At 62.2% G+C, this 55,265-nt stretch carries 55 protein-coding genes, 3 pseudogenes and 1 other annotated feature (1 of these 59 running past the window's edge); of the genes and pseudogenes, 29 read left to right on the top strand and 29 right to left on the bottom strand.

Features of this window, described 5'->3' with window-relative positions; translation table 11 throughout:
• The 12 genes in view from HJB84_RS29095 to HJB84_RS29040 are tightly spaced (at most 53 nt apart) and all read left to right on the top strand, a layout consistent with a single transcriptional unit that may run on beyond the window.
• Positions 1-746 carry the 3' portion of a carbohydrate ABC transporter permease gene (locus tag HJB84_RS29095; protein WP_007629705.1) on the top strand. It extends 223 nt beyond the left edge of the window, so 746 of the gene's 969 nt are visible here — the last part of the coding sequence; the start codon falls outside the window, past its left edge; the stop codon is at positions 744-746.
• Positions 743-1,696 carry a carbohydrate ABC transporter permease gene (locus HJB84_RS29090; protein ID WP_221117613.1) on the top strand — a complete coding sequence of 318 codons (954 nt, stop codon included), beginning with the start codon at positions 743-745 and terminating at the stop codon, positions 1,694-1,696. The genes HJB84_RS29095 and HJB84_RS29090 overlap by 4 nt, the downstream gene beginning before the upstream one ends.
• Positions 1,693-1,905, top strand: coding sequence for a hypothetical protein (locus tag HJB84_RS29085; RefSeq protein WP_221117612.1), 213 nt, complete (start codon positions 1,693-1,695; stop codon positions 1,903-1,905). The genes HJB84_RS29090 and HJB84_RS29085 overlap by 4 nt, the downstream gene beginning before the upstream one ends.
• A gap of 3 nt (positions 1,906-1,908) precedes the next feature.
• Positions 1,909-3,006, top strand: coding sequence for an ABC transporter ATP-binding protein (locus HJB84_RS29080; RefSeq protein WP_221117611.1), 1,098 nt, complete (start codon positions 1,909-1,911; stop codon positions 3,004-3,006).
• Complete coding sequence (locus HJB84_RS29075) at positions 2,999-4,027, top strand: ABC transporter ATP-binding protein (protein ID WP_207580838.1); 1,029 nt, start codon at positions 2,999-3,001, stop codon at positions 4,025-4,027. The genes HJB84_RS29080 and HJB84_RS29075 overlap by 8 nt, the downstream gene beginning before the upstream one ends.
• A 53-nt stretch (positions 4,028-4,080) precedes the next feature.
• Positions 4,081-5,721 carry a dihydroxyacetone kinase subunit DhaK gene (locus tag HJB84_RS29070; RefSeq protein WP_207580839.1) on the top strand — a complete coding sequence of 547 codons (1,641 nt, stop codon included), beginning with the start codon at positions 4,081-4,083 and terminating at the stop codon, positions 5,719-5,721.
• A 47-nt stretch (positions 5,722-5,768) separates the two neighbouring features.
• Positions 5,769-6,389 carry a dihydroxyacetone kinase subunit DhaL gene (gene dhaL / locus HJB84_RS29065; RefSeq protein WP_221117610.1) on the top strand — a complete coding sequence of 207 codons (621 nt, stop codon included), beginning with the start codon at positions 5,769-5,771 and terminating at the stop codon, positions 6,387-6,389.
• Positions 6,386-6,784 (top strand): dihydroxyacetone kinase phosphoryl donor subunit DhaM, encoded by a 399-nt coding sequence (dhaM, locus tag HJB84_RS29060; protein WP_207580841.1) that lies wholly within the window; start codon positions 6,386-6,388, stop codon positions 6,782-6,784. The genes dhaL and dhaM overlap by 4 nt, the downstream gene beginning before the upstream one ends.
• Complete coding sequence (locus HJB84_RS29055; protein ID WP_221117609.1) at positions 6,784-7,140, top strand: HPr family phosphocarrier protein; 357 nt, start codon at positions 6,784-6,786, stop codon at positions 7,138-7,140. Before dhaM ends, HJB84_RS29055 begins: the two co-directional genes overlap by 1 nt.
• Positions 7,124-8,701: a putative PEP-binding protein gene (locus tag HJB84_RS29050; RefSeq protein WP_221117608.1), complete on the top strand. Its 1,578-nt coding sequence runs from the start codon at positions 7,124-7,126 to the stop codon at positions 8,699-8,701. The genes HJB84_RS29055 and HJB84_RS29050 overlap by 17 nt, the downstream gene beginning before the upstream one ends.
• A 1-nt stretch (position 8,702) precedes the next feature.
• Positions 8,703-9,110: a hypothetical protein gene (locus tag HJB84_RS29045; protein WP_207580844.1), complete on the top strand. Its 408-nt coding sequence runs from the start codon at positions 8,703-8,705 to the stop codon at positions 9,108-9,110.
• A gap of 48 nt (positions 9,111-9,158) precedes the next feature.
• Entirely contained in the window at positions 9,159-10,151 is a 993-nt protein-coding gene (locus HJB84_RS29040) for a dihydroxyacetone kinase subunit DhaK (protein WP_221117607.1), read from the top strand.
• Between the two features lie 16 nt (positions 10,152-10,167).
• On the opposite strand, the gene HJB84_RS29035 is transcribed toward HJB84_RS29040, so the two are convergent.
• The 4 genes and pseudogenes from HJB84_RS29035 to HJB84_RS29020 form a co-directional block, all read right to left on the bottom strand.
• Positions 10,168-10,896 (bottom strand): esterase family protein, encoded by a 729-nt coding sequence (locus HJB84_RS29035; RefSeq protein WP_207580846.1) that lies wholly within the window; start codon positions 10,894-10,896, stop codon positions 10,168-10,170.
• A gap of 4 nt (positions 10,897-10,900) precedes the next feature.
• Positions 10,901-11,851: pseudogene (locus tag HJB84_RS29030) on the bottom strand (acetylxylan esterase); the annotation flags it as partial.
• A gap of 198 nt (positions 11,852-12,049) precedes the next feature.
• On the bottom strand, positions 12,050-12,823 hold the full coding sequence (locus HJB84_RS29025; protein ID WP_221117606.1) for an alpha/beta fold hydrolase: 774 nt from the start codon (positions 12,821-12,823) through the stop codon (positions 12,050-12,052).
• A 190-nt stretch (positions 12,824-13,013) separates the two neighbouring features.
• The gene (locus HJB84_RS29020) at positions 13,014-13,625 is read right to left on the bottom strand and encodes an O-methyltransferase (protein ID WP_207580848.1); all 612 of its coding nucleotides are present in this window, start codon (positions 13,623-13,625) and stop codon (positions 13,014-13,016) included.
• 267 nt (positions 13,626-13,892) lie between these two features.
• Here HJB84_RS29020 and HJB84_RS29015 point away from each other — a divergent pair, with 267 nt between their 5' ends.
• From HJB84_RS29015 to HJB84_RS29005, 3 genes are all read left to right on the top strand, one after another.
• A complete protein-coding gene (locus HJB84_RS29015; RefSeq protein WP_221117605.1) occupies positions 13,893-14,666 on the top strand; it encodes a siderophore-interacting protein in 774 nt (257 codons plus the stop codon).
• Positions 14,667-14,795: 129 nt separating this feature from the next.
• Positions 14,796-15,287 (top strand): MarR family winged helix-turn-helix transcriptional regulator, encoded by a 492-nt coding sequence (locus HJB84_RS29010; RefSeq protein WP_207580850.1) that lies wholly within the window; start codon positions 14,796-14,798, stop codon positions 15,285-15,287.
• A 27-nt stretch (positions 15,288-15,314) separates the two neighbouring features.
• A complete protein-coding gene (locus HJB84_RS29005; RefSeq protein ID WP_221117623.1) occupies positions 15,315-15,686 on the top strand; it encodes an NUDIX hydrolase in 372 nt (123 codons plus the stop codon).
• A 45-nt stretch (positions 15,687-15,731) separates the two neighbouring features.
• Here HJB84_RS29005 and HJB84_RS29000 read toward each other — a convergent pair whose 3' ends face one another.
• The 3 genes from HJB84_RS29000 to HJB84_RS28990 all read right to left on the bottom strand — a co-directional run bounded on the left by HJB84_RS29000 (position 15,732) and on the right by HJB84_RS28990 (position 18,730).
• Positions 15,732-17,030 carry an epoxide hydrolase family protein gene (locus tag HJB84_RS29000; RefSeq protein ID WP_207580852.1) on the bottom strand — a complete coding sequence of 433 codons (1,299 nt, stop codon included), beginning with the start codon at positions 17,028-17,030 and terminating at the stop codon, positions 15,732-15,734.
• Between the two features lie 126 nt (positions 17,031-17,156).
• Positions 17,157-18,230 carry a DUF3095 family protein gene (locus tag HJB84_RS28995; protein WP_207580853.1) on the bottom strand — a complete coding sequence of 358 codons (1,074 nt, stop codon included), beginning with the start codon at positions 18,228-18,230 and terminating at the stop codon, positions 17,157-17,159.
• A 104-nt stretch (positions 18,231-18,334) separates the two neighbouring features.
• Positions 18,335-18,730: an Ohr family peroxiredoxin gene (locus HJB84_RS28990; protein ID WP_221117604.1), complete on the bottom strand. Its 396-nt coding sequence runs from the start codon at positions 18,728-18,730 to the stop codon at positions 18,335-18,337.
• Positions 18,731-18,874: 144 nt separating this feature from the next.
• On the opposite strand from HJB84_RS28990, the pseudogene HJB84_RS28985 reads away from it, so the two are divergent.
• A pseudogene (locus HJB84_RS28985) lies at positions 18,875-19,213 on the top strand (SAM-dependent methyltransferase); the annotation flags it as partial.
• Positions 19,214-19,258: 45 nt separating this feature from the next.
• On the opposite strand, the gene HJB84_RS28980 reads toward HJB84_RS28985, so the two are convergent.
• The 4 genes from HJB84_RS28980 to HJB84_RS28965 all read right to left on the bottom strand — a co-directional run bounded on the left by HJB84_RS28980 (position 19,259) and on the right by HJB84_RS28965 (position 25,131).
• Positions 19,259-19,606, bottom strand: coding sequence for a CAP-Gly domain protein (locus HJB84_RS28980; protein ID WP_207580854.1), 348 nt, complete (start codon positions 19,604-19,606; stop codon positions 19,259-19,261).
• Positions 19,607-19,742: 136 nt separating this feature from the next.
• Positions 19,743-21,056, bottom strand: a complete 1,314-nt coding sequence (locus tag HJB84_RS28975; RefSeq protein WP_221117603.1) for an extensin family protein — start codon at positions 21,054-21,056, stop codon at positions 19,743-19,745.
• 206 nt (positions 21,057-21,262) lie between these two features.
• Entirely contained in the window at positions 21,263-22,831 is a 1,569-nt protein-coding gene (locus tag HJB84_RS28970) for a heme peroxidase family protein (protein WP_246762670.1), read from the bottom strand.
• Between the two features lie 482 nt (positions 22,832-23,313).
• Positions 23,314-25,131 carry a methyl-accepting chemotaxis protein gene (locus tag HJB84_RS28965; RefSeq protein WP_207580856.1) on the bottom strand — a complete coding sequence of 606 codons (1,818 nt, stop codon included), beginning with the start codon at positions 25,129-25,131 and terminating at the stop codon, positions 23,314-23,316.
• Positions 25,132-25,419: 288 nt separating this feature from the next.
• Between HJB84_RS28965 and HJB84_RS28960 the strand changes: the two genes are divergently transcribed.
• Together HJB84_RS28960 and HJB84_RS33810 are read left to right on the top strand one after the other, a co-directional pair.
• Positions 25,420-25,806 (top strand): acyl-CoA thioesterase, encoded by a 387-nt coding sequence (locus tag HJB84_RS28960; RefSeq protein WP_207580857.1) that lies wholly within the window; start codon positions 25,420-25,422, stop codon positions 25,804-25,806.
• A gap of 19 nt (positions 25,807-25,825) precedes the next feature.
• Positions 25,826-25,960, top strand: coding sequence for a hypothetical protein (locus HJB84_RS33810; protein ID WP_259671206.1), 135 nt, complete (start codon positions 25,826-25,828; stop codon positions 25,958-25,960).
• Positions 25,961-26,145: 185 nt separating this feature from the next.
• Here the strand turns inward: HJB84_RS33810 and HJB84_RS28955 are convergent, their stop codons facing one another.
• The 5 genes from HJB84_RS28955 to HJB84_RS28935 form a co-directional block, all read right to left on the bottom strand.
• Positions 26,146-27,330, bottom strand: coding sequence for a DUF1501 domain-containing protein (locus HJB84_RS28955; RefSeq protein WP_207580858.1), 1,185 nt, complete (start codon positions 27,328-27,330; stop codon positions 26,146-26,148).
• A gap of 10 nt (positions 27,331-27,340) precedes the next feature.
• A complete protein-coding gene (locus HJB84_RS28950) occupies positions 27,341-28,852 on the bottom strand; it encodes a DUF1800 family protein (protein ID WP_207580859.1) in 1,512 nt (503 codons plus the stop codon).
• A 121-nt stretch (positions 28,853-28,973) separates the two neighbouring features.
• Positions 28,974-29,321: a DMT family protein gene (locus HJB84_RS28945; protein WP_164012071.1), complete on the bottom strand. Its 348-nt coding sequence runs from the start codon at positions 29,319-29,321 to the stop codon at positions 28,974-28,976.
• A gap of 371 nt (positions 29,322-29,692) precedes the next feature.
• On the bottom strand, positions 29,693-30,502 hold the full coding sequence (locus tag HJB84_RS28940; RefSeq protein WP_207580860.1) for a class I SAM-dependent methyltransferase: 810 nt from the start codon (positions 30,500-30,502) through the stop codon (positions 29,693-29,695).
• Positions 30,503-30,624: 122 nt separating this feature from the next.
• The gene (locus HJB84_RS28935) at positions 30,625-31,506 is read right to left on the bottom strand and encodes an NmrA/HSCARG family protein (RefSeq protein WP_207580861.1); all 882 of its coding nucleotides are present in this window, start codon (positions 31,504-31,506) and stop codon (positions 30,625-30,627) included.
• A gap of 101 nt (positions 31,507-31,607) precedes the next feature.
• Here HJB84_RS28935 and HJB84_RS28930 point away from each other — a divergent pair, with 101 nt between their 5' ends.
• Positions 31,608-32,522, top strand: coding sequence for a LysR family transcriptional regulator (locus HJB84_RS28930; protein ID WP_207580862.1), 915 nt, complete (start codon positions 31,608-31,610; stop codon positions 32,520-32,522).
• Positions 32,523-32,533: 11 nt separating this feature from the next.
• Here the strand turns inward: HJB84_RS28930 and HJB84_RS28925 are convergent, their stop codons facing one another.
• The 5 genes and pseudogenes from HJB84_RS28925 to HJB84_RS28905 all read right to left on the bottom strand — a co-directional run.
• Positions 32,534-34,000: a SulP family inorganic anion transporter gene (locus HJB84_RS28925; RefSeq protein WP_221117602.1), complete on the bottom strand. Its 1,467-nt coding sequence runs from the start codon at positions 33,998-34,000 to the stop codon at positions 32,534-32,536.
• A 69-nt stretch (positions 34,001-34,069) separates the two neighbouring features.
• Positions 34,070-34,125, bottom strand: a sequence feature (sul1 is cis-regulatory element that is thought to sense ions involved in sulfur or methionine metabolism; They are found in Alphaproteobacteria).
• Between the two features lie 178 nt (positions 34,126-34,303).
• Complete coding sequence (locus HJB84_RS28920) at positions 34,304-34,555, bottom strand: hypothetical protein (RefSeq protein ID WP_207580864.1); 252 nt, start codon at positions 34,553-34,555, stop codon at positions 34,304-34,306.
• Between the two features lie 55 nt (positions 34,556-34,610).
• Positions 34,611-34,991, bottom strand: coding sequence for a response regulator (locus HJB84_RS28915; protein ID WP_207580865.1), 381 nt, complete (start codon positions 34,989-34,991; stop codon positions 34,611-34,613).
• A gap of 444 nt (positions 34,992-35,435) precedes the next feature.
• On the bottom strand, positions 35,436-36,224 hold the full coding sequence (locus HJB84_RS28910) for a thioredoxin family protein (protein ID WP_221117601.1): 789 nt from the start codon (positions 36,222-36,224) through the stop codon (positions 35,436-35,438).
• 191 nt (positions 36,225-36,415) lie between these two features.
• Positions 36,416-36,760: pseudogene (locus HJB84_RS28905) on the bottom strand (adenylate/guanylate cyclase domain-containing protein); the annotation flags it as partial.
• 233 nt (positions 36,761-36,993) lie between these two features.
• Between HJB84_RS28905 and HJB84_RS28900 the strand changes: the two are divergent.
• Complete coding sequence (locus tag HJB84_RS28900) at positions 36,994-37,761, top strand: adenylate/guanylate cyclase domain-containing protein (RefSeq protein WP_207580867.1); 768 nt, start codon at positions 36,994-36,996, stop codon at positions 37,759-37,761.
• Positions 37,762-37,903: 142 nt separating this feature from the next.
• Here HJB84_RS28900 and HJB84_RS28895 read toward each other — a convergent pair whose 3' ends face one another.
• From HJB84_RS28895 to HJB84_RS28880, 4 genes are all read right to left on the bottom strand, one after another.
• The gene (locus HJB84_RS28895) at positions 37,904-38,281 is read right to left on the bottom strand and encodes a hypothetical protein (protein ID WP_221117600.1); all 378 of its coding nucleotides are present in this window, start codon (positions 38,279-38,281) and stop codon (positions 37,904-37,906) included.
• A 137-nt stretch (positions 38,282-38,418) separates the two neighbouring features.
• Entirely contained in the window at positions 38,419-38,808 is a 390-nt protein-coding gene (locus HJB84_RS28890) for a hypothetical protein (protein ID WP_207580869.1), read from the bottom strand.
• A 101-nt stretch (positions 38,809-38,909) separates the two neighbouring features.
• Positions 38,910-39,134, bottom strand: coding sequence for a DUF982 domain-containing protein (locus tag HJB84_RS28885; RefSeq protein WP_246762760.1), 225 nt, complete (start codon positions 39,132-39,134; stop codon positions 38,910-38,912).
• Positions 39,135-39,556: 422 nt separating this feature from the next.
• On the bottom strand, positions 39,557-39,898 hold the full coding sequence (locus HJB84_RS28880; protein ID WP_207580870.1) for a hypothetical protein: 342 nt from the start codon (positions 39,896-39,898) through the stop codon (positions 39,557-39,559).
• Positions 39,899-40,126: 228 nt separating this feature from the next.
• Here HJB84_RS28880 and uvrB point away from each other — a divergent pair, with 228 nt between their 5' ends.
• Positions 40,127-43,159, top strand: a complete 3,033-nt coding sequence (gene uvrB, locus HJB84_RS28875) for an excinuclease ABC subunit UvrB (RefSeq protein WP_221117599.1) — start codon at positions 40,127-40,129, stop codon at positions 43,157-43,159.
• 68 nt (positions 43,160-43,227) lie between these two features.
• On the opposite strand, the gene HJB84_RS28870 is transcribed toward uvrB, so the two are convergent.
• Together HJB84_RS28870 and HJB84_RS28865 are read right to left on the bottom strand one after the other, a co-directional pair.
• Entirely contained in the window at positions 43,228-43,926 is a 699-nt protein-coding gene (locus HJB84_RS28870) for a hypothetical protein (RefSeq protein ID WP_221117598.1), read from the bottom strand.
• Positions 43,927-43,996: 70 nt separating this feature from the next.
• Positions 43,997-44,719, bottom strand: coding sequence for an SOS response-associated peptidase (locus HJB84_RS28865; RefSeq protein WP_221117597.1), 723 nt, complete (start codon positions 44,717-44,719; stop codon positions 43,997-43,999).
• A 258-nt stretch (positions 44,720-44,977) separates the two neighbouring features.
• Here HJB84_RS28865 and HJB84_RS28860 point away from each other — a divergent pair, with 258 nt between their 5' ends.
• The 5 genes from HJB84_RS28860 to dusA all read left to right on the top strand — a co-directional run bounded on the left by HJB84_RS28860 (position 44,978) and on the right by dusA (position 50,274).
• A complete protein-coding gene (locus HJB84_RS28860) occupies positions 44,978-45,364 on the top strand; it encodes a GNAT family N-acetyltransferase (RefSeq protein ID WP_405049249.1) in 387 nt (128 codons plus the stop codon).
• 382 nt (positions 45,365-45,746) lie between these two features.
• Positions 45,747-47,519, top strand: a complete 1,773-nt coding sequence (locus HJB84_RS28855) for a cadherin domain-containing protein (protein ID WP_221117595.1) — start codon at positions 45,747-45,749, stop codon at positions 47,517-47,519.
• A 233-nt stretch (positions 47,520-47,752) separates the two neighbouring features.
• Complete coding sequence (locus HJB84_RS28850; RefSeq protein ID WP_221117594.1) at positions 47,753-48,220, top strand: hypothetical protein; 468 nt, start codon at positions 47,753-47,755, stop codon at positions 48,218-48,220.
• Positions 48,221-48,876: 656 nt separating this feature from the next.
• Entirely contained in the window at positions 48,877-49,089 is a 213-nt protein-coding gene (locus HJB84_RS28845; protein WP_003540801.1) for a cold-shock protein, read from the top strand.
• Between the two features lie 183 nt (positions 49,090-49,272).
• The gene (dusA, locus tag HJB84_RS28840; protein WP_221117593.1) at positions 49,273-50,274 is read left to right on the top strand and encodes a tRNA dihydrouridine(20/20a) synthase DusA; all 1,002 of its coding nucleotides are present in this window, start codon (positions 49,273-49,275) and stop codon (positions 50,272-50,274) included.
• An 18-nt stretch (positions 50,275-50,292) separates the two neighbouring features.
• Here dusA and HJB84_RS28835 read toward each other — a convergent pair whose 3' ends face one another.
• Positions 50,293-51,252, bottom strand: a complete 960-nt coding sequence (locus HJB84_RS28835; protein ID WP_221117592.1) for a S1C family serine protease — start codon at positions 51,250-51,252, stop codon at positions 50,293-50,295.
• A 498-nt stretch (positions 51,253-51,750) separates the two neighbouring features.
• Between HJB84_RS28835 and HJB84_RS28830 the strand changes: the two genes are divergently transcribed.
• From HJB84_RS28830 to HJB84_RS28820, 3 genes are all read left to right on the top strand, one after another.
• Entirely contained in the window at positions 51,751-52,587 is an 837-nt protein-coding gene (locus HJB84_RS28830; RefSeq protein ID WP_207580879.1) for an alpha/beta fold hydrolase, read from the top strand.
• 553 nt (positions 52,588-53,140) lie between these two features.
• On the top strand, positions 53,141-53,356 hold the full coding sequence (locus HJB84_RS28825) for a hypothetical protein (protein ID WP_207584331.1): 216 nt from the start codon (positions 53,141-53,143) through the stop codon (positions 53,354-53,356).
• Positions 53,357-53,566: 210 nt separating this feature from the next.
• Positions 53,567-54,049 (top strand): BA14K family protein, encoded by a 483-nt coding sequence (locus tag HJB84_RS28820; protein WP_207580880.1) that lies wholly within the window; start codon positions 53,567-53,569, stop codon positions 54,047-54,049.
• Between the two features lie 95 nt (positions 54,050-54,144).
• Here the strand turns inward: HJB84_RS28820 and HJB84_RS28815 are convergent, their stop codons facing one another.
• Positions 54,145-55,044 (bottom strand): DUF3313 domain-containing protein, encoded by a 900-nt coding sequence (locus HJB84_RS28815; RefSeq protein WP_221117591.1) that lies wholly within the window; start codon positions 55,042-55,044, stop codon positions 54,145-54,147.
• Between the last annotated feature and the right edge of the window lie 221 nt (positions 55,045-55,265).

Below are 55,265 nucleotides of genomic sequence, written 5' to 3'. Positions count from 1 at the left end.
CGGTTCAGGGCGTCGGCCTTGGAAATTACCAGCGCGTTCTGAACGACCCCGATATCTGGCAGGCGATGCAGACCACCGCGCATTTCGTCTTCTGGACCATCCTCCTGCAGACGGTGATCGGCTTCAGCCTTGCCTATCTGATCGACCGCAAGTTTCGCGGCCATGCCTTCTGGACAACGATCATCCTGATCCCAATGATGCTGTCGCCCGCCGTCGTCGGCAATTTCTGGCGCTTCCTCTACGAGCCGCAAATCGGCCTCTTCGCCTATGCGGTGTCGCTGGTATCAGGCATTCCAACCTCCGATATCCAGATGCTCGGCAATGTCACTCTGGCGCCCTGGGCGATTATCATCGTCGATACCTGGATGTGGACGCCTTATGTGATGCTGATCTGCCTCGCCGGCCTGCGCTCGATCCCCGACTATATCTACGAAGCGGCCGAGGTCGACCGCGCCTCGCCGTGGCGCCAGTTCTGGTCGATCACCGTGCCGATGGCCCTGCCCTTCATCATGCTCGCCGTGCTCTTCCGTGGCATCGAGAATTTCAAGATGTTCGACATGGTGACGCTGCTCACCGGCGGCGGGCCGGGCTCCGTCACCGAGGTTGCCTCGATCACGCTGAAGCGCGTCGCCTTCGAAAGCTGGGCGACCGGCCGGGCCTCGGCTTTCGCCATCGTCCTCTTCGTCGCGGTGTTCGGCCTCGCCAACATCTATGTCAAGGCATTGAACAGGGTGAAGCAACGATGACCGCCGCCAACTCAGCCCATTCGGTCGTCGAACCGAACCGTTCCAGCAAGCGCATCGCCGGCACGATCGTCATCCTCTATGCGCTGATCACCCTCATCCCGCTCGTCTGGATCTTCCTGACCAGCATCAAATCGCCGCCGGATTCGATCAGTTATCCGCCGAAGATCGTCTTCACGCCGTCGCTCGAAGGTTATTGCAACCTGTTCACCACGCGTACGCGGCAGACTCCCGACTATATCGCCTCGCTGCCGGCGCCGGTCGGCACCTGCGAGGAGGTGACGCGCAAGCGCAACATGGTGATCGCCGGCCCGTCGAATTTCCTGCCGCGTTTCATCAATTCGCTGGTAATCGCCTTCGGCTCCACCTTCCTCGCGGTCTTCCTCGGCACGCTCGCCGCCTATGGCTTCTCGCGCTTCAAGGTGCCGCTTGCCGATGACCTGCTGTTCTTCATCCTGTCGACGCGCATGATGCCGCCGATTGCCGTCGCCATCCCGATCTACCTGATGTATCGCGAGCTCGGTCTGTCGGACACGGCCGTGGGCATGATCCTGCTCTACACCGCCGTCAACGTCTCGCTCGCCGTCTGGCTGCTCAAGGGTTTCATCGACGAAATCCCGCGCGAATACGAGGAAGCGGCGATGATCGACGGCTATACGAGGCTGCAGGCCTTCCGCAAGGTGGTGCTGCCGCAGGCCACAACCGGTATCGCTGCCACCGCGATCTTCTGCCTGATCTTCGCCTGGAACGAATATGCCTTCGCCGCCCTTCTGACCTCGGGCGAGGCGCAGACCGCGCCGCCCTTCATCCCGACGATCATCGGCGAAGGCGGGCAGGACTGGCCGGCTGTTGCCGCCGGCACGACGATCTTCCTGATCCCGATCCTCGTCTTCACGATTCTCCTGCGCAAGCAGCTGCTGCGCGGCATCACCTTCGGAGCCGTCCGCAAATGACCCACCTGATCGAAACACGCACCCCTGCCCGCCCAAAACGGCCGTTCTTCCTGCGCCGCGGCCCGATGGAGACCATCGCAACCGTTCTGATCGGGCTCGGCTTCCTAATGCTGTTCCAACCCTTCCTAGTGGTGCTCTACACCTATTCGCTGGTCACCCTGCTTGCAGGCACGGTGATGTTCATCATCGTCTCAAAATTCCCGGAGTGAACCATGGCGGACATCCGGATCGAAAATCTCCGCAAGGAGTTCGGCAGCTTCGTCGCCGTGCAGGATTCGAGCTTCACTGTTCATGACGGCGAGTTCCTGGCGCTGCTCGGGCCTTCCGGCTGCGGCAAGACGACGACGCTTCGCATGATCGCCGGTCTCGAGCTGCCGAGCAGCGGCAAGATCTATCTCGACGGCGAGGATGTTACGTTCAACCGCGCCAGCGCCCGCGACATCGCCTTCGTCTTCCAACTCTTCGCACTCTACCCGCATATGAACGTGCGCAGGAATATCGGCTTCCCTTTGCTGTCGCAGGGCATGGCCAAGGCCGAAATCCGTCAGCGTGTCGAAGAGACCGCTCGGCTGCTGCAGATCGATCATATTCTCAACCGCTCGGTATCGGGCCTGGCCGGCGGCGACCGGCAGCGCGTGGCGCTCGGCCGTGCCATCGTCCGGCGCCCGAAATGCTTCCTGATGGACGAGCCGCTCGGCACGCTCGACGCCGAGTTCCGCGAGATCATGGTCCACGAGCTGCGTGAACTGCACAACCGAATCCACGCGACCACCGTCTACGTCACCCACGACCAGCACGAGGCGATGGCGATGGCCGACAAGATCGCCGTCATGAACCATGGCGTCATCGAGCAGTTCGGCACGCCGCAGGAGATCTATGCCAAGCCCGCAACCATGTATGTCGCCGATTTCATCGGTTCGCCGCCGATGAACTTCATGCGCTTCACCTCGGGCCTGAAAAGCGGCGACCGCTCCATCCTGCTCGACGGCGCCGATGTCGCCGTTCCCGAGATCCGAGAGGACATGGCCGAAAGCGAGCTGGCGCTCGGCGTGCGGCCGGAACATATCCGCTTCAGCGACGCCTCGGCGCTCCGCGGCGCCATCTACGGCAGCGAATATCTCGGCACCAATCAGGTCGTGGCTGTGGAAACCCCGGGCGGCCTGATCAAGGCCCGTGTTCCCGCCAATCGCAGCTTCCGGATCGGCGAAACCGTCGGCCTCGAATTCAACCCGGGAAAACTCACGCTCTTCGACTGCACGTCGGGCCGTGCGGTGGCATCCTCGCTCTATCAGGAGACCCGGCATGGCTGATGTCATCCTCAGGAACCTCGCCAAACGCTTCGGCGATACCCAGGCCTTGGCCGACCTCGATCTTTCGATCCGCGACGGCGAGTTCGTCGTGCTGCTCGGTCCCACAGGCGCCGGCAAGACCACGACGCTGCGGCTGATCGCCGGCCTTGAAAGGCCGGATGGCGGTCGCATCGAGATCGGAGGCCGCGATGTCGCCGCCGAAGCACCCGCCGAGCGCGACGTCGCCTTCGTCTTCCAGCAATATTCGCTCTATCCGCACATGACGGTTTACGAGAACCTTGCCTTCCCGCTGAAGGCGCCGGTCCGTAAGCTGAGTGCGGTGGAGATCGACCGTCGCGTCCGCGAGGTCGCGCGTATGGTCCGCATCGACCACAAGCTGGAGAACCGCTCGACCAGGCTTTCCGGCGGCGAGATGCAGCGTGTCGCGATCGGCCGCGCGTTGGTCCGCCGGCCGGCGATCTATCTGATGGACGAGCCGCTCTCCTCTCTCGACGCCAAACTGCGCGCCGAACTGCGCCTGGAGCTGAAGCGCATCCAGAAGGAACTGGGCTCGACGCTGCTCTATGTCACCCACGACCAGGTGGAAGCGATGACCATGGCCGACCGCATCGGCATCGTCGCCGAGGGGCGGCTGATGCAGGTCGGAACGCCGCGCGAGATCTACGGCAATCCCGCCAACCTGCATGTCGCAGCCCGTCTCGGCCAGCCGCACATCAACCTTCTGCCGGCGGACCTGCTTCCGGGCGGCCAGCCGCCGGCCGGCACGAAGACGGTCGGCGCCCGCACCGAACATCTCGACATCATCGTCGGCAAGGAAGCCAATGCCGCCATCGACTGGATCGAGCATCTCGGCGACCAGAACCATCTGCACATCAGGGTTGCCGATCCCAAGCAGCCCGCGCGGGATCACAAGCTCGTGACACTTGCTGATCCATATCTGGCGATTGCGCCGGGTGACCGGATCAGCCTGACGCTGCGCGATCCGCTTTATTTCGATGCGGCTGGACAGCGCCTGTCCTGACCGGCAAACAGACGTGACGATGGCATGAAAAACAAACAGACGGGTCTCGATCGATGAAACACTTCTTCAACCGCAGAGAAAGCATCGTTACCGAAGCTCTGGACGGTCTGCTCCTGACGAGCGGCAGCGGTCGTCTCGCCCGCCTCGACAGCTTTCCCGACATCAAGGTGATCCTGCGCGCGGATTGGGACAAGTCGAAGGTGGCGATCATCTCGGGCGGCGGCGCAGGCCATGAGCCCTCCCATGCCGGCTTCGTCGGCAAGGGCATGCTGACGGCGGCCGTATCCGGCGAAATCTTCGCCTCGCCGAGCGTCGATGCCGTGCTGACGGCGATCCGCGCCGTGACCGGCCCGAAGGGCGCGCTGCTGATCGTCAAAAACTACACCGGCGACCGCCTGAATTTCGGCCTCGCCGCCGAAAAAGCGCGCGCCGAAGGCTTCGACGTCGAGATGGTCATCGTCGCCGACGATATCGCCATCCCCGACATCAACCAGCCGCGCGGCGTCGCCGGCACGCTGTTCGTCCACAAGATCGCAAGCTATCACGCCGAAAGGGGCGACGACCTGAAGACCGTCGCGGCCCATGCCGCCTCAGCAGCGGGCGACATCGTCTCGCTTGGCATGTCACTCTCCACTTGCAGCGTGCCCGGCCAGGCGCATGAGGATCGTCTCGGTGCCGACGAGGGCGAACTCGGCCTCGGCATCCATGGCGAGCCGGGCGTCGAGCGCATCACGCTGCAGCCGGTTGCCGATATTGTCGCGACCATGGTGGCGCGCCTGTCACCGACATTGCGCGAAGGAGCAAGCCACGCCCTCCTCATCAACAATCTCGGCGCCGTGCCGCCGCTCGAAATGGCGGTCATTGCCAATGCCGTGCTCTCCTCGCCGCTTGGCCGCCGCGTCCGGCTGATCATCGGGCCGGCGCCGATGATGACCGCGCTCAATATGAACGGTTTCTCGCTGTCGCTGATCCGGCTGGATGCCGCTCGCGAGGCGGCGCTGACGGTGGCGGTCGAACCGCATGCCTGGATGCCTGCCGTCGAACGCCACGAGATCAACGTCATCGCCGCACCGAGGGCGGCGGCCGGCATGAATGGCGCGGCCGCAGCCGGGGAAAACACGCGCAACCGTCGCCTGATCACGGCGCTCTGCGAGCATCTGATCTCGCAGGAAAGCGAACTCAACAGGCTGGACGGCCGCGTCGGCGACGGCGATACCGGCTCGACAGTGGCGACAGGCGCCCGCAGCGTGCTTGCCCGCCTCGACACGCTGCCGCTCGACCGGCCGGCGGCAACGCTCGCCTCGCTCGGCGATATCCTCGGCACCAGCATGGGCGGGTCGAGCGGCGTGCTGCTGTCGATCTTCTTCACCGCGGCGGCAAAAGCGATGGCTGACAAAGCCGACATCGCCGCAGCCCTTCTTGCCGGGCTCGATAGGATGACGTTCTATGGCGGCGCCGGAGTCGGCGACCGGACGATGGTCGATGCCTTGGCACCCGCCTTGAAGGCCTTTGCATCCGGCGATATCGCCGCCGCAGCGAGGGCTGCGGCAGCCGGTGCCGAGTCGACGAAGACGATGATGAAGGCAAGAGCCGGACGCGCCACCTATGTCGGCGAAAGGGATCTGGCGGGCGTCGCCGATCCCGGCGCCGTCGCGGTTGCCGGCGCGTTCGGGGTGGTGGCAAGCCTCGTCTGACCGGAGTAAAGTTTGAGAGCCGCGTGGCAGGCGCGGCGACAGGGAGGATGGCAGTGCAGGCGGAACCGGTGCTAGTTGCGGGATTGATCGAGGTGTGCCGCGCGGCAATCGCGGAAAACAGCGATCACCTCTGCGCGCTTGATCGGGCCATCGGCGATGGCGACCACGGAACCAATATGCAGCGCGGCTGCGAAGCGGTGAGCGCCGAAGGCGAAAGCCTGTCCAGCCTGCCCTTCCCCGACGCCGTGGAAAAGATCGGCCTGACGCTGGTGATGAATGTCGGCGGTGCCGCCGGGCCGCTCTACGGCACGCTGCTGATGGAGATCGGCCGTGAGCTTCGCAAAAGCGAGGCGAAGGCCGATTTTTCGCTGGTGCTGAAGCAGGCGATCGACGCGGTGGCAAGGCGCGGACGGGCGCATGCCGGCGACAAGACATTGCTCGACGTGCTCTATCCCGTGCATGCGGCACTCGCCCGCCGCTCACCGCTCGGCACGATCGCCCGCAAGGCCGAACGTTCCGCCAGCCGCACGGCTGATATGAAGGCGATGCGCGGGCGCGCGGCCTATCTCGGCGACCGTTCGATCGGCCACGTCGATCCCGGCGCCTCGAGCTGCGCACTATTGACCACGGCGATCTGCCGTTATCTCGGGGAGCACCGTCCGGAATGAATGGAAAGACCGCAAATGTGGGCATCGTGATCGTCTCCCATTCGCCGCTTGTGGCACGGGGCATCGCCGACATGGTGCGGCAGATGGTCGGCGACTGCGTGCCGCTCTCCTGGTCGGGCGGCAACGTCCATGGCGAGCTCGGCACCGATGCCGGCGGCATCCTCAGAGCGATCGAGGCCGCCTGGTCCGATGCCGGGGTTGCCGTCTTCGTCGATCTCGGCGGTGCCGAAACCAACAGCGAGATGGCGATCGAAATGCTGGGCCTTCCCCGCTCGGCCCTCGTCTCCATCTGCAACGCCCCGCTGGTCGAGGGCGCCGTCATCGCCGCCGCCGAGGCGTCGGGGGGCGCGTCACTGGCCAAGGTGGTCGCCACAGCCGAGGAACTATCGCCCTGATGACGAGCGGATTGCGCATAGAGAAACAGGAGCCCGAGCAATTGCCCGAGCCATCTAAGGTGAATTGCCAGACGGAGGTCGAAGTCAAGCACGGTGTCGGGCTGCATGCCCGCCCCTCCGTCACCTTCACGCGGCTTGCCAAGTCCTTCCCTTGCTCGATCGAGGTCGCGGTCAACGGCAGCGATGTCTGGCTGAACGGCAAGAGCATCATCAAGATTATGGGCGCGAGAATCCGCAAGGGGTCGATCCTCAGGATCCGCGCCGACGGCATTCTTGCAGAAGAGGCGATCCGCGCCCTGAAGGGACTCATCGAGCGCAATTTCGATGAGGAAAAGAAACATGGCCGGACCGCTTAGACTGAAAGCGAAGAGCGCATCCCCGGGCATCGCATCCGGCCCGGCCTTTCTGGCCGAGCGGCCAGGCGCTCCCGCCGCGCCTCGGACCGCCGGCGGATACGCCGCGCTGGAAAAGGCGATCGACATCTCGATCGGCGAACTCGAGCGCCTTGCCGAGGGAGCCGACGCCGAAAGCCACGATATCATCGATTTCCAGATCGAGGTGCTGCGCGATCCGACGATCGCGGAAGCGACCGGCGCCCGCATGGAAACCGACGCGAACGTCGTCTTTGCCTGGGTCGCCACCCTCGACGCCTATATCGGTGAACTCGAAGCGGCCGACGAGGAGCAGATGCGGGCGCGTGCCGTCGATATTCTCGACATCAAGAACCGCGTGCTCGGCGCGCTCGCCGGCACCCCGATCGCCGATTTCCCGTCCGGCTCCGTCTTTGTCGGCAAGGACATGGAGCCCAGCCGCTTTCTCGCCCATGACTGGTCGAACGGCGGCGGCATCGCGCTGTTTGCAGGCAGCACCGCCGGCCATGTCGCCCTGCTCGCCCGGGCGAAATCGGTGCCGATGGTGGTTGGCACGGGCCGCTTTTCGGCCGTGGACGGAGATCCTGTCAGCGTCGACGGAAACGCCGGTGCGGTCGTCCTGCAGGCGGGCAGCATGCTGATCCCGCCGCTCGCACCCGCACAAGCGCCTGCCGGCGACACACAAACCGCTGGCGGTGAGCTGCGCACGGCGGACGGCGTGCCGATCCTGCTCTCGATCAACATCAACGAGCCCGCCGAGATCGATGCGCTCGATCCGGCAACGGCGGGCGTCGGCCTGATGCGCTCGGAATTTTCAACTGCCTCGGTCGCCGATGCAGCCAACGAGGAGCGGCAGCTGGCAATCTATCGCCGCGTGCTGGAGCAGGCGGGCGAAAGGCCGGTGACGATCCGCATGCTCGATATCGGCGGCGACAAGCCGCTCGCTGGCCTCGAAGACCTGCCGGCTCTCGCCTCGGGCTTGCGCGGCATCCGACTGCTGCTTGCCCAGCCGGAAATCGCCCGCGTCCAGGCACGCGCCCTGCTGCGCGCCGCCGTCTTCGGTAGGCTTTCGGTGATGCTGCCGATGGTGACCTTTCCCGACGAAATCGACAGGATGCGCGAGATATTCCGCGAGGAGGCCGAAAAGCTCGGCCGCCGTTCCCTGCTCCACCGCATGCCGCCGATCGGCATGATGGTGGAGGTGCCGGCGGCGGCATTGATGCTCGACACCTTCGGATCTGCGGCATTCTTCTCGTTCGGAACCAACGATCTCACCCAATATCTTGCCGCCTCCGCCCGAGAGGACGTCGACGCCGATGCCGGCAAGGCAGCACCCGCCGTGCTCCGGCTGATTGCCGAGGCGGTGAAGCTTGCCGCTGGCAAGCCGGTCAGCATCTGCGGCGACATGGCCGGCGATCCCAGCTATCTGCCTGCACTGCTCGCTGCCGGCCTCCGGCATTTTTCCGTGGCGCCCGCCCGGCGTCCCGCGATAAGATCGGCGATCATCGGCCTCAATGCCGATGGCACAAGGGCAGCCGGAGAATAGAATGGCGCGCGAAGACACCGAAGACGCCATTATCGCCTACAAGTCCATTCTGGCGCAGATCATCGACAACAGGCCATCGGGCACGCGCCAGCGCCTGGCGACGGCGCTTGGAAAGCATCGCAGCTTCGTCACCCAGATCACCAGCCCGACCTATGCGACGCCGCTGCCGGCGCGCCATCTCGCGACGATCGTCCGCGTCTGCCACTTCAGCGCCACCGAACAGGAGCGCTTTCTCGAAGCCTATCAGGCCGCCCATCCCGGAAAGCTGCCGGATGTCGGCCACTCAGAGAAATTGCGGCACCTGTCGCTGATGGTGCCTGATTTCGGTGACGACAGGAAAAACCGCCTTCTTGAAGAGGCGATCTCCGATCTGGTGCAGAAGATCGTCGCAATATCGGACGCGGAATGACGAGTGAGCCGCTTGACGTAACGTAATGCTTTTGGCCTTGGGGGATTGATGAAGAAGTTCATGAACACTGCGGAAACCATGGTCGCCGAAAGCGTCGAAGGCTTCGTGCGCGCCCATGAGGCCTTCGTGGTGTTCGGGCCCGAGCGCAGATGCATCCGCCGCCGCCATCTCACCCCTGGCAAGGTGGCGCTGATCTCCGGCGGCGGCGCCGGGCATGAACCGATGCATATCGGCTTCGTCGGCCACGGCATGCTGGATGCCGCCTGTGTCGGCCATATCTTCACCTCGCCGACGCCGAGCCAGATCATTGCCGCCATCGAAGAGGTCGATACCGGCGCCGGCTGTCTGCTCGTGGTCAAGAATTACGACGGCGACCTGATGAATTTCGAAATGGCCATCGAGATGGCAGGCGACCGCCATAACCTCGACATGGTCGTCGTCAGCGACGACATCGAGACGTCGAGAACCGGTGATGGCCGCGGCCGGCGCGGTGTTGCCGGCACGCTCATCGTCGAAAAGATCCTTGGTGCTGCGGCCGAACGCGGCATGTCGCTCGCCGAGTTGAAACAGCTTGGCGAGGGGATGAACACACGCATCCGCTCGATGGGTGTGGCGCTGAACGGCGTGACGGTGCCGCAGACCGAGCGCACGACGTTTACGCTCGGACCCGGCGAGATGGAAATGGGCGTCGGCATCCATGGCGAACCCGGCCATGCCCGGCAGCCCTTCGCTGCCTCCGACGCCATCATCGGCCATCTCTGCGAGACCATCTTTGGCGACATCTCAGTGACGCCGGACAGCAAAGCACTGCTGTTCGTCAATGGCCTCGGCGGCACGCCGCCTGCCGAACTCTACCTCGCCTATAATGGCGCCCGCCGTTTCATCGAGGAGAAAGCCATCCCGATCGAGCGCTCACTGGTCGGAACCTACGTCACCTCGCTCGACATGCAGGGACTATCGATCACCCTCGCCTTGCTGACCGACGAGGAGATCGCGCTCTGGGACGCGCCGGTGGCGACTGCAGCGCTGCATTGGCCATAAGGGTGTACCACAGACGTCAGATGTAAAGCGCCGCCATCTTCCGCCAGGCCCCGGCGCGGTGGGCGCGGCCGTCCCAGACATGCAACTGATGGCGAATATTCTTTTCGCCGAGCAGCCGGCTGAGATAGCGGTTGTTATCGAGGAAGGGATCGGCATCGCCGATGGTGAGAACGATGTCGCGCTCACGTAGCCTGTCGAGCCGCCAGTCGGAGCCGAGGCCGGGCAGGAAATGCGTCGGCGTGTGGAAATAGACGCTGTCATCGTAATAGCCGTCGAACAGGTCGCTAAAGGATTCTACCTTCATCGTGAGGTCGTAGCGTCCGGAAAAGGCGACGAGCTTGCAGAAGAGATGCGGATGGCGAAAGAAGAGGCTCGCCGCCTGGAAGGCGCCGAGGCTGCATCCATGCACGATGGTGCAGTCATGCGGGTTCTTCGCCGCCATCAGCGGCAGCACCTCGTTGAGGATATAATCCTCCAGTGCGACATGTCGGCGGATACGCTCGGCCGGATGGCGGTCAGAGCCATAAAGGCTCTCGGCGGCCAGTCCCTCGATGCAATAGAGTTGGAGTTGGCCGGCCTGCAGTTTGTCGGCTAGGCTTCCGACCAGGCCAAGCTGCTCATATTCCAGGAAGGTCCCTTCCCGCGTCGGAAACACCAGCACCTTGGCGCCGGCATGGCCGAAAACCAGCATCTCCATGTCTCGATGCAGACGCTGACTGTACCAGCGCAGGTATTCGCGGTTCATGGCACCTGAAGAACTGTCCGATCTTGTCGCGGAGAACCGCCTCTTGCTCAGCACTTCCAGGGTAGTCGAAATGCCCGGCGTCCAGGATGAAGATTTCATTAAATTTCGGTATCGAATTGGCGACAGCGAACTGGCAGGGCGGCGCCACCGAAGGATCGAAAAGCGCCACTGCCGTCAGCATCGGCACCTCGATCCGCCGTGCTGCGGTCGCCGCATCGTAGAAGCTGAGCGTTTCGAGCACATTTCCATGCTCTGCCTGATATTCCTGCACCGATTGTGCGCTGCCGACGCTCGGCAGGTCGAGGCGCAGCGGCTGGTGCCCAAAACTCGGCAGCGCCAGATGGCCGCGATCGATGCGCTCGTCGTAGGCGATCGCTATTGCCCCGACGCCGCCGCCGAAGCTGATGCCGCTGTAGCCGATATTCCCCGAGAGCCAGGGATAGAGCGCGTCAAGCGTCGAGACGGCTAGCCAGATATCCTCGACGCAGCCGCCGATGATATAGGAGTCCAGCTTGTCGATATTGTACAGCACATGCCAGGACGGGTTTTCGGAAATCGGCGGATGGGCGCTGAGCGACAGCCCGCGGCAGCAGGGAAAGATCAATGCCGTTTCCTTGACCGGTAGGTCGAAATCCGGATGATCCCGCCCGCCGTAACCGTGCCCGACGACAAGGCCGCGCCGCACCTGCCCCTGACGCGGCAAGATGAGCCAACCGCCGATCCGGAACGCATCCGTGGAGACATAGACGAGATCGAGCACATGCCAATCTGGATGGGTGATCTCGCTGCGGGAAAGCACTGGCTGCGGATCGACCGTCAACGCCTTGCGATAACGCCCCTCCCAGAAATCGTCGAAACCATCAGGCGCTTTGGGCGGCTTGACCGCAAGAAGCTCTTCGAGCTGCATGCCGTAGGTCGGATCGAAGGAGAATGGGTGGGTTGTGGGGATACTCATCTGGACTTTGTCGCGTGAAAGCACCGGTCGCGCAAGACGATGTGACGGCTACTTTCCCACCCGCTCTCGCCAGCAGCGCTCATGCGCAGGCCAAAGGCCGGAGCCTCGAAGGGCGGGGGCGGGTGACGTGCACTACGACGGTGCATCCGCTATGCACAGAGTAACCGTCCCATAGACACCACCGCCCGGCGTCGGAAATTACTGCCCGGCCGCCTCCAGGATCAGCTGGGTGATCTCGTCGGGATGGGAAATCAGCGAGAGGTGGCTGGCCTTCACCTCGACCGTCTTTGCCCCCATGCGCTTGGCCATGAAACGTTCGAGATCGGGATTGATCGTCCGGTCTTCGGTCGAGACGGCATACCAACTCGGCTTCGAACGCCAGGCGGCCTGCGTAGTCTTGCCGGTCAGCAGCGCCTTCTGGAATGGCTGCTGCACGGCATAAAGTACTTTCGCCCTCGCCTCCGGCAGGTCCCCGGCGAAATCGCGAAGGAAGGCCGCTTCGTTCAAGCGTCCCTCGTCGCCGTCGAAGACGATGCCGGCCGAAGCCGGCGGCGTCGGGAAGGTCTTCGCAAGCGCGGTATAATCCTCACCCGCATCCGGCGCCCGCGCAGCGACATAGACGAGCGCCGAAACGTTGGGATGAACGCCAGCCTCGGTGACCATCATGCCGGAAAACGAATGCCCGACCAGAACCGTCGGGCCATCCTGCCGGTCGAGCACCCGCTTTACGGTGGCGACGGCGTCGGGCAACGTCGTCAGCGGGTTCTGTGCAGCCGTGGCGTTCAGTCCGGCAGCCTGCAGGCGCGCGATCACCTCGGTCCAACACGAGCCGTCGGCAAACAGCCCATGCACCAGCACGACATTGCGCGCCTTCACCGGAGCCGATGTCGCGGCCATGCCGCGGCTGGAGAGAAGAGTGGCGGCGGCGCCGGCAACGAGGGCGGCCGAGAAAGTCCGTCTGTTCATCATCATGATCCGGTTTCCTCACATGTTGAGACTGTCGAAGGGGCAAGAGCATGGGTTCGAGATCGGGGATCCGGACCCGGTGAAAATCGGTTAGTCGATAACACCGTGTCGGATCGCTCATCTGAGGCGCGAGGTCATCCGCCTCCCGGCATTCGACGCAGCCGGCCTGATCGCTAAAACCAACCTCGCCTCAACCTCAGTCGAAATGGCTGACCTCGAGCCCGTTGCCGACCGGCAGCAGCACACTTGATATGCCCGGCTTGGCGCGGATGGCTTCGCCGTAGCGTCCGACATCGTCGCCTCCCGGACGCAGCATATTGTCAGCGACGATGATCGCGCCCGGATTGAGTTTGGGATAGAAGGCCTCGAGGCAGGGAAGGTAGAGATCCTTCCAGAGATCCACAAGCACGAAGTCGATGCCCTGAGAAAGCGCGCCGATCATCTGGACTGCGTCCCCGACCTTGAATTCGACGTGGTCGGCAAGACCCGCCTTGACGGCCATGTCGCGCGCATAAGCCGACTTGTAATCGTGCATTTCCATGGTGATCAGCCGGCCGCCGGAGGCACGCGCGGCGTCTGCCAGCCATATCCCTGAATAGCCGAAGGAGGTGCCGAGTTCGAGAATGGTCGGCGCCCTGAGGCTCCTGGCGATGATATTGATGAACTGTCCGGTCTCTGGTCCGACCGCGCGCAGCCGCTGGTCCTGTCCGCCATCGCGGCCGCCCGGAGGCAGCTCGCGCGGGCTGTTGTGCTCCGTCTCGATCATCGCGTGATAGATGCTGAGCACTTCCTCGATCCTGCTGTCCATCGGGCCCGCCCTTCCGTCCTTGCGATTGATGGCCGACTTTGCCCGACCGAATTGGCTGCGAAAAGTTAAACTTCGGCAATCATCGGATTTCGCAGCCGCCATGCGGTTGCACGCGCCGCCACCGTCGGCTACATCAAACCCGTCAATGGCCGGGTCACCCGGCCACGTAAGCGTTAACGTCACTCAACGCGTATGATCGAACGGCTTTGCGGCTTCGATCTGCGCGACTGTGTCCTGCGGATCGAGTTTCAAAGCTCCTGAGGACACATGGACAACAATCAACCCAAAGACCAGACGTCGCCGGCCCCTGCCATCGAGCGGGTGCGCCACGACACGCCACGGCGCACGCTGACGGCCGAAAGCGTCGTCGATATCACCCCCGGCATGCGCCGCATCACGTTGACCGGCGACGATCTTGCCGATTTCATCAGCCTTGCGCCCGACGACCACATCAAGATTTTCGTACCGGCCGCCGATGGCGGAGAAGAGCGCCGTGACTACACGCCGCGCCGCTATGATAATGCCGGGCGGAAATTGACCATCGATTTCGCCTTGCACGAGGCAGGCCCGGTGACGCGGTGGGCGATCGGCGCCCGCCCCGGCGACAGGCTCGAAATCGGCGGGCCAAGAGGCTCCGCCGTGGTTTCCGCGAACGTCAAACGATGGCTGCTGATCGGCGACGAAACGGCGCTCCCGGCGATTGGCCGCCGGATCGAGGAGAGCCCCGCCGGAACTATCATCACCACAGTCGCAGCCGTCACCGGCCAGGTGGAAGAGCAGACCTTCGACACGTCAGCCGAATTGCACGTCCACTGGGCGCACCGGCCTCTCTCCAAGGCAACCGATGCCGCAGCCCTGCTGAAACTGCTGGCCACGGTCGATATCCTGCCGGAAACTTTCATCTGGGTCGCGGCGGAAGCCTCGGTGACACGCAATATCCGCGCCTATCTGCTGACGGAAAGAAGGTACCCGCTCGGCTGGATCAAAGCGTCCGGTTATTGGGTGTTCGGCAAGGCTGATGCGACGGAAAAGTTCGCTTAAGCCGAAGAGCTCGACACTGGCCGCCGCTCCGGAAATCGGGGCGACGGCCGGATAAAACACCGTCTTTACCATTGCGATTTAATCGGATGCGATATATATAATTGATAAATATTGAAACAGGATAGGCCCATGCCCGCATCTAAAGCAAAACAGCCCGCATCAAACTCCCCTAAGACTGATGGTGACGGCCGTAAGCTTTCGAACTTCCTGTGCTTTGCGGTCTATTCAGCCAATCTCGCCTTCGGCCGCGCCTACAAGCCGGTCCTGGACGCGATCGGCCTGACCTATACCCAGTATATCGCCATGGTCGCCCTTTCCGAGGAGGACGAACAGACCGTCAGCACGCTGGGGGAAAAACTGTTTCTCGAATCCAACACGCTGACGCCCATTCTCAAGAAGCTGGAGTCAGTCGGCTTTATCACCCGCCATCGCGATCCCGCCGACGAACGGCAAGTGCGGGTGAGCCTGACGCCGGCGGGACGCGATCTTCTCGAAACCGATCCCAGCTCCGTCCTGATCGACGCCGTCGGCCTCGGCGATGATTTCCCCGTCGTACAGAAATCGGTGACGCGGCTGCGCGACAACCTGCTACGGGCACAGGTCAAACCGGAAAAATCATGATCGCGACACATGTCGGCACCTGGTGACATGCCCGAGATCGCAATCGGCGCATTGATTGTGAATGCGAGCGTTCTACTCGCAAGGCGAAGTTCCGAACGCAAGACGCACGCGGATCGGTGGAGCTTGCCGGGCGGTCATGTCGAGAGCGGCGAAGACGCCGAGACGGCGATGCGCCGGGAATTGTGGGAAGAAATCGGCGTGACGCCGCAGCACTGGCAATCGGCAGGAATGTTCGTTTCCGTCGATCGATGGCAGGGCTCCCCGCGACTTATCGGTGATGAACACACAGCGCTCAGATGGTTTGCCGCCGCCGAGATAGACTGCGAAACCGAGCTGGCACCGCCTCAGCTCGGTGAAATCCTCGCAAAGCTCGTCTCGCAGCAGAGCCGCAAAGAGTGAAGGCGCGTTGCGCGAACCCGGTTCGGCACAATGCACTTTTTTGCCTTACTGGCGCAGCGATCCAAATGCCGTCCTCAGCTCAGCCGCCATAGCCATAGGCTGTTCCCAGGCGGCAAAGTGGCCGCCTTTGTCGAGCCTGTTGTAGTGAATGAGTTTCGGATAGGCCTTCTCCGACCAGCTCTTCGGCGCCGCATAGATTTCGTCGGGAAAGGCACTCACGGCAACCGGAATCTTGATGCCCCTGGGGTCGAAAAAGCCTCCCGATGGAAAATGCGCATTGTCCCAGTAGAGGCGTGCAGAGGAGATTGCGGTATTCGTCAGCCAGTAGAGCGTGACGTTGTCGAGGATATCATCCTTCGTCAGCCCCTCAGGCTTTCCGTCGAAAACACGGGCGATCATCTGGTAGCTGCGTATGTCGTGGTCGAGCATCCAGGCCGCGAGACCGACCGGCGAATCGACGATCCCGTAGAGCGTTTGCGGCCGGTTGTTCATCTCGATGGCGTAGCCCAGCCCATTCTTGTAGAAGTCGTCGAGCTGATCCCAGGCGTGCTTTTCATCGGGCGAGAGGCCTGCGGGCGGCGGCCCGCCGGCGGCGAGCGCCTTGGCGATATCGGCCGGAACCGTGGCCGCCATGTTCGTGTGGATGGCGAGCAATCCCGGCGGTTCCTGCAAAGCCATCAGCTCCGTGACCGCATTCCCCCAATCGCCGCCCTGCGCCACGAACCTGGTGTAGCCGAGGCGCTGCATCAGCGTCACCCAGGCACGAGCAATGCGAGGAGGATTCCAACCCGGCGCAGTTGGCTTGCCGGAGAAGCCATAGCCTGGCAGTGATGGGATCACCACATGAAACGCGTCCGCTTCGCCGCCGCCATGCGCGGTCGGGTCGGTGAGCGGCTCGATGATCTTCAGTTGCTCGATGATCGAGCCAGGCCACCCATGGGTGACGATGATAGGCAGCGCATTTTCATGCTTGGAGCGGACGTGGATGAAGTGGATATCCAGCCCATCGATCTCGGTGACGAACTGCGGCAGCGCATTGAGCCGGGCCTCCATCTTGCGCCAGTCGTAATCCCTCGCCCAATGGTTCGCGAGCTTCTGGATCGTCTCGCACCGTACGCCCTGGCTATCATCCGTAACGGTCTCCTTGTCCGGCCAACGGGTCGCCGCGACGCGCCGGCGCAGATCGTCGAGCGCCTCCTCGGGGAAGTTGACGCTGAAGGAGGTAATCGTCTCGCCGCTCGCCTCGGCGCTCCCGGTCCCGCCAAGCATGCTAATGGCCCCGGCTGCCGCGGTGGCGGCCAGCAGTTCGCGCCGGGTGGGCATTGATAGGGATGTCGGTGACATGACGCTTTCCTCTCCGTTCGATCTGCAGGAATGGACGAGGATCGACTGGCCGACCTCGTTGCAACAGTAGGTCATTCGCGTCTGCCCGGACTATGCGCCGGGGCTATGGAGGGGTCAATTACCCTGTCAGGCTATGTCTCGACCGCCGCGAATGGGCCTCTCAGGCTGACGCGATGCCACGGCAAGGGCGCCCTCCTCCATCATCTCGGCCGCCTTGGCATAACCGCCGTCCATTCCATCGAGGAAATGCAGGTGCGAATCCGGGCGGCCGGATGGCACGAGGCAGGTCATCAGCGCATGCGACTGGCGGTGCAGTCCGAAATCGACCTCGCCGCGCGCCCGCGCCGCAATGAGCATGGCCTCGACGCCGTCGATCTGCTCCGGCGCGCAGTCGAGCGTCAGGCGCAGGCCGTCGTCGAACTTGCGGAAATCCGAATTGGAGGCGACCTCCGACCAGTGCGGAGCATCGACCCGCTTTCCGCCGTCCCTGTGGACAGCCATATTTCCGGGAAGTGGATGAGACCGGCGCGGCGCGGCGTCGAAAACCCCAAGCACGCGCTTCGCCAGCGCCGCAAAGACCTCTGGGCTGGTATCGTCACGAGGCTCGACCAAGAGCGACAGGATCTCACCCCGCTGGCTTGGGAACGGCGCCCAGTCGCAGCTCAGGCCGGTCAGGTTAGGCCTCATAGCATAACGGCCGGGCTTCACCAGATAGCACCCATTCTTGATCTGTCGCTCCGCCCATTTGAGCCCGCCTCCGGCAAACATCGCATAGGTCGCACTCTCGGAAGCGGCATAGCGCGCGATCCTGACATCACGTCCATTCGCGCGGATTTCGCCGACAGTGACGAGCCCAACACGCAGGTCGAGATGAAGATCGGATTTGGCAAAGCCCGCCACATCACGCAGGGCCGATGTCGCGGCCATGATGCCATTCGCCGACAAGGCGAAGGCCGCTCCGTCTCCGCGAAACACGAAGGGGAAATCGAACGAGCCCCAGGCATTGCCGAGTGCGGCGATGATCGATGCGCCGGCATAATTGACGTCTTCATAGCGCCCGGAGCGGATCGCCTCAGTCGAGCTGACGACGTCGGTGATGCCGATCAGCCAATCGTCAGGCAGCGGCTCGTAGACCTCGGGATCGAGCACAAGCGAAAACTCGTCATAGGCCCGGCGCAGCTGCGCATCGCTGTTGATCATGGCACGTCCTCCGATCGGCAGGGTTGCTGCCAGCTCAGAAACGGGTCTGCCGCCGATCGGCAGACCCCCGCTTGGAATGTCGGCGCGAGGCCGGCCCTTCCCGTTCAGACAAGCTTGGTTTCGACGTCGATGTTGCCGTGGACCGCCTTGGAATAGGGGCAGATGCCGTGGGCTGCCTCGATCAGCTCCTGCGCGATCTCGCGATCGATGTCTGCCAGGCTGACATTGAGCCGTGCACGCAGGAAGTAGGAGCCGTTGTCGCCGTTGAGCGTAATCTCGGCATCGACTTCAGGACCGGCCGGCAGCGTGATCTTCCGCTGCGCGGCAGCGAGCTCGATGGCGCCGATATAGCAGGCCGACCAGGCGGCGCCGAACAGGTTTTCGGCCGCCGGATGCGGCTGCGGCAGTTTGATGTCGAGCGTGCCATCGCTACTGCGCGCATAGCCGTTGCGGCCGCCGGTGATGTGGGTCTTGCCGGCAAAGATAAGCTTCTCGGTCATGATTCATATCCTTTCGGTTTGATTTTTACGCGCATCCGATTTGATCGGATGCGCGTTAATAGGCCGAACCGAATTCGATGTCAACACTATTCCGATTTAATCGGATACGATTTATTTGGAGAGCAAGAAGAGCCCGCTCAACCCAACGGCGTCGGCAACATGTGCGAGGTCTATCGCCTGACGACCGTCTTCGGCAGCGCCCCGACCGATCCGGCCGCCGAAGCCTTTGGGCATGACGCCGCCGAGCAAGTGATGCGGTCGCAATTCGGAAACATGGCAATGTCGCAGTATCCGGCAAGCATGCGGATCACCGAGCCTGAGGATGCTTTTCTGGCGCTGACCTCCTATCCGCCCGGCGAAGGCGCCGACGAGCCTCAGCTCAGCCGCTTCCGCCAGGCCATCGCCGATGCCTTCCGGCAAGGCGGCAGCGCGCTCGATGTCAGCAAGGAGACCGGGCTGTTCCTCAGCAGGAAGCCGGCCTGATCGGATCACGGCCTTCCATCGCGACCGGCCGAGGCAGACCGGCGCTCAGACCTTTTCTTTCTTCTTGATCTTTTCCTTCGGCTCCACCGGTGCATCGGGCGTCGGGGCCAGAAGCTTGCGCAGCGATGAAATCTTGTCCTTCACCAGCGGCCGGAAACGCGTCGCGCGATAGGGCATGTCGGCCGCGCCGTAACCTTCCGGCCCGTCGTCATTGCCGCGATTGATTTCCGCGAGCTTCACCCCGATGAACGTGCCGTCGATATAATGGGTATATTCGCCGACCCAGCGGATCGTATAGATCTCGCCCTTGCGAATGAGTTGGTCGATGCTGACATGCTTGAAGGTATCGTTAATACAGACGACCTTCTGGCCGACATGGAAATCATAGCTCATGGATCAAACTCTCGAACGGCAATCCGCTTGACCGATCTATAGCGCGCCGGACCGCAGGGATGAACCATTTTCTGCCAGCGGGCTTTTTTGCCGCGACAAAGCCGCACCCGCGCGCCACGGTTCAAGGCGAAATGCATCAGTCGCAATAGGCCTTGCCGCTCTTGCGGGACCGCAGATCGAAATGGAAATGGTTCCAGTGTTCGGGGTTGCTGCCAGGGCCGAGCACGGTATTGAAATAGCGGCAACTGTCGCTGCGCACCGCCTTCAGCAGCCGGCCTTCGCGCAGCGAAAAGAGACCCTTTTTGCGTACGTCGATCTCGTGGCCGTTCTTCAGCACGAACTTGCCGACGTCGATCGCGTTGCCGCGAGCGTGTTCCGACATCGGATTGTATTTCTGCCGGCTGTTGTTCATGCGCCGGCAGGAATAGCCGCCGAGCGGCTGGATCGTCTTGATGCCGCTCCAGTAGCGGTAGCGGGCGGACGGTGCCAACTCGTTCTTCACCCATTTGGCGAAGGCGAGCGTCACCTGGCAGTTCAGCGTCACCGCCGGCTGCACGCCAATATTGCCGGAAAGCCCCTTCAGCGACACCGGATAGGGCACCTGACAGGCAGGCCCGTTGGAAATCGGCGCCTTTTCGTCGAAGAGCACACCCATACGCTTCAGCTCGCGCCGGCAGGCAAGCTCGGAGGTCGGCATGACGCTGGGGTCGACGGGTGCCGCCGGTTCGCTCATCATCGGATTGTTCGGTCGCAGCATCGCGACCTCTTCGCTTTCGTCCTCTTCCGGAACGCGTGACGGCGCCACCACAGGGCTGCCGTCGTTCCAGGCCGGCGCCCGGCTCATTTGCGCTTGTGCCGCCGGCTGCGGCATCGCCCGCGGTACGGGCTGGCGTAGCGGCTGGTTCACCTGCTTCGGGCTATCGGTGCCGATTCCGTCAACGACCGGCTCCGTCGCATTTCCCTCGGCGATCTGCTGCTGTTGTTCCTGCGCCAACCCGACGACCGGCTCTGCCCCAAGCTCGTCATCCATATTGACGCCGCCGGACGGGACCGCAAGGTTCTGCGTGCCGCCCCAATTGCTGCTCGACTGGCCCGCCGCCAGCGCCTCGTCGCTGTCGATCATCGGCAGGCGGCCCCTGCGCGCCGCCGGCGCGGCATGGCCGGCGCCGGCAAGGTTCGGCGTATCGAGGTAGTCGACGGACCCCTGGCTATTGCCGGCAGGCGCACTGGAAACTGGATAGGAGGCCTGGCTTTCCGCGGGCGCAAGGCGCTCCGAACGCGCCATGCGGACCGAGGGCGCCATGCGCGCCGCCGGCGAGATCGAGCTCACTCTGGTGCCGTTGTCGACATTGGCCGGCGGCACAAGCCCCTCGCTGATCGAACAGGTGGTCAGCGACGCCGAGAGCAGCAGGGGCAAAAGGGCTCGCCGAGGAAAGGAAACAAACGCCATACTCTTATCGCTTCCGCAGGCCGACTGGGCAGTGACAGAAAAAACTCACTCCAATTTTAATTAAGAACGGTGAATGAAAACTTACCGGCACAATCTGAACGCGACGAATATGAAAAAGGCCGCTTTCGCGGCCTTGAGATTGGCGATAGATGCAACTTTTGCTCGGCGTCCTCCCCGGCCACTCCCGCAGCCTTGCTCGACATCGGCTACCTGTTGGTGAAATTGATCAGATCCGCCATGGTGAAATGCCCCGCCCCTGCGCTCGGCAATGTCGGCCGCCATTTCGGCCATTGCGCCAGGAAGGAATGCCGATCCTCGCGGATCAGGCCGGCGATGACCTCGGCGATGATCGTGCCGCCGACCGGCCCGAGATGCTGGCTGTTTCCAAAGATCTCCGCCTCGCGCAGGATGTAGAACCACAACGGCGCGTTATCCTTGAAAATCCCGGACTGATCGCTCAGCAACGCGCCGCGCGCCCGCTTCCTCTCGGCATCCTCGCTGTCGAACAGCTGCTCATCCGACAGCGCCTCCATTTCCATATGGCGCGCCACCGCCTGGCCGGAAGGCAGTCCGAGCCGCCAGCCGCGCAGCAGGTTCAAGGCGGCGAGCGCCCTGCGGATATGGATCGGCTCCCTTTGGTGATCGGGCAGGCTCGTCAGCGGATCGACCAACGTCGTATCGAGCTTGTAGGAGGGCTGCGGCAGGACTGCGCCAGCCGGCGGCGCCCCTTCGGGCGCGACCCCGTCGAAGAAGAAGGCCCAGTCGATCGCCCAGAAGTCGGGTAACTCGCGAAAACCGTTCAAATTTGCCCGCGGGTGCTGGATCACGTCAGTCAGAGAGAAAATCGGAATGCGATTGAACTTTGCCTTTTTCCCGTTGAACCGCTGCTCGATCGGGTCGGGCCTCGTGACGGTTCGGTTCAGCGAATAGCTCGGTCTCACCATTGTATGACCGTATCGGTATGCCGCCACCGAGAATTCGACGGGGATGAAGGCGTAGCGGCCCTGTGGATTGTAGAAGCGGACATTCGGCTTTTCGCCTCTCCCGACGATGACGCGCTCGTAGGTCTCTTTGCCGATGATACGGGGCAGGAAATCATGCAGGACGATCCACTGGTAGTGCCAGCGCACCGTCTGCTGACAGAGCCCGAAATCGCGGCTGCGCGACGTATCGACGACCTTGTTGTGGAACCGGAGGAAGGTGGCGTGGAGCTGCGAGACGATCACGTTTTCGTCGTTGCGCTTGTCGCCGAGCAGCGCGCGCCGGATTTCGGCCGCGTTCCTCGGCAGATCGGGGCGGCTGTTTCGAGTCTTGTCGAAATCCTTGTCGTCCCCGAGCAACAGATGAAGTTCATCGTCCTCGTAGAGGAAAGGCTGATCGGCCGGCCCCGAACCATAGACGGAGTCCAGGTCGAGGCGTGGCGTACGGAAATCCTGCAGAGCATCCGGATCGTTGAAGCGGTCGAGCGACGAGACCGGATCGAATGTGATGTCATGATCGAGAAACTGACCGAAATAGGTGAATCCGGCAGGAATTGCCGGGTTCTCGTCTTCGGGCTCCCGCTCGTCAAGCGCGACATCGACGGGTTTTCCCTCTTCGATCTTCTCGGCGAACTCCCCCTGGAACATCGTTTTCGCAAGATCGGTGAGTGCATCCTCGGTAAACGCGGCGGCCGGCAGGTTGCGAAACATCCTCCCGAATCTCTGGTCGCGAACACTCGAATGCGCGACGCTATCCATGCCTCTTACTGGCGAACCATGCTTGCTGCGAGCCATTTCGGCCTCCCTCGGTTACTGAACTGGAATGCGGCAGCGATGCGATGAGGGGCAGCGTTATCGGATGCGGAGGACTGGAATCCTCGAATTCGGGAGACACACGACGGCCATGCCAAGGCCGCCGTGGCCGTGGTCCCGGATAGTTTGCGAAATTGGAGAATTATGGTGGCTTCCGCAACGACAGCAATCGCTATCGTCGAAATGCCCTGCCCTCAACTACAACCTGAATGAAGCATAACGGAGGATAAATTGCAACGAGATTCGCTTATGGATTGAATCTGCTGCCTTTTACCAAGCACATCGCCTGGGTATATCAGCCTGAATTTCTTGGAATTCCGCCGGTCCACGATCCTCTCTACTCCGGATCATGCTGCGTCGCGATTCCGCGATGATGCCGCCACAACGAAAAAGAGCCGTCGTAGCGGCTCTTTTCCTGACGTTCCGATCTGAAGCTGTTTCGAGGCGTTGCTTCGCTCTTCTACTCACGCGGCCCGCGTATACCTCGCTTCGGCCCGCTGCTCCGCGCGCAGGCGGAAATTCGCAAGCAGCGTCTTCAGCTGGGTGCTCTCGTCGGCAAGCGTGCGGCTTGCCGCCGTCGTCTCCTCGACCATTGCCGCGTTCTGCTGCGTCATCTGGTCCATATGATTGACGGAGCCGTTGATCTCGTTGAGCCCGGTCGACTGCTCGCGGGCTGCCGTCGCAATCGATGCCACGTGGTCGTTGACGCGGTTGACCAGCCCTTCGATCTCCACCAGCGCCTCGCCCGTCGAGCGCACCAGCGCCACTCCGCCCTCGACTTCCGCCGCCGACCGGCTGATCAGCGTCTTGATCTCCTTGGCCGCATTGGCCGAACGCTGCGCGAGTTCGCGCACCTCCTGGGCGACGACGGCAAAGCCACGGCCCGCCTCGCCGGCGCGCGCGGCCTCGACGCCGGCGTTCAGCGCCAGAAGGTTCGTCTGGAAGGCGATCTCGTCGATCACGGAGATGATCTGGTTGATGCGGCTCGAGGATTCCTCGATGCGGCCCATCGCCGTCACCGCATTGCGGACGATGTCGCCGGAGCGCCCGGCGCTGACTTTGGTCTCGGCCACCATCTCGCGCGCCTCGTTCGCCCGCTCGGATGCCGTCTTGACCGTCGCGGTGATCTCGTCGAGTGCCGCTGCCGTCTCTTCGAGGGCTGCCGCCTGCTGTTCGGTGCGCTTCGACAGATTGCCGGTCGCTTCGCTGATGTCGTTGGCGCTCTCGTTGACCACGCGGCTCGATTCGGCGATCGCCTGGATAACGCCGTTCAACGCATCGACGGCGGTGTTGAAATCGCTTCTAAGCTTGGCGTAATCCTCGCCGATATCGTCGATCGCAACTGTCAGATCGCCGCCTGCGAGCTTTTCCAGGCCAACGCCGAGCGCCTGCATTGCCCGGTTTTGCCGGTCGGAGGCCGAGCGCAGGCTTGCCTCGTTGCCGCGTCGCTCATCCTCGATCTGCCGCTGCCTTTCATCTTCCCGTCCGCGCAGCGCGCTGCGTTCGTCGACGGAGTCGCGCAGCACCAGCAATGCCTTGGCCATCTGGCCGATCTCGTCGCGCCGGTCGCTGCCGGCGATTTCCACTGACGCCTCTTCGGCGGCGATCGCATTCATCGCCGCCTTTAGCCGGGCGATCGGCGCCGTGACGCTGCGCACGATGGCGTAAGCGATGGCAATCGTGGCGGCGGCCCCGAGCAGGCAGAGCACCGCCGCCCAGATCGCGTTCTGACGATAGAGCGCGGCAAGATCATCGGCATAGACCCCGGTGCCGACGATCCAACCCCAGGGCTCAAAACCGGCGACATAGGAATATTTCAGCACCGGCTGATCGGCGCCCGGCTTCGGCCAGTAATAGTCGACGAAACCCTTGCCATCCTTCTTCACCTTGTTGACGAATTCGACGAACAGGAATTTGCCGTTCGGATCCTTCATCTGCGAGATATCAGTGCCATTAAGCGCCGGCTTGATCGGGTGCATCACCATGGTGGGATGCATGTCGTTGATCCAGAAATAACCGTCGGCGCCGTAGCGCATCGCACCGATCACGTCCTTGGCGGCCGCCTGCGCCTGTTCGCGGGTCATCGTGCCCGCCTGCTCCATCCTGTAATATTTGTCGAATATGCCGAGCGCCGTCGCATCCATCTGCGCCAGCCCCGCCTTCCGCTCCGCTTCCAGTTCGGAATAGGAATAGTTCAAAAAGAACACCATCGTCGCCGCCAGCACGGCAAGGGTGAAGCCTACGAGGCAGTAAAGGCGGGTGGAAATCTTGACGTTGCGCATGAGGTTCCCGGCGATTCTCGTAAATGATGTAGACCCATCTTGAATTGCCGGAATTACTGGAGCGTAAAGCTTATTTAGAGAATGATTAAATACCGTGAGGGAAGGCCGAAGCACTTAAAGTCAACCGTTTGAAATCGAATGGAATTTCGATAGGCAACGGCTGCAATATTTTTCGCCGCGCTTAGCTGCAGCGCCGGGCCATGCCGTCTTTTACAGCCCACAGCCTTTGCACTAGGCTATCGTCCAGTGAATCGCCGGCCTACGGCCCACACCAGATGGAGACCCTTGATGACCGATGCCGCCAAACCGAGAGGCGAATTGACGCTCAGGACGCTTGCCATGCCCGGCGATGCAAATCCGGCCGGCGATATCTTCGGCGGCTGGGTCATGGCGCAAATGGACCTTGCCTCAGGCATCCGCGCCACCGAGCGCGCCAGAGGCCGCGTCGTCACCGCCGCCGTCAAGGAAATGGCCTTCGAGCTGCCGGTCAAGATCGGCGACACGCTGTCGGTCTATACCGATATCGATCGCGTCGGCCGCACCTCGATCACGCTGATCGTTGAAGCCTGGGCGAACCGTGCACGTTACGCCAAGATGGAAAAGGTCACAGCCGGCACCTTCATCATGGTGGCGCTCGACGAAGACGGCAAACCGAAACAAGTTCCCGAGGCGTGACGGACCAGGGGTCGAGAGCATGGAAATGGTCGGCTCGCCGGAGGTCTTCCTTCACATCAAGGTGGTGATGGGCATGGTTATCAGCTCGCAGGCGGCACCAGCAACGATCAGCCGGTGCCCCGTTAGGGGCCTCGAAGACCAGGGCGGCGGTTGACGCCGTCGAGCAGCGTCCATTTGCCGAGGCCGGTGGCCAGCCCCGTCCTTCGAGGCTTCGCCCTGTGGGCTACGCACCTCAGGATAAGGCTGGAGAGGGCGGGCCGGCATCCTTGCTCTTCGCCTACGCTCCGAGCACTGAACTTCTTGGGTACAAGCGAATGACGGGGAGAGCGGGATTTCTCCTCACCCACGCAAAAACTGCGACCCCTTGTCAAACCCCAACCCGGGAAAGATCTTCCCCGTCAGATCATCCACGCCGACATCGAACTGCCGATACAACATCGCCGCGGCGAGTTCGCGCACGTCGGCGGTCGGCATCAGGTCGCGGTCGTCGAGCAGCTGACCGTCGCCGATGCCCGGCCAGCGACCGAGGATGCGGCCGCCGTTGATGGCGCCGCCGGCAAGCAGGGCGCAGCCGCCGGTGCCGTGGTCGGTGCCGGCGGAGCCGTTCTGGCGGGCGGTGCGGCCGAATTCGGTCATGGCGAGCACCACCGTCTTTGCCCAGATCTCGGCCCCAAGCGTCGTCTTCAGCGTGTTGATCGCCTGCGCCAGATCCCGCACCGGCCGCTTGAACTGGCCGGCCTGGCCGATATGCGTGTCCCAGCCTGTGATCGAGAAGCTGGCGATGCGGTAGTCGCCCTTCAGCATGTTGGCCGCAAGCGCTGCCACATCGGCGGTCTTTTCGCCGCGCTGGCCATCCGGCTCGACCATCATCGAGGCGGTGTCGGCCCGCGTTGCCTCGGCAAGTGCAGCAGCAAACGGCGGATCGCCGGCATAAAGCCGCATCAGGAATTGCATCTCGTCGCGTGCCGGCGCCAGATTGGAATCCGACGCCCAGACGTCGACGTCGTTCGGGCCGGAGAGAATAAGCTCCGTCGAGGGGTTGACGTCGATCGCCTTGCGCGCATCCGAGCGCGGAATGGCGGCGAGCGCTCGGTTCAGCCAGCCAGTCTTTTCCTCGGCGACATGTTCGCCGCCGGATTCCAGCATGTCCTGCCCATCGAAATGGCTGCGCTGGTCGCGATAGGGCGTCGACACCGCGTGCACGAAGGCAAGCTCCCGGCTCTTCCACAGCGGCATCAGGTCGGCAGCGGCGGGATTGAGGCCGAAATGCCCGTCGAGATCGAGAAGCCCTGTATCTGGCGTCAGCGCCAGCGTCGGCCGGAGCGCGGCAAAACCGGCATCGCCATAGGGCTGCACTAGGTCCAGCCCGTCCATCGCGCCGCGCAATACGATGGTGACGAAACGATTGTCTCCCGGCATCGCCGCAAAGGTGACCGGCGTGAAGACGGGGGCAGCGGCCAGACAGCAGGCCGACGTCAGAAAGCCACGGCGGGAAAGCGAGATCCGGTTCATGGACAGCGTCATGACCAGCCTCCTATCGGCGGTTGAATTCGGGCGATGCCAGCACCAGCGTCAGTCCGCTGATCTTGTTCGGCGCCTGCGACACGACGCGGATCGTCTCATCGCGCGCCGCATCGGCAAGCGTCGATTTCAGAAATTCGCGCGGATCCTCGTCGCGCCCGAACTGTGCAGAAGCCCGCCTTGCCCAGGCCAACCGCTCGGCAAGCTGGCTGCCGGTAATCCAGGTGGAGAAGCCTTCCTCGAAGCCGGCCGGGCTCGGCGGCAGCCAGGTCGGCTGGCCCATGCGCTTCAGCGCCCCCTGCCCCAACGCCCGCGCCGTCCGGAAGGCCTTGAGCCGCGTGTCCCTCGCCTCGCCGGCAGGACCCGTCGCTACAGGCGACCCTGCCATTCCAGGCGTATTCGCCGCCATGTCGCCCTCATCGGTGCCTTGCTGGTTTGCCGCCAGGAAACTGCCGACGACGCCGTTGACCGGCCCCGCATTCAGCGCCCTCAGACCCGCAATGACATAATCGAAAGGCTGGCGCGCCTTGGCGCCTTCGTCACGCCAGGCGGCAGGATGGTCGAGCATGGCGGTGTAGACGGCTGTGAGATCACCATCCGTCTTCTTCCAGGCCATGGCCATGTCGGACACCATCCCCTCGTCGGGCTGGTCGGAGATAAAGTGCACTGCAAGCTTGCGGCTGATATGCGCCGCCGTCTTCGGGTGGATGGCGAGATCGTCGAGCATGTCGAGATAGTCGTCGCGTGAGCGCTTGCGCCCGCCATAGCTGACGCCGAGCACCTCATGCGTGCCGGGCTCTGAGATACTCGGCCGGAAGGCGATGTCCATCTCCTTGCGGTCGATGGTGAGCCCCGTCAGCACCATGGCCGCCGCCGTGACATCTGCCTGGCTGTAGCCGCTGCCGGCGCCGAGCGTGTGCAGTTCCAGCAGTTCGCGACCCAGATTTTCATTCAGTCCCTTGTTGCGCTTGATGCCGCCGGCTGAATCCGGCCCGAGCGAATCCGCCTGGTCGAGATAGATCAGCATGGCCGGATGGGCCGTGGCGCTGCGCAGCAGATCACCGAACCCGCCCGACATGAACGGCCGGATCGCCTCGGCCTCGTAGAGCGGTACGATAAGGCGCATCGGCAGGCTTTTATTGGCGCTGGTGGAGAAATGATTGGTCCAGAAGGTCGCCAGCCGCTCGTAGAAGCCGTACGGCGACAGCACCGCCTGCATCAGGCGCAGATTTACATCGTGCTGGAACTGCTGCTGCGCTTGCCGCTGCACGCCCTTCCGCATCTCGCGCTGCGTCGTATCGTCGGTCACCGACTTGGCGTCCTGGCGGATCTGCTTCAGTTGCTCCTGCAGGCTGAGGATCGCGCGGTGGCGGGTCTCGGGTCCGCCAAGCGGAAAGTCCGGCGTTGCCGCCGCCCCCTTGCTGAGCTGACCGATCAGGTCGTCCTTGCTTTGCGGCGGCGCCTCACCCGGACGGAAACCATAGCCGAACCGGATCGCCGCCATCGTCGGGAAAGAGAGGCTCATGGCCGGTCAACTCCTGATCACGTGGTAGTGACAAGCTGCCAGCCGATTGCGACGCCAATCTGTAGGAAATGTGGCGATTTCCGGACATGGACGATTTGTAATCTGTTGAAAAAATTAAAGTTTATGCCCGGAAGATAAAGGATGCCCCGATCGCGATGAGCGCGAAGCCGATCGCATGATTCCACGTCAGGTTCTCGCCGAGCCAAAAGATCGAGAAGCCGGCAAAGACCAGCAGCGTGATCACCTCCTGCATCGTCTTCAACTGGGCCGTCGTATAGACCGCCGAGCCGATACGGTTGGCCGGCACCGCCAGGCAATATTCGAAAAAGGCGATTCCCCAGCTGACCAGGATGGCAAGGAAGATGGCACTGCCCTTGTGCTTGAGATGCCCGTACCAGGCAAAGGTCATGAAGATGTTGGACGCAAACAGCATGACGACGGGCCAGAGGGCGGCGGGAGAAAACGACATGGAATAACTCGGGGCTGTGGAGCGGGCATAGGTAATCCGGCCAGATACCGGCAGGCCTTACCTAGCACGCCACCATTCGACGGCAAGCCCCAAGGCTCAGACCAATCGTCTCACGCCGGCGCGACGATGTGGATCGGTGATCGGGGTATTGCACCACGGCTCTGGGGGCCGCGGCATCCCCGACGCCCCTCATGCTGAGGCGCGCAGCCCGAGAGGGCGGAGCCTCGAAGCACACGCCAACATTACTTCTTGCTTTCATTCGGTGCCGGCACGCCCGCCTCGTCCTTCGAGGCCCTGCGGGGCACCTCAGGATGAGGCTCTCTGGGGCGCCCACGCATGCTCGCTATCTCGGCAGCCGTCACAACCGACACCTAACCGCCATCCGGCACCCTGCCCCGACACGCCCACGCCACCGACGCGAAGGACCGCGGCCCGTCGGGCTCGCCGGCCTCATATGCCGCCCTGACCGCGCCATCCACAGCCGTTCGCTTCGCCGGATCCAGCCCAGCGACATACTTGCCGAGCGGCCCCTCACCGGCGGCAATCGGTTCCCAGTAATCGTCGAAGGAGAGGTATTCCATCCGGATCAGCAGCGATGTCTCCTCGACGTCGACAAGGCCCTGGCTGACGAAACTTTCCTTCATTTCTCCCGGTCGCATCATCGGCTGAAAACAATATCGGCGGCGCAGCGGCAACGCCTGCTCATCGAGCATGACAACAGTGTCCCACATCATCCGCATGCCGGACATCCCGCCATAGTGGTCCCAGACGGCGGCGGCGACCATGCCGCCCGGGCGAACGACACGGCGCATTTCGGACACCGCCTTTCCCGCCTCCGGCACGAAATGCAGCACGAGCAGCGACATCGCCCGGTCGAAGCGGTTATCCTCGAACGGCAGCGCGCAGGCATCTGCCTGTCGGATCGCGATCCGCGGATCGGTATTGCGCCGCGTCGCCGCCTCGACGAAAACCGGCGAATAATCGATGGCGGCGATCTCCTTCAAGCCTGGTCTTTCCGCCAGCGTAAAAGCCAGACTGCCGGTGCCGCAGCCGACATCGAGCACTCGATCCCCATCCGCCAATCCGGCGAAATCGATCAGCAGCGGCGCCAGCCTCTTGCTCCAGCGCCCCATCAGCCGCTCATAACCATCCGCACTTTCGACATTGAAACTCGACGGCATCGAAGCCTCCCTCTTCAAGAACGATGGTCTATCGCCGTAGAGCCGAGCGATCCGTCGCCTCGCACAAGGCGCGTCGGGCTCTCCGTCGTCCCCGGTTCAAGCCGGGAACGACGGAGAGTGTATCAGGCGGATGCCTTGCCGAGAACGCTCCAGTCGAAGCCGCGCGCCCAATCGGCATAGCTGTGCCAGCCGACATCGGGGAAATCGCGGCGCAGGGCAGCGATGTCGACATCGTAGCCGGTGCGGTTGAACCATTCGAACATCAGCGCCGCGTCCTCGCTCTGCTGCCGCATCGCGGCGATCGGCAGTTCGCGGTAAGCAATCGGCCGATCGAGCGCCTCGGATAGGATCTTCGCCTGCTGCTCGCCGGACAATTCGTCGCCGGCAATATCGAAACGCTTGCCGAATACCTGTTCGCGCCGCTCGGCCAGTGCTGCGACGAAAGCGCCGATGTCGTCGATGGTGACCTGCTGCAGCAGCCGGGTTGGCGGCAGGGCCGCGGCATAGACGCGTTGGCGCAGCCCGTCGATCGCCCAGGGCGCCACGGTATTTTCCATGAAGGCGACGGGCGCGCTGATCGTATAGGGAATGCCGAGGCCTGCGATATGCTTTTCGACGAGGTACTTGCTGTCGAAATGCGGAATGCCGGTCTTCTTGTCGGCATCGCCAACGGAGGAATAGATCAGGTGCCCGATTCCGGCGGCCTTCGCCGCATTGGCGACGGTGATGCCCTGGCGCGTTTCCGCTTCCGTCCCGGCCTCGTAGCTGTTGCCCATCAGGAACATCGTGTCGACGCCGTTTGCAGCCTTCGCCACGGATGCGCCGTCATTCAGATCGCCGGCGACGACCTCGACCCCTGCCGCAGCCAACTGCTTTGCGCCGTCGCCGTCCGGCTTGCGCGAGATCGCCTTGACGCGGTGTCCCCGCGCGATAAGCGCACGCACGACCGCGCCGCCTTGCTGGCCGGTGGCGCCGGTGACCAGAACGCTTCTAATGTTGCTCATCTGTCTTTTCCTTGTTTGTGACTGACGGAGCAAAGTTAGGGCCTGTCGCATTGAACCATAATGGCTTATAGTTGAGAAACATCGTACCACATCAGGATACAATGCTCGACCTCAACGATATCGTGATCTTCGCCCGCGTCATCGAGGCCGGCAGCTTCACCGCCGCGGCGCGGCTGCTCGGCATGCCGAAGACAACCGTCAGCCGACGCATTGCCGCTCTCGAGCGCGAACTCGGCGTGCGCTTGCTGCAGCGCACGACCCGCAGCCTCAGCCCGACGGATGCCGGCCGCCTCTATTACGAGGAAAGCAGCCAGGCGCTCCGCACGATCGAAGGCGCCAACCTGCGTCTTGCGGAAGCAAGAACCGAGCCTGCCGGCACGATCCGCATATCGGCGCCGGTCGGCTTCGGTGGCCACTTCCTGCAGGATGCGATCTTCGATCTTCTGGCGACCTACCCGAAGTCGAGGGTCGAGTTGCGGCTGACCGACGACAGGCTGAATCTCGTCGAAAACGGCATAGACCTCGCCTTCCGGACCGGCATCCTGGAGGATTCGACGCTGATCGCCCGCAAGCTCGGCTCGACGCATCGCTTGCTCTGCGCGAGCCCCGACTATCTCGCCCGCTGCGGCGCGCCCGATCGCCCGGCGGATCTCGCCCGCCACCACTGCGTCATCGCCGGCCAATCCACCCATGCGCAATGGCTGCTTGAAGGCCCGCACGGACAGGAAACGGTCTCGGTCTCGGGGCGCTTTGCCGCCAATGAAATGCAGGCGGTCATGGCCGCAGCGATCGCCGGTTATGGCATCGCCCGACTGCCCCATGGGGTCGCCAATGCCTGCATCAGGGATGGGCGGCTGTGCCGCGTTCTCGACGGTTACACGACCCCGGTCGGCGGCCTGCACGTCGTCTATCCGAGCAGCCGGCACCTGCCGCCTCTGGTCAAGACCTTTATCGAACTCGCCGCCAGACGGTTGAACGCGGGAGCCGATGGCAGCGACGACTTCGCCATCATATAGCGGTAGCCCCGTCACACCCCCTCCAGCACCACCTTGCCATCGAGGCTTTCGATCAGCATCGAACTGGCCTGGTTGAGGCCGGCAACCTCCACAGCGATGCCATGCGCCCGGAAGCGCTGCACGACCTTGTCGAGTGCGGCAACGGCGGTGATGTCCCAGAAATGCGCCTCGGAGACGTCGATCAGCACGGTCTTGCCGATCGCGTCCTGAACGTCGAAGGCCTCGACGAAGACGTCGGCGGAGGCAAAGAACACCTGGCCGGACACACGGTAGATGCGTTGCCCGACGGCTTGATCAGGCGCCACCTCGATGCGCAGCAGGCGGGCGACCTTGAAGGTGAAGAACACGCCGCTGAGCAGCACCCCGACCGTCACCCCAAGCGCCAGGTTGGCAGTGAAGACGGTGACGACGACGGTCGCCACCATGACGGCGCTCGACATCCGGGGATGAACGACGACCGCTCTGAGCGACGACCAGTCGAAAGTGTCGATCGATACCATGACCATGATCGCCACCAGCGCGGCGACCGGAACCTCGGAGACCCACGGCTTCAGCAGCACCATCAGGATCAGCAGAAACGCCCCGGCAAACAGCGTCGAGAGCCGGCCGCGCCCGCCATATTTCACGTTGCTCACCGTCTGGCCGATCATGCCGCAGCCGGCAATGCCGCCGAATAGGCCCGCGGCTGCATTGGCAAGGCCAAGACCGGTGCATTCGCGGTTCTTCGAACTCGGCGTATCCGTGATATCGTCGACGACGCTCGCGGTCATCATCGATTCCAGCAGCCCGACCATGGCGATGGCAAGTGCGGGTCCGGCGATGATCCGGAGGGTTTCCAGCGTCAGCGGCACCGCCGGCCAGCCGAACACCGGAAGCGAATCCGGCAGTTTGCCGAGGTCGGCGACGGTCAGAACGGGAAGTCCGAACCCGATCGAGGCGACGGTCAGGATCAGAACGCAGATCAACGGCGACGGGATCGCCGTCGTGATCCGCGGCGTCAGATAGATGATCGCAAGCCCGGCACTCAGCACGGCATATTCCGTCCAGCCGGCGCCGATGATGTGCGGCATCTGCGCAGCAAAGATCAGGATGGCAAGCGCATTGACAAAGCCGGTGCGCACGGATTTCGACACGAAGCGCATCAGCACGCCGAGCCGCAGCAGGCCGAACACGATCTGCATCAGCCCCGCCAGCAGCCCGGCCGCGAAGAGATAGGGCAAGCCGTGGGCATGCACCAGCGGTGCCGCGACCAGTGCGACCGACCCGGCCGCCGCCGAAATCATCGCCGGGCGTCCGCCGGTGAACGCAATGACGATGCCGATGACGAAAGAGGCAAACAGGCCGACCTCGGGATCGACCCCCGCCACGAATGAAAAGGCGATGACCTCGGGGATCAGGGCGAAAGTCGCAACCGCACCGGCAAGCATTTCGCGCGTGGGATTGGCGGACCAATCACGACGGATGGAGGAAAGCAGCATGGATAGAGTCTCGCAAAGCATGGCCGGGCTCGCTCTATCGAGCGGTCGTGTCGCGACATGCAGGTTTTGCGTTATCTGGCGGATCGGCGGCCAGAAGAGCCACCCGGGGTCTCACCGGGTCCGTGGTGAATGTCCGTGGTATAGACGAGATTTTTGCTGCAGCGCAACATTCAATTTCGCAGGGATGAAAGCGAAAGCTGCGAGCGAAATTGATGCGCCGCTTGCGATCGTGCCGGACGGGGCGATGAAAACTCGCCGCGAAGGTCCTCCTGCGCGATGGCGCGACTGGAGCCGAAGCCACCCTCACTGCCAGAGAAAGTCCGGGCCTGTGCTCTGGGACGTAAGCTTGAGTGTGCCGTCCGGCTGAACCACATAGCTTTCGAAAACACGGTAACCGAATTGACCGAGAAAGGTATGTTTGACCACAGTTCCCGGACGATAGGGTGAATGAATGACCTTTCCCCGATAGGTGAGGCTACCCGAAAGAGGCTGCGGGTCTTGCGCGCTGGCGCAGGCCGTGAGGGTGAAGAGAATGGCAACGAGTGTGTGCTTCATCCGGATCATCTCCCTGGAAGGTCCAGCGACGTGCACGACGTCAATCTCCTTCTTATCAGATCGCTGCCCTGCTGCGGTCGAAATCTTTGCGTCGGGCCGCCTCTGCCCGCGAGAGCGCGCTGACAATCCTTTCCTCGGAGAAAGGCTTGGAGATCACATCGAACGCTCCAGCGATACCGTTGCCGACACTCTCAGGACTGCCGGTCACGAAAATAACGTCCACGCCGAAGCGGTCGATCAGCCGACGGGCAAGCTGAGCGCCGCTCAGCCCGTCGGAGAGGTTGAGATCGACCAGCGCCACATCGCTTTTCTGAGCATAGGCGAGAGCTTGCTCAACCGTCGAAACCGGCCCGATTGTCTGGTGCCCGGCCTCTTGCGCAATGCGTTCGAGCTCCAACGCAATAGTATTCTCATCTTCAACGATCATGACCTTCATGGCTAAGCCTCCTCACCAAAGCCGGGTGCTCGGGCACACTGCCGGTAACGGGTACAACGCCGTCGACCCAAAATGTTTCCACTCTGCATTGAATTTCTTTCGGACATCAGACGCCGCCGCTGGCTAATCCTCCACTGCAGCAGCAGAATGCCGTCCAACGGCGCTTCGCCGTAGGAGACAGCCCGGAACACATCACAGAGGACGAAGGCGCAAAAGTTCCAGCCGCACCGGGCTCGATACGGCAGTGAGCGCTCTTCTGTCAGGTGTTTTTATGGTGGCGCTGCTGAATGCTGGCGGAAAGCGGATTTGTGCCGAGTCGGCGGCCCACCTGCCCGCCACCGTGACCGGCAAGGCAACGTCCCATGGCGGGAGATCCAATGATTTGACAGCGCCTTGCGGCGGACCGAAGCCCTTGGCCTCCGGTCCGCCGCAACTCGACCTCGCTCACGGTTTCGTATTTGCACTTTCGGCCCGGAACGCCGCCTCGCCGGCGTCGGAGACATCGACCCACTTCTTGTCCGGCTCGGCGTCTGCCACATAAGCGTCGTTCCAGTTCCACCATTTGTAGGTCGGGGTCTGAGGATAGCCCTCGGGCGAATCCTCCCAGACTTCCTGGCGGCCGAGTGGCGTGATATCGAGGTAGTTCCAGGTGCCGCCCATCTGCTCATCGCCGCGGTTGTTGATGAAATAGGTGCGGAAGATGCGCTCGCCGTCGCGGTAGAACACGTTGGTGCCGTGCCACTCGTCGACGCCGAAATCCTTGTCGAAACTGTCGGTGATCGTCACCCATGGTATCGTCCAGCCCATCCGCGCTTTCAGCCGGGCGATGTCGGCCTGCGGCGCGCGTGAGGCAAATACCAGCGTCGTATCGCGGGCGTTGAGATGGGCGACGTGAGCCACTTGATCGGCCACCATCGAGCAGCCGCGGCAGGCATGCTCGGGCCAGCCGAAGACGCCTGGCTCGTAGAAGGCGCGGTAGACGATCAGCTGGCGACGGCCCTCAAACAGTTCGGGCAGGCTGACCTTGCCCTGGGGTCCCTCGAACGCATAGGCCTTTTCGACCGCCATCCACGGCATGCGCCGGCGCTCGGCGGCCAGCGCATCGCGCGCACGGGTCTGCGCCTTTTCCTTTACCAGCATCTGCTCGCGCGCCGCCTCCCAGGCCTCCAGCGCCACGACCGCCGGTCTCTGCATGCTCTGTCCTCTCTTTCCATTTTCGGCTGAAGCAGTCATGGCTCAATCTCCTCGTTGGGGCGAATTCCCGCGCCTCGAAGCCCGGCTCATCGCGCGTTGTTCGGACATAGTCTCGCATCGGAAATCGAACAGTGGGAGTAACAAGTGTGACCGTATTCCCATTGCCCCGATCGCAGCCGCAGCGCCGGTCCGGATGATGCGTGAACAGGTGCTGGATGGAGCGCGTCAATGACGCCGTCGCCCTGGATGTCTTCGCCCTCGACGATGATATCGCCGAGATGGATGCCGATCCGGAACTCGAGCCCGTGCTCCGGAAGGGCCACGGCGTTGTGCGTGGCTTTCCGCTGCTGGACCTCCACCGCGCAACGCAAGGCATCGACGACGCTCTGGAATTCGACCAGCGAACCATCGCCCATGGTTTTGACCAGCCGGCCATGGTGACGCTCGATCGCCGGCTCGAAGACATCATTCTGGTCCGCCTGAAAACGCGCACGCGTGACCTCTTCGTCGATCTGGCTCAATCGACTGTAACCGACGACATCGGCGATTAGGATAGCTGCAAGACGGCGCTCCATCCCCGGTCTTTCCTGGAGAGCGAAGGTATTGTTAACAACATCCTATAGTAGGTCCCATCGCGATGCTATCGTCGCACCCGCGCAATAGTCGAATTGGCGGCGAGCGGTCGGATAAGAATGGCGCCAGACGAAATACTTCAAGCCATCGCAGCCTTCGACTATCAGCAGAGTTGCCAAAAGCAGGCGAGTATCGGAAGCTTGTTTTTTGGCTATAAGGCGACGGATTGTTCGATATGACCACAGCCTCTTCCAGTCGGCAGACCAGCCACGGCAGCGCCAGGATCTGCCGCGGCTGCTGGGACCAGATGCATATGCCGATCCCGATCGGCGGCCCGCTCGCCTTGCCGTTCCGCGCCTTGGGCATCACCCGCAGCAAGATGAACCCCGATATCTGCACGATCTGCGAACGTTCCTTTCAGTACGTCAAGAAGCAGCGCCAGATCACCGTCGACGCGACCATCCTGTTTGCCGATATCAGGGGCTTCACGGATCTGTCGGAGCGCATCGAGGCTGTGCAACTGAGCGAGATCGTCAGCCTGTTCCAGGATCGCTGCGCCCAGGCGATCTGGGCGCATGACGGCATCGTCAACAAGCAGATGGGCGACGGCCTGATGGCGATCTTCAATTTCCCGATCGTCCGCAACGATCACGCCGTCGCCGCGATCCGGGCCGCGCAGGAGATCCAGCGAAACTGCGCCGCGGCGCTGAACGGCCTGGTGCTCGACACATTGCCCGGCCGCACCCTCGGCGTCGGCGTCGGCATCCATTCCGGCGAGGTGCAGATCGGCGAATTCTCGAGCTTCCGCAGTGATTTCACCGCGATCGGCGGCATCGTCAACCAGGCGGCCAGGCTTGAATCCCAAGCCGCGGCGGGCGAGATTCTGATCTCTGCGGAAACGGCGACGAAGGCTCCCGACCTCGCAGCAGGCGCCGAAACGCGCATGCTTGCGCTGAAGGGCATCGAACAGCCGGTGCAAGCAAGCGTGCTGGTGAAGGGCTGAAGTACCGCACCTCTTTTTTCACGCTTTGATTGCTGGGGGAACCGACTGTAAGCGGGTTAACTCAGGAACAAGCGAAGGGATCTCTGGTTCTGACGACGTCCGAAAGGTGCTCGGCGAGGCTGCCAAGCGCCCCGCCGCTTCCTCAGTACTTCATGTTGCGTAATTCCGGAAAATCATAATAACGCAGCAGCTTACCATGGCAGCGATAGTCGTTCTTTTTCAGGTACAATATCATGTTGTGTTGCAAGCCCAGGCCGATATAGGACCAGTTCGGATTGCTGCGTTCCGTCGTGCGCGTGCAATAAGCGTATATCTGCTTTTCCGGATTAAGCAGAACCACGCTGGAAATCTCCGCCTTTACGAAGTTCCCCGGTTTAATGGTTCCCCGCAGAGCGTCGATGTACTCGCGTCGAACTGCGCTGGAAGGCGGCCGCTGGGAATCTGTAACGGACTGCGGCGCTGGCGTTTGGCAGCCGGTCAGCGCCAGCAGAGCGGCGCAGACAAGGAATTTGTTTTTCATTCAGTTGGATCTTCCTCTATTAAAATCGATAGATCGAGCTTTCCGGATGGCGGCGCTACCACGACGCTGGAGGCATGCCGCGCCGCCGGTCAACAAGGCCTGGAACGGCGACGCGGCCCGAGCCCTCGTCTCTTTCGTCAGGTCTTCATGCCGTTCATCTCAGGAAACGGGTAGTAACGCAGCCGCTTGTCGCGGCATCGATCGTCATTCGCCGTTGCGCCCAGCACTTTGCCCTCTGTGAACGAGACCCCGAGATAGGCCCAGTCTCCCCAGCTGTGCTTCGGCACCACCCGGACACAGTAAGCATAGATCTGTTTTTCGGGATCGAGCAGAACGACGCTGGATATGCGCGCCCAGACGACTTCTCCTGCTTCGTGTCTATAGCTTCTCTTGAACACAATATTGATGAAGTTCTGCCGGACTTCATTTGAGGGCGGACGCTGGGACTCTGCCACGGATTGCGACACCGGGGCGTTGCAGCCGGCGAGCGCCAGCAGAGCAGCGCAAACAAAGACTTTTATTCTCATTTCTTAAAGTCTCCAAAGAATCGGAGCGCATGTACGCTGCCTATTCCCACAAACACAGCGGGAATAATATTTGCAATACATGGCAAGAAATATCGTTGGCGTCACCGGCTGTCGACCGCATGACCGGCATCGTCCTCATGATCATCGATCGGCACGCCGGCTTCCAGCGCCGCAAGGATAAAGGCCTGCCTCACCGTCTCGGCCGGCATGCGCCCGGCAAGCCAGGCGCGGCAGAAATCAATCGTTCTCTGCTGATGGACGCCGCCATGGATCGGCCAGTCCGAGACGAGGGCATAAAGCGCATCCTGCGGCGAGCGGAGAACCAGCCGTTCGCCGATTTCAAGATCGATGGAAATCGGTTTTCCCCAGAAGGACGGATGGTCGCTAATGGCAATAACACCTGAAGCTGAATTGACCAGGAATAACTGCGGAAGACCGATCTCGGTTCCAGTGTGCGCCCGGATGGTATCACTATTGAAAGGCCGGGTACGCCGACATTGGAAGGATGCAAGAAGCAGCGTTGCGGCGCGTCCTTCGAGGCTCCGTCCGATGGACTGCGCACCTCAGGAAGAGGAGCGTTGGAGGATGCCGCGCCAGCGCTCAAGAGAGATCTTGAGATAACCGCCGGCGCCCAAGAGAGCCTTATCCTGAGGTGGCCCGCAGGGGCCCCGAAGGACGATGCGGGTGCGCCGGCTTAGCGGCGCCACGTCCCTAGGTGCCCTGGCAACGAAGCCGCGGCCGCCCGTTGTCAGGCGGGCAACTTGCAGCCCTTGCTCATACCAGCGGACTGCATGGCGGAAACCTTGCCTTTCGACGCGGCAATCTCGCCTTCCTTGTCTCCCCCCGCAACGCTGCCGATTGGGACGCCGACGAGAAAGACGCCGAAGGCATCGCCGTTCGCCGCACTGATCTGCTGCTTCGACAAGTCGTCCAGCTTAGCTCTCTCCTTTTTCAGTTCGACAGCGAGAGCTTCGCAGCCAAGGTTCGTATAAGCCGCCATCGGAATATCGACCTGCACGATGGCGTCAGGACGTTTGGCGCAACTGGCCAGTGCAGCGGTCGCCGCGAATGCGATAATGATCTTTTTCATTAATGGTCCCCGATTCCCGCAATAGCTGTAACATTGCCGCCCTCAGCGCGGGAGGTGATCCGCTTTTCAACCACAGACTTTTTATTTATGTACTCGGGAAAACCTCATTGCAGCCTCTTTGCCAACATTCCGCGCCCAACATTATTCGCCAATCTGAACGATTCATTCGTTTCCCTTTTGTACTCTTTCCCTCTTCCCTTTCGCGCTAACTCTCTCCATATTCCCGCCATGGCCAAATCTCCGAAGAAATCCCCCGCCCCGAATGGCTTCGAGGAAGCCCCGCAATCGTCCTTCGAGGGCGCTCCGCTGTCGGGTTCCGTCGCCGATTGGGTAAAGCAGCTGGAGGCAGATGCCGAAAGCTCCGGCGTCGAGTCGCAGCGCGAAATCGCCTCAAAGGCGGGCAAGCACCGCAAGAAGGTGGAAAATGAGGCGCGCAAGCATTCGGAGGCCGTCGGCGTCAACAAGAAGGTGGAGATTGCCGCTTCAAAAAGCGCCCGTGGAACTTCGATGGGCGGTTCCACCGACCCGAAGACGCGCGCCGCCGCCGGCCTCAACCCCGTCTCCGGCATGGATACGACGCTGGAGGAAGCCTCGTCGTTGCAGGCCGGCACCGCCGTCACCGCCACCGTCGAGGCGCTGTCGGCGCTGATCGAGAGCGGCAATCCGCTGCACAAGAACGGCAAGATCTGGACGCCGCACCGCCCTGCCCGGCCCGACAAATCCGAAGGCGGCATTACGATCCGCATGCAGTCGGATTACGAGCCGGCCGGCGACCAGCCGACCGCCATCCGCGATCTCGTCGAGGGGCTGGAGAACGGCGACCGCAGCCAGGTGCTGCTCGGCGTCACCGGCTCGGGCAAGACCTTCACCATGGCCAAGGTGATCGAGGCGACGCAGCGCCCGGCCGTCATCCTGGCGCCGAACAAGACGCTGGCCGCCCAGCTCTATTCCGAATTCAAGAACTTCTTCCCCGACAATGCGGTGGAATATTTCGTTTCCTACTACGATTATTACCAGCCGGAAGCCTACGTGCCGCGCTCCGACACCTATATCGAGAAGGAAAGCTCGATCAACGAGCAGATCGACCGCATGCGCCACTCGGCGACGCGCTCGCTGCTCGAGCGCGACGACTGCATCATCGTCGCCTCTGTTTCCTGCATCTACGGTATCGGCTCGGTCGAGACCTATACGGCGATGACCTTCCAGATGTCGGTCGGCGACCGGCTGGACCAACGCCAGCTGCTGGCCGACCTCGTCGCCCAGCAATATAAGCGCCGCGACATGGATTTCACCCGTGGTAGCTTTCGGGTGCGCGGCGATACGATCGAGCTTTTCCCCGCCCACTTGGAGGATGCCGCCTGGCGCATCTCGATGTTCGGCGACGAGATCGACGCCATCACCGAGTTCGACCCGCTGACCGGCCAGAAGGTCGGCGACCTGAAATCGGTGAAGATCTACGCCAATTCGCACTATGTCACTCCGCGCCCGACGCTGAACGGCGCCATCAAGTCGATCAAGGAGGAGCTCAGGCTTCGCCTGACCGAGCTGGAGAAGGCCGGCCGCCTGCTGGAGGCGCAGCGCCTGGAGCAGCGCACCCGCTACGATATCGAAATGCTCGAAGCCACAGGCTCCTGCCAGGGCATCGAGAATTATTCCCGTTATCTCACCGGCCGCGACCCCGGCGATCCGCCGCCGACGCTGTTCGAATACATCCCCGACAATGCCCTCGTCTTCATCGACGAAAGCCATGTCACCGTGCCGCAGATCGGCGGCATGTACCGAGGCGACTTCCGCCGTAAGGCGACGCTGGCCGAATACGGCTTCCGCCTGCCCTCCTGCATGGACAACCGGCCGCTGCGTTTCGAGGAATGGGACGCCATGCGCCCCGACACCATCGCCGTCTCGGCGACACCGGGCGGCTGGGAGATGGAGCAATCAGGCGGCGTCTTCGCCGAACAGGTGATCCGCCCGACCGGCCTGATCGACCCGCCGGTCGAGGTCCGCGCGGCCCGCAGCCAGGTCGACGACGTACTCGGCGAAATCCGCGAAACATCCGCCAAGGGTTACCGCACCCTCTGCACCGTGCTGACCAAGCGCATGGCCGAGGACCTGACCGAATATCTGCATGAGCAGGGCGTGCGCGTCCGCTACATGCACTCCGACATCGACACGCTTGAACGCATCGAAATCCTCCGCGATCTGCGCCTCGGTGCCTTCGACGTGCTGGTCGGCATCAACCTTTTGCGCGAAGGCCTCGACATTCCCGAATGCGGCTTCGTCGCCATCCTCGACGCCGACAAGGAAGGTTTTCTGCGCTCCGAGACCTCGCTGATCCAGACCATTGGTCGTGCCGCGCGTAACGTCGACGGCAAGGTCATTCTCTATGCCGACCAGGTCACCGGCTCGATGAAGCGGGCGATGGAGGAAACCAGCCGCCGTCGCGAAAAGCAGATGATCTATAACCAGGAGCACGGCATCACCCCGGAATCGGTCAAGGCCAGGATCTCCGACATCCTCGACAGCGTCTACGAACGCGACCACGTCCGCGCCGATATATCAGGCGTCTCCGGCAAGGGCTTCGCCGATGGCGGCAACCTCGTCGGCAACAACCTGCAGACCCATCTCAACGCCCTCGAAAAGAGCATGCGCGACGCCGCCGCCGACCTCGACTTCGAAAAGGCCGCCCGCCTGCGCGACGAAATTAAACGCCTCAAGGCAGTGGAACTCGCCGCCATGGACGACCCGATGGCCCGCGAGGAAGCGAAGGCGATGGAGGGCAAAAGCGGCCGCCCCAATGGTAAGAACAAAGCAGCGCGCTCGAGTAACAGCCCTCATGGTGAGGAGGCCCAGGGGGCCGTCTCGAACCACGAGGGCGGGCGTGGAACCTCCTACTTCGCCAAACCCTCGATCGACGACATGGGCCCAGGCACTGACACCGCCACTCCGCTCTTCCGCAAACCCGCCCTCGACGACATGGGCCGCGACATCGCCGAACCCGCCAAGAAGGGCCTGTTCCGCAAGAACGACCTCGACGAAATGACTGTCGGCCGAACGGAAAAGCCAGTCATCGGGCATGTGCCGGAAAAGCCGGATGCCGCCAAGGCCACGAAGCGGTTTTCACCGTTGCTTGAGGGGCAGCCGGAGCGCGATGACGTGCGTCCGGTCGTACGCGGGAAGACGGGTGTGGGGAGCTATGAGGATCCGGGCGAGCAGAAGCGCAAGGGACGGACGAAGGGGAAGACTGGGCGGCCGGGGCGGTGAGGCAAGCGCAGTGCCGAGTGACCGTGCCCACTCCGCAAATTTACGAACACGGCGAACACCACCTCCCTTCACCCACACCCCGTCCTCCCCGTCCCCGCCACCAGCGCAAAATAAATCCGCTCCACCCGACAGGCAGCACTCCTGGCGCTCGCCTCAAACCCCGCCGCCGGCCATCCGCGTCGAGGGCTGCCGTCGGCCGCGATCAGCCAGTACCAGCGCTCGTCTGACCCCGTCAGATCGATCTTGAAGATCCGCCCCATGCAGACATCGCCATGGAACCCGATGAAATCGTCGCCGGCCTTCTCCTTCCAGGAGTGCCGCCATCTTCCCCTCGGCGTCTCGCCGCTGATGACCATCTCCCAGCTCTTCCACCCGTTATAGTCCGATTGCGCCGTCAGCGAGCCATCATAGGGTTTCGGCTCGATCTGCAGGCAGCTTTCCAAAAACTCCGCGACCGAGTTGCAAACGGTGCTCCATGCCTCGTCATTGTGCCAGGTCAGCTTGTAGGCGAACTCATCGGAGACATTCTTCAAGGCTGCGGCGACGGCAGAGGCGACGCCTTCCCTGCTCGCCGGTTCGCCGTGCAGCCTGATGTGGAGATAGGTGCAGAGAAAATCTGCCGTATCTCGCGCGATCGGCTCGATGACATCGAGCTTTCGGCGCTTGCCAACCTCATAGCCGCCAAAATCCCGAATACGACGCTGAGGCTGTTTGCGAAGGGCATTATTGAGGAACGACCTTAGGAGCGTTCCGATATCGTCTTGCATGCGTTTCCTCTCCTCATGAGGATGTCTCTGCCGCATGGTTTCGTGAATGGCTCCGCCCGAGCCGGTAAAGTCAGATCAGCGTCGGTTCCGGATCGTCCTCGACCTCTTCGATGATCTCCGGCCTGTCGTTCTTCGGAGAGCCGACATCCCGACCGATCTTCCACATCGACATCTGTTCGGATGGGAAAGGTTTCATGAGATCGTTTGGGTCCGGCTCGGCGGACAGCCATCTCTCGTAATCCGCGCGATGCAGGATGACGGGCATGCGGTCATGGATCGTCGCCATCATCTCGTTCGGCTCGCAGGTGATGACGGCGAAGCTGCGGATGGACACGCCCTTCTCGTCCGTCCACGTCTCCCAGATGCCGGCGAGCGCAAAAGGCGAGCCGTCTTTCATGGCGATGGCATAGGGCTGCTTGTTCTTGCCGGTGCCGTGAATGTCCTTCCATTCGAAGAAGCCATTGATCGGAATGAGGCAGCGACGCGACCGGTATGCCGAGCGGAACATGCCGTTGCCGCTGATGGTCTCGCCTCGAACATTGACCGGCGGTGGCCTGCCGCCGGGCTTGGCCCAGGAAGGCATCAGACCCCAGCGCGCGGTCGCGAATATGGGGCCCGACGTATCGGGTTCGCGCACGATATCCCTGATGATAATAGGATAATCTTGCGACGGCGCTCCATTCCAGCGGGGAAAACGATTTCCCAGCCCGTCGATATCCCCACCCTTCACGGCAAAGGCGAAATTGCTGATCAATTCTTCAAGCGAAGTTTTAACGAAGATACGTCCGCACATCTTACTCTCTGCCGATGGAATATGAGATGTTCTGATTATGTTCTCGACAGAGACGTCGTCAACGAAGCGTCAGTTGCACCCGTTCAGGAATGCTCCTTCGCGGCCCTGAGGACACAGAAATGAAGGATGAGAGGTGGGCGCCCTCACGTCGAGGCTGAGAGGAGGCCTGCCCCAGCAATCGATCCCATTGCGAAGCAGGCGGAATCGGCAGAAAAACACTCCCGGCAAGCGACGCGACAAATGAATCGGAATCCACCCATGCCAGAACTCCGTATCGATCCGTTTCCCTCGCCCGCCGAACTCAACGCCCTCTTGTCAGCAGCCTGGAGCACGCCTGAAGCACCGGATTTCTCCCGCATCCTGCCCCGCAGCCTCGCCCATATCGGCGCCTACCACGACGATCAGCTCATCGGCTTCGTCAACGTCGCATGGGATGGCGGCATCCATGCCTTTATCCTCGATACCTCGGTTCACCCCGACATTCGCCGGCAGGGGATCGCGACGCGGTTGGTCAGGGAAGCGACCAGAGTTGCGCGGGAGCGCGGCGCTGAGTGGCTGCATGTCGACTTCCAGCCGCACCTGACCGGCTTCTACCGCGGCTGCGGATTTTCCCCCACCGAGGCAGGACTCATCAAGCTCAAGTAAGACCTCCCGCGCGGGAATGCAGGAACACGTCGAAGCCAGCATCAACCTGCGATGGTGGCTCGGATGAGCCGCAGCGCGGCGCCGCCGAAAACCCGCTTCAAAACACAATTTTTCCGAGAGTACCTCGGCTGAAAATAAAAAATCATACTATTTAGCAGACCAAAATATCCCTTTGAGTTCTCAAATTAAAATGCGTCTCCCAGTATTTTATCCTTAGTTTTTCATTAAAAAAGCAATGAAAAGATACAATTTTGCATTGAAAACTTAATAGGGGATTGGCATAGATCCCCAGGGGGCTGTCGTCCGTTGAAGCTGCAAGAACAGTTCTACTGAGGATTTCTCATTTTCATGGAATGCAAGCATCTATTGGGGTAGGTTTAATATGGCCTTGAATATTCTGGACACCAACGGCGCAACGATTACCAAGACGGTCGCCGAGTTCGAAGCTTACGACGTTATCCGCCACTCCGCCGCCAGCCCTTCCTCGGCTGTCACTCTGGTCGTCTCGGATTCAGGGGTGGCCGATCTGGCCGACGAGTTGGGTTCGGTCTCCGCGAATGTGACGGGCTCAAGCAGCGACAATGCGATCACGACAGGCGCAGGCAACGATGACATCAATGGCGGCGACGGCGCAGACACGCTGAATGGGGGCGCCGGAAACGATCAGCTTCGTGGCGGTGATGGCAATGACACGCTGAATGGCGGTGCTGGCAATGACTTACTCGCGGGCAGAGATGGCAATGATATTCTGAATGGCGGTGACGGCAATGACCAGCTTGTAGACGACGTCGGAAATGACGTCATCAGAGGCGGCGCGGGCAACGATACGATCTCCGATGGTGACGCCGGCGGCCGTACCCCTGAAGTCTTCGACATCAATGCGGGCGACGGCGACGATGCCATAAGCGTGAAGGCTCAGGGCTCCGGAACAATCGACGGCGGCGCCGGGATCGATACTCTCCAAGCGTTTGAGCTAAGAGGCCTGACGATCAAGAACATCGAAGTCCTTGAAACGGTGGGATATTGGGTTGCCGGTTCAAGCGCGCAGTTCGAAAGCTTTGACAAGATCGTCTGGTCGACAGATCCGGCCCATCACTTTAACGCCGCACTGGCAGTCACGGACAGCGCCCACCTCGATCTTTCCGACGAACTGGGAAATCTTGGAGCTTTTGTCACCGGTTATGTCTCCGGCATCGACGTCAAGACCGGCGGCGGCGACGACGAATTTACCGGCACCGACGGCGACGACATTTTCGACGGCAGCGGCGGCAACGACATCCTCAATGGCAAGGCCGGCAATGACAAATTGACCGGCGGCGCCGGCAACGACACCATCGATGGCGGCGCCGGCATCGACACGGCGTTCTTCGCCGGCAATTTTGCCAATTATTCCCTGGCATTGAGCAATGACAGTCACATCCTGACCAGCGCCGCCGAAGGGACGGATACGCTGCATGACGTCGAATTCGCGCGCTTTGCCGACGGCGTCTACGATTTCGCCACCGAAAAGTTCACACCAGACGGCAGCAACGCCGCGCCGACCAATATCCAGCTTTCGAAAACCACCCTCTCAGAGAACACCCCGATCTGGACCACGCTCGGCCTGCTCAGCGCCAAGGACGCCGATGGTGACACCCTCACCTACAAGCTCATCGACGGCGCCGACGATCACTTCCGCCTGAATGGCAACCGCATCGTCACCTCGAAGGCTTTGGACTACGAGACGGCCAATTCGTACACGATCAAGGTCGCTGTCTCCGACGGCAAAGTCACGGTCGAAAAGGACATCACGATCAACGTCCTCGACGTCAACGAGGCCCCGGTCAACAAGGCGCCGATCAATCTCGCCTTCTCGCGCGGCTCGATCTCCGAGAATGTCGCGATCGGCACATCGGTCTGCCTTCTCTCCGCCATGGATCCGGAAGGCGGCGCGGTGAAGTGGCGGCTGACTGACGATGCGGACGGCATCTTCAAGCTCGTCGGCAACAAGATCCAGACGAAGGCGGCGATCGACTTCGAAAGCAACCACAGCCTGACCTTCACCGCCGAAGCCTATGACGCGGCTGGAAACACCACCAGCCACGATTTCACCATCGCTGTGAAAGACGTCTTCGAGCCGTCGTTTACGAGCCTGTCGCATGAAGCGTTGATATAACCGCGATACGATCGCCGGTGGACGCAGAGAAGCGTCACCGGCGATCCCGACCAAAAGACGGAACTCGCGTCTGGCGACCGTAGTCCCATCGGCCGAACTTTCCTGGCGATCGCCCGCAGACAACAGCCGGAGACGACAAGGCTGACGGCCGTGCCGGGCAACCCTTTCCAAAATGCAGCTCCACCTGGACGCCCGTTTCGGTTATGATTTCTGCTCATCCGAGGAGAGCCCGCATGCGCCTGCCCACATTCATCCTCGCCCTTGCCGCGTCGGCGCTCGCCGCCCTGCCCGCATCGGCCGAGACTTACAAGACACCGAAGGCGCTGCTCAAGGCGCTCTACAGTTACAACACCGACAACAGCGACGCCGAGGCGCCCTCGCCGTATTCGATCTTCTTCTCCGACCATCTGAACGAGCTCCTCCAGGCCGATCTCGACAACACGCCCGATGGCGATGTCGGCGCGATCGACTTCGATCCCGTCATCGCGGGCCAGGACGGCGCGGCGAGCGACGTCAGGATCGGCCAGCCGATCCTGCTGGATGATAAGGCCGAGGTGGAGGTGCAGTTCGAAAACAGCGACGAGGTGACGCTCTTCTACACGCTGGTGCGGCAGCACGGTGGCTGGAAGGTCGAGGACATCGCCAATCAGAAGGGGAATAATCCGTGGAGCCTAAGCGGGTTGCTGGGTGATGCGCAGTAGGCGGACGGGATGAAAAACACTAAGGCGGTGCGATATACCTCTTCTCCCCAGCGGGGAGAGGTGCCGGCAGGCGGTTGAGGGGGTGAGCGGCAGAGCCGCGAATGTGCTGAGCGCAAGTGAAGGGCAAGGAAGGGCGTGCCGTGCAGCCCCCTCATCCGACCCTTCGGGCCACCTTCTCCCCGCTGGGGAGAAGAGAGCGCAAGCGCCGCACAACTCCTTCACCGCCGCCCCCCGGCCCAGAACCACTCACGACAAAATCCACACCGGCCACCGAATCCGCCCCTCATCCCGTTTCGGCACGGAATCCCGCTGTGGCACAGCCATGCAAGGAACCGCTAACTCTCCGTCAAGTATCTGAATCTTAGACATTTCCTGCCATCGATGCGGGCATGCCAAAATAATCCCACTTGCTTTTTGCCCGAAAAGCTGCCACCAATTTGATACTCGGGCATTTGCATGCCGGTGACTGGACAGATGTGGTAATCCCTTCCGTTTGGAAGGCGGCGCGGGACTACCCGCCTACGTAGACGTTCTTTCCCCGTACGTGACTTCTCCGACTGACCCTTCGTCCCCATCGATCGGGGCGAAAGCTAAAGCCGTCCGCTTCCTCTCGGGGGCGCGGATACTACACAGACTAAGGGAAAAGGACGATCCCAATGGCCACCAAGGGCACCGTAAAATTCTTCAACCAGGACAAGGGTTTTGGTTTCATCACGCCGGACGGCGGCGCAAAGGACGTTTTCGTCCATATCTCTGCGCTGCAGGCTTCTGGCATCCAGTCGCTGCGCGAAGGCCAGCAGGTTACCTTCGACACCGAGCCGGACCGCATGGGCAAGGGCCCGAAGGCCGTCAACATCTCGGCTTCGTAAGTCAGACTTCCGCTTCGGCGGCATGAACGGCGCTCCGCAAGGGGCGCCGTTTCTGTTTGCAGCGTCACCGTCATTTGTCGATCGCACCGCCAGATGTTATATGCGCGCTGAAGAGATGGTCCCGCCCCCGCGGCGGTGCGGGGCCCTTGCGGCACCCAGAGAACAACGAATTATGGAACGTCGATGACGCAGAAGAGCCCGATTTTTGCGGTCGCCCCGATGATCGATTGGACGGATCGGCATTGCCGCTATTTCCATCGCCAGATCAGCCGGCAGGCGCTGCTCTATACCGAGATGGTGGTGGCCGATGCGATCATCCACGGTCCGCGCGACCGGCTGCTCGGCCATGACGCCGCGGAACATCCGCTGGCGCTGCAACTCGGCGGATCGGACCCGGCCAAGCTTGCCGAGGCGGTGAAGATCGCCGAACCCTACGGCTACGACGAGATCAATCTCAATGTCGGCTGCCCCTCCGACCGCGTGCAGTCGGGCACCTTCGGCGCCTGCCTGATGCTGACGCCGGAGACGGTGGCCGAATGCGTCGGGGCGATGAAGGCGGCAGCGACCGTGCCGGTGACAGTGAAATGCCGGATCGGCGTCGACGAGCAGGAGCCGGAACAGGCGCTGCCGGCGCTGATCACCCGCGTTCTAGATGCCGGCGCCGACGCAATCTGGATCCATGCCCGCAAGGCCTGGCTGAAGGGCCTGAGCCCGAAGGAGAACCGCGAGATCCCGCCGCTCGACTACGACATTGTCTATCGGATGAAGCAGCGCTGGCCCGACATCTTCATCGGCATCAACGGCGGCATCCGCACGCTTAATGAAGCCGCCGCCCATCTCGAACATGTCGACGGCGTCATGCTGGGCCGGGCCGCCTACCAGAACGCCGCGATCCTTTCCGAAATCGACCAGCGCTTCTTCGGCGCGCCGGCGGGCGAACCGGATTGGGAAGCGCTGCGTGATCGGATGATGGCCTATGCCGAACGCCACATCGCGGCCGGCGGCCGGCTGCAGCACGTGGCCCGCCATATGGTCGGCCTCTTCACCGGCCTGCCCGGCGCCAGGCGCTACCGCCAGATCCTGTCGACCGATGCAGCCAAGAGCGGCGCCGGGCCGGAGGTGCTGGCGGCGGCCTTTGCGGCTGTCGATTTTTCAGGGACGGAGCAGGAGGCGGTCAGCGCCTGACGTGAGGTGATGTCTTTGTCAGGGCGTCCGCGCCGTCGGCAGCAGGGTCTTCTTCACGATCCGGCCTGCTACTGAAAACACCAGGATCTCGGTATCCCTCTCGATTCTGCTGCCATCCATCAATCGGACGATATCATCGACGCCGCCGACCGGACTGCCGTCGACAGCGAGGATATAATCGCCCTCCTGCAGCCCTCCCTTTGCCGCCGGCCCTTCCGGCTCGACGCGGCGGATGCGGACGGAGGTCGTCTGCACCGTGCCCGCCGCCAGTGCCACCCGGCGCGGCAGCACGATCGTATCGCCTGAAATACCGATGAAGGCGCGCCTCACCTGGCCGTAGCGGAGAATTTCCGAAACAACGAAATTGGCCGTATTCGACGCCACGGCAAAGGCGATGCTCTGCGCGCCCTGGATGACGGCGGTGTTGACGCCGATCACCTCCCCGCTGGAAGACACCAGCGGTCCGCCTGAGTTGCCGGGATTGAGCGCCGCATCGGTCTGGATGACATCCTCCATCAGCCGGCCGCTGGCTGCCCGCATCGACCGGCCGAGCGCTGAGACGATACCGGCGGTGACAGTCCACTCGAAACCGAGAGGATTTCCGATCGCGATGGCGATATGGCCTCGGCGCAGGCGTTGGGAATCTCCGAGCTTCGCCCAGGCGCCGGTGCTTGTATTGGCGCGAATGAGGGCGATATCGGTATCGACATCGCGGCCGAGCACACGGCCCTCGGTGACGAAGCCATCGGGCGTGGTAATGCGAACGACCTTGGCGTCGTCGACGACATGGCTGTTGGTGATGATCAATCCATCAGGCGAGATGGCAAAGCCCGACCCGTGCCCCTGCCGGCCACCGACCCTCTCGATCCGGCTGACGGCCGGCCCGACCGTGTCGACTGCTGCCGCGATCGATTGCGAATAGACATCGATCAGCGCCCCGTCATTCTGAGGCGCTATCGCCTTGTCCATGTAACCCATGATTTAATCCTCAGGCGGGAGTAACGGTCGTCCGCGGCCAAAGCGGTCTCGGTTGCGACGGTTCGCCATCATACTGTTGTTGAGGATTAGATGGTTGGGCGTCGACCGGCGTTCAAGTGAGCGTGGGCGGCTGCCTGAAATTGCGGGAGCACGCGAACATAACTAGCCGGACAGATATATCGAACTACCCGGACAGATATCTTGAACGAACGGAAAAAAACTGGCTCATTGCAGACGTTCGCCCGTGAAATCAGCTGCCGTCGCGACGCCATCAAGCCTGTTGCGGCGACCATCGCACCGGGCCATACAAACTTCTGTCATATCAACATAATAGAAAAGGGTATTCAATAACAACATCAGCACATTCCGCCGGTGTTACCTCACGCCCCATCTTCTTGCTCAAGCCTTCGGGGCAACGGCGCTCGTAGTCTTGCCAATTCCGCCGGCGACGGCGCAAACTTCCGACCGCATCAATCCAATCAACCAAGGAGCCATGACATGAGCACAGTCACGACTAAGGACGGCGTCGAGATCTTCTACAAGGATTGGGGGCCGAAGACTGCCCAGCCGATCATGTTCCATCATGGCTGGCCGCTATGCTCCGACGACTGGGACGCCCAGATGCTGTTCTTCCTCGAGAAGGGCTACCGGGTCGTCGCCCATGACCGGCGCGGCCACGGCCGCTCTACCCAGGTGGGCGACGGTCACGACATGGATCATTACGCCGCCGATGCCGCAGCCGTCGTCGAGCATCTCGATCTCAGGAATACCGTCCATATCGGCCACTCCACCGGCGGCGGCGAAGCGACCCATTACGTCGCCCGCCATGGCCAGCCGCAGGGCCGCGTCGCCAAGCTCGTCATCATCGGCGCCGTGCCGCCCATCATGGTAAAAACCGATGCCAATCCCGGCGGCCTGCCGATCGAGGTCTTCGATGACCTGCGCAGGCAGCTCGCCGCCAATCGCTCGCAGTTCTACCGTGACCTGCCGGCCGGCCCGTTCTACAGCTTCAACCGACCGGGTGCGAAAGTATCGGAACCGGTCATCAACAATTGGTGGCGCCAGGGCATGATCGGCGGCGCCAAGGCGCACTACGACGGCATCAAGGCCTTCTCGGAAACCGACTTCACCGAAGACCTGAAGATCATCACCGTGCCGACCTTCGTCATGCACGGCGACGACGACCAGATCGTGCCGATCGCCGACTCTGCGTTGCTCTCGTCCAAGCTGCTGCAGAACGCCACGCTGAAGGTCTACGAGAAATTTCCGCACGGCATGTGCACGACCCATGCCGACATCATCAATCCGGACATCCTCGCTTTCATTAAGGAATGATCCGTCATGCCGCGGGCGCCGGTGAGGCGCCCGCGGCATGACTTGACCGCCACGACAGATTTGAGCACCCGTCGGCTGCAATAGACGGGCGACGCCGACCACCTCGATTTTTTGAGAGCGGCTCCCTCGTTTTCTCATGAAACCGTTTTCGCCGATTTGCGTTTAGCGGCCATGACAAGAGAACGTGAACCCTCATCAAAGGCTTACCGGCAGGATCGCTTCGAAAACACCGAGCGAGCCGCCAAGGAAACCATCGAAGCAGAGCAGCGGGCTCGCCGCGAGAAAACCAAAAGGCTGAAAGAACTGCGTCTGTCGCAGCAAAGCGGCAAGGACCCCGCAACCAGGTAGATTTCCATGCTCGCGCTGCCTGTCAGGCCGACACGACCATCGGTCTCATACCCATGCGCACTGCCCTCGTCCGTATCCTTCCGGGCGTGGGCGCCCCGAATTGTTTTTGAATATCGGACGTTCGCCCATCTTGCAGAGCAAGGATCACGAAATTATCTTTTTTTCACCGATAGCGATTCACGGCATCGAAAGAGGGCAGATTGCGATGTCAGACAAGCTGTTCAGTACGCGTGACGAACCGCTCGCATCCGAAGATCTCGATGTGTGCAGGCGTGTCCATGAAGCGCTGTGTAGAGAGCTCCAGATTGACCGATCAGGCGAGGAAGCCGCCCGTCTAGGCGCACTTATCATCGAGCTCTACCGGCAAGGCGTGCATGACGAGAACCAGCTTCGATTGCTGGCCGGCGGGAAGCGAACCTGATAACGCGCAACCCGCTATACGCTCGAACGCAGCATTCTTTCCGGTCTCCGGCAGGCCGCGACCCACCGCATCGACCGCCGTTGGCCGAGCCCCATTTTACCCCGCTGCGTTAGCAGATGCGCACATACATCGCGCCTTTCATCCCAAAATGAAACCAAACCCCTTCCCCTGCGTTACCCCCTCGAACATCGGTTACCCAAGGTGAGAGAAATGAACAGATTCGCCATCATTGCCCTGTCGATAGCGACGGCTTTCTCCGGAATGCCGGCCTCGGCAGGCCCTGCCTTCGTGCCGAGTCCGGCGCAATCGGCGCAACCGGCGTCTCAAAGTGCCGCCCATATCATGACCGTCGGCTGCAACAACTTCACCAATTGCCCTGGGCAGTTCGGTAATGATCACAGGTGGTACCGAAACCGCCACCACTATCGCGATGGCAGCTACTACCGCGACGACCGCTATGGATGGGATCGTGGCTATAATCGTCACTATCACCACCATGACAATAGCGGCGCCATCATCGGCGGCCTCGCTGCCGGCGCGCTCATCGGCGGCATCATCGCCTCGCAGCCGCGCGCCTATTCTTCACGCGCCTACAGCTCGCATGCCGACTATTGCTACAGCCGCTACCGGTCTTACCGCGCCTACGACAATACCTTCCAGCCGAGCTACGGCCCGCGCCGCGAGTGCCAATAAACCGATCCACCCGTCAACAGCGAGCCTCGCATGAAAATGCGGGGCTTTTTGATGCCGCACGGGCAGCGCCTGGGGCAAGACTGAGCGTGTATCTCTCAGTAGGTCGCCGCCGGTTTCGGCTTCTTCTCGGTCCATTGCGGCGGCGCGCCGTATTTGGCGGCCACAGCTCCCATCAGTCCGGGCGACCGGCCAAAGGCGTCGCAGGCGGCGTATTTCGGTTTTCCGCCGAGCCAGGATTTCATTCGCTGCCCCGACGGCAGCGAGATATCCAATCCCTTCGGTTCCTTGCCTTTGATCAGCATGCGGGAAAATTCGCTGCTGAATTTCGACGCCAGGCCATAGGCGTCGCCGACTTCGGAAACGCGGGGAGTGTTCTGCAGCGAGTTTGCCCCGCGCGACCAGACGATCGCCGTCCGCTGCACACCATCGCGGTCGACGGCCTCAGCCTCGACCGCCAGTCCACCGAGGCCGGCCGGCAGCCGCGGCACGGCGACGGGCAGCACGAAACCGGTGCCAACCGTCACAACGGTGGAAACACCCGCCATCGCCTTATTGGTCGGTACAATGTCGGTGACAACGGAGCGGATCGTCAGGTCCGCCGGTTGGCCTGAAGAGACCAGCTGATATTTGTCGCTGAGCGAAATGCAGAGCGCCCGGTCCAGCGCGTTCGCCACCATCACCCGGTCGGCGTCCGATTTGACGCGGGTCGCGGCGCTGAAAGCGAAGGTTGTCGGCACGATATTCACCGTCTTTGCCGGGCTAAGGCGCGTCCCATCGACATAGACGCGCGATTTCGACAACTTGCCCTTCGGCGGGCCGAGATTGCCGTAGAAGGAAAGCGTGCCGGCCCCCTTGAGGGGCACCGAGCTGCACCCTGCCGCTGTCATGGCAAGCGCCACCGGCAAGGCGAGAGACAAGCCCCTCGGAGCCTGTAGGAAAGAAAATGAAAATGGATTGCTGCGCACGCTGTCTGGCCTCCGTCGCCGATAGCGCATAACCCCGAAAATCGAAATCGATTTCCGGAAAGGATTATGCGCAGGTTTAAAGCGCTAGAGCGTCCTTGGCGCGTCTTGTAAGACGCGCGGCGCTCTAGAGCGCGTCCACTTTACTCGGGGTCATATCCGCAGGATTTGAAGTAGTTGGCGCACTCCTGCGGCTGGAATGTAGTTACGACCTGCCCGACTGGTGTCCCATACCTGCCGCGCCGCTTGCAACA

Origin of the sequence: Rhizobium sp. NZLR1b, from assembly GCF_019685155.1 — a bacterium.
In the GTDB taxonomy this organism is placed as follows: Bacteria; Pseudomonadota; Alphaproteobacteria; order Rhizobiales; family Rhizobiaceae; genus Rhizobium.
The sequence above is the reverse complement of the archived record's forward strand: the minus strand, read 5'-3'. Positions and strand labels throughout refer to the sequence as shown.

What these genes read in the sequence shown, in the direction of transcription:
- HJB84_RS28975 (WP_221117603.1), bottom strand. Translation starts at nt 21,056, where the DNA reads ATGGCGTTTGTTTCCTTTCCTCGGCGAGCCCTTTTGCCCCTGCTGCTC.
- HJB84_RS29045 (WP_207580844.1), top strand. Translation starts at nt 8,703, where the DNA reads ATGGCGCGCGAAGACACCGAAGACGCCATTATCGCCTACAAGTCCATT.
- HJB84_RS28815 (WP_221117591.1), bottom strand. Translation starts at nt 55,044, where the DNA reads ATGCGCTATCGGCGACGGAGGCCAGACAGCGTGCGCAGCAATCCATTT.
- HJB84_RS28940 (WP_207580860.1), bottom strand. Translation starts at nt 30,502, where the DNA reads ATGCCGTCGAGTTTCAATGTCGAAAGTGCGGATGGTTATGAGCGGCTG.
- HJB84_RS29010 (WP_207580850.1), top strand. Translation starts at nt 14,796, where the DNA reads ATGCCCGCATCTAAAGCAAAACAGCCCGCATCAAACTCCCCTAAGACT.
- HJB84_RS28965 (WP_207580856.1), bottom strand. Translation starts at nt 25,131, where the DNA reads ATGCGCAACGTCAAGATTTCCACCCGCCTTTACTGCCTCGTAGGCTTC.
- uvrB (WP_221117599.1), top strand. Translation starts at nt 40,127, where the DNA reads ATGGCCAAATCTCCGAAGAAATCCCCCGCCCCGAATGGCTTCGAGGAA.
- HJB84_RS28935 (WP_207580861.1), bottom strand. Translation starts at nt 31,506, where the DNA reads ATGAGCAACATTAGAAGCGTTCTGGTCACCGGCGCCACCGGCCAGCAA.
- HJB84_RS29005 (WP_221117623.1), top strand. Translation starts at nt 15,315, where the DNA reads ATGCCCGAGATCGCAATCGGCGCATTGATTGTGAATGCGAGCGTTCTA.
- HJB84_RS29040 (WP_221117607.1), top strand. Translation starts at nt 9,159, where the DNA reads ATGAAGAAGTTCATGAACACTGCGGAAACCATGGTCGCCGAAAGCGTC.
- HJB84_RS29050 (WP_221117608.1), top strand. Translation starts at nt 7,124, where the DNA reads ATGGCCGGACCGCTTAGACTGAAAGCGAAGAGCGCATCCCCGGGCATC.
- HJB84_RS28945 (WP_164012071.1), bottom strand. Translation starts at nt 29,321, where the DNA reads ATGTCGTTTTCTCCCGCCGCCCTCTGGCCCGTCGTCATGCTGTTTGCG.
- HJB84_RS29055 (WP_221117609.1), top strand. Translation starts at nt 6,784, where the DNA reads ATGACGAGCGGATTGCGCATAGAGAAACAGGAGCCCGAGCAATTGCCC.
- HJB84_RS28890 (WP_207580869.1), bottom strand. Translation starts at nt 38,808, where the DNA reads ATGAGAATAAAAGTCTTTGTTTGCGCTGCTCTGCTGGCGCTCGCCGGC.
- HJB84_RS28825 (WP_207584331.1), top strand. Translation starts at nt 53,141, where the DNA reads ATGTCAGACAAGCTGTTCAGTACGCGTGACGAACCGCTCGCATCCGAA.
- HJB84_RS29000 (WP_207580852.1), bottom strand. Translation starts at nt 17,030, where the DNA reads ATGTCACCGACATCCCTATCAATGCCCACCCGGCGCGAACTGCTGGCC.
- HJB84_RS29085 (WP_221117612.1), top strand. Translation starts at nt 1,693, where the DNA reads ATGACCCACCTGATCGAAACACGCACCCCTGCCCGCCCAAAACGGCCG.
- HJB84_RS28995 (WP_207580853.1), bottom strand. Translation starts at nt 18,230, where the DNA reads ATGATCAACAGCGATGCGCAGCTGCGCCGGGCCTATGACGAGTTTTCG.
- HJB84_RS28820 (WP_207580880.1), top strand. Translation starts at nt 53,567, where the DNA reads ATGAACAGATTCGCCATCATTGCCCTGTCGATAGCGACGGCTTTCTCC.
- HJB84_RS28855 (WP_221117595.1), top strand. Translation starts at nt 45,747, where the DNA reads ATGGCCTTGAATATTCTGGACACCAACGGCGCAACGATTACCAAGACG.
- HJB84_RS28960 (WP_207580857.1), top strand. Translation starts at nt 25,420, where the DNA reads ATGACCGATGCCGCCAAACCGAGAGGCGAATTGACGCTCAGGACGCTT.
- HJB84_RS33810 (WP_259671206.1), top strand. Translation starts at nt 25,826, where the DNA reads ATGGAAATGGTCGGCTCGCCGGAGGTCTTCCTTCACATCAAGGTGGTG.
- HJB84_RS29015 (WP_221117605.1), top strand. Translation starts at nt 13,893, where the DNA reads ATGGACAACAATCAACCCAAAGACCAGACGTCGCCGGCCCCTGCCATC.
- HJB84_RS28850 (WP_221117594.1), top strand. Translation starts at nt 47,753, where the DNA reads ATGCGCCTGCCCACATTCATCCTCGCCCTTGCCGCGTCGGCGCTCGCC.
- HJB84_RS28900 (WP_207580867.1), top strand. Translation starts at nt 36,994, where the DNA reads ATGACCACAGCCTCTTCCAGTCGGCAGACCAGCCACGGCAGCGCCAGG.
- HJB84_RS28920 (WP_207580864.1), bottom strand. Translation starts at nt 34,555, where the DNA reads ATGAAGCACACACTCGTTGCCATTCTCTTCACCCTCACGGCCTGCGCC.
- HJB84_RS28835 (WP_221117592.1), bottom strand. Translation starts at nt 51,252, where the DNA reads ATGGGTTACATGGACAAGGCGATAGCGCCTCAGAATGACGGGGCGCTG.
- HJB84_RS29020 (WP_207580848.1), bottom strand. Translation starts at nt 13,625, where the DNA reads ATGGACAGCAGGATCGAGGAAGTGCTCAGCATCTATCACGCGATGATC.
- HJB84_RS28870 (WP_221117598.1), bottom strand. Translation starts at nt 43,926, where the DNA reads ATGCAAGACGATATCGGAACGCTCCTAAGGTCGTTCCTCAATAATGCC.
- HJB84_RS28830 (WP_207580879.1), top strand. Translation starts at nt 51,751, where the DNA reads ATGAGCACAGTCACGACTAAGGACGGCGTCGAGATCTTCTACAAGGAT.
- HJB84_RS28930 (WP_207580862.1), top strand. Translation starts at nt 31,608, where the DNA reads ATGCTCGACCTCAACGATATCGTGATCTTCGCCCGCGTCATCGAGGCC.
- HJB84_RS28845 (WP_003540801.1), top strand. Translation starts at nt 48,877, where the DNA reads ATGGCCACCAAGGGCACCGTAAAATTCTTCAACCAGGACAAGGGTTTT.
- HJB84_RS28990 (WP_221117604.1), bottom strand. Translation starts at nt 18,730, where the DNA reads ATGACCGAGAAGCTTATCTTTGCCGGCAAGACCCACATCACCGGCGGC.
- HJB84_RS29035 (WP_207580846.1), bottom strand. Translation starts at nt 10,896, where the DNA reads ATGAACCGCGAATACCTGCGCTGGTACAGTCAGCGTCTGCATCGAGAC.
- HJB84_RS28970 (WP_246762670.1), bottom strand. Translation starts at nt 22,831, where the DNA reads ATGGCTCGCAGCAAGCATGGTTCGCCAGTAAGAGGCATGGATAGCGTC.
- HJB84_RS28910 (WP_221117601.1), bottom strand. Translation starts at nt 36,224, where the DNA reads ATGACTGCTTCAGCCGAAAATGGAAAGAGAGGACAGAGCATGCAGAGA.
- HJB84_RS28860 (WP_405049249.1), top strand. Translation starts at nt 44,978, where the DNA reads ATGCCAGAACTCCGTATCGATCCGTTTCCCTCGCCCGCCGAACTCAAC.
- dusA (WP_221117593.1), top strand. Translation starts at nt 49,273, where the DNA reads ATGACGCAGAAGAGCCCGATTTTTGCGGTCGCCCCGATGATCGATTGG.
- HJB84_RS28895 (WP_221117600.1), bottom strand. Translation starts at nt 38,281, where the DNA reads ATGAAAAACAAATTCCTTGTCTGCGCCGCTCTGCTGGCGCTGACCGGC.
- HJB84_RS28880 (WP_207580870.1), bottom strand. Translation starts at nt 39,898, where the DNA reads ATGAAAAAGATCATTATCGCATTCGCGGCGACCGCTGCACTGGCCAGT.
- dhaM (WP_207580841.1), top strand. Translation starts at nt 6,386, where the DNA reads ATGAATGGAAAGACCGCAAATGTGGGCATCGTGATCGTCTCCCATTCG.
- dhaL (WP_221117610.1), top strand. Translation starts at nt 5,769, where the DNA reads ATGGCAGTGCAGGCGGAACCGGTGCTAGTTGCGGGATTGATCGAGGTG.
- HJB84_RS29025 (WP_221117606.1), bottom strand. Translation starts at nt 12,823, where the DNA reads ATGATGATGAACAGACGGACTTTCTCGGCCGCCCTCGTTGCCGGCGCC.
- HJB84_RS29090 (WP_221117613.1), top strand. Translation starts at nt 743, where the DNA reads ATGACCGCCGCCAACTCAGCCCATTCGGTCGTCGAACCGAACCGTTCC.
- HJB84_RS28865 (WP_221117597.1), bottom strand. Translation starts at nt 44,719, where the DNA reads ATGTGCGGACGTATCTTCGTTAAAACTTCGCTTGAAGAATTGATCAGC.
- HJB84_RS28950 (WP_207580859.1), bottom strand. Translation starts at nt 28,852, where the DNA reads ATGAGCCTCTCTTTCCCGACGATGGCGGCGATCCGGTTCGGCTATGGT.
- HJB84_RS29070 (WP_207580839.1), top strand. Translation starts at nt 4,081, where the DNA reads ATGAAACACTTCTTCAACCGCAGAGAAAGCATCGTTACCGAAGCTCTG.
- HJB84_RS28980 (WP_207580854.1), bottom strand. Translation starts at nt 19,606, where the DNA reads ATGAGCTATGATTTCCATGTCGGCCAGAAGGTCGTCTGTATTAACGAT.
- HJB84_RS28925 (WP_221117602.1), bottom strand. Translation starts at nt 34,000, where the DNA reads ATGCTGCTTTCCTCCATCCGTCGTGATTGGTCCGCCAATCCCACGCGC.
- HJB84_RS29075 (WP_207580838.1), top strand. Translation starts at nt 2,999, where the DNA reads ATGGCTGATGTCATCCTCAGGAACCTCGCCAAACGCTTCGGCGATACC.
- HJB84_RS28915 (WP_207580865.1), bottom strand. Translation starts at nt 34,991, where the DNA reads ATGAAGGTCATGATCGTTGAAGATGAGAATACTATTGCGTTGGAGCTC.
- HJB84_RS29080 (WP_221117611.1), top strand. Translation starts at nt 1,909, where the DNA reads ATGGCGGACATCCGGATCGAAAATCTCCGCAAGGAGTTCGGCAGCTTC.
- HJB84_RS28955 (WP_207580858.1), bottom strand. Translation starts at nt 27,330, where the DNA reads ATGACGCTGTCCATGAACCGGATCTCGCTTTCCCGCCGTGGCTTTCTG.